Raw genomic sequence first — 55,631 nt, 5'->3', positions numbered from 1 at the left:
CGGTGGTAGAGGAACGAGGCGTTGCGGTAGCCGGTGGCCGTCGCCTGCCGGGCGTACGGGAGGGCCTGGGCGTCCTTGCCGTTGACGTGCAGTGCCCAGGCCAGGGCGTCCGCGGTGTGCACGGTGTGGCGGCGGGCCCACTCGGCGCGGGCGGCGCGCAGGGCCGCGGCCCTGTCGCCGTGGTCGGCCGCCGCGAGGGCGGTGTCGAGGTCGGCGTTGACGCCGTTGGCGCGTGCGAGGGCGATCCAGGCGTCGACCAGGGCGTACTGGTCGCGGGCCTTCGCCCTGTCGCCCTCGGCGCCGCGGGCCTCGTACATCTCGCCGAGTTCCACGAGGGGTTGGGGCAGCGGGTAGCGGGCGACGAGCTGCTCCATGTCCCTGAGCCCGGTCGCCCTGTCGCCGCTCGCGTACTCGGCGCGGGCCCGCCCCTCCAGCGCCGGCAGGTAGTTGTCGTCGGCGGCGAGGGCGCGGGCGTAGTGGCCGACCGCGGTCTTGTAGTCGCCCTGGTTCCAGGCGAGTTGGCCGAGCTGGAAGGCGACGTAGGAGATGTCGCCCTTGGTGCTGGCGGTGCCGAGGGCCTGCTCCAGGATCCGGCGGGCCGTCCTCACGTCCCCGCGCAGCTCGTGCACATACGCGTACCGGGTGAAGACGGGGATGCCCGGGCGCCGTGAGTCCGCGGTGTCGGCCGCCTTCGACGCGTCGGCGTAGCGGCCGAGTTCGACGAGGGCGTCGATACGGGAGGAGAGGGCGTTCTGGCTGTAGGGGTTCTCCTTCAGCACCTGGTCGGCGTAGTTCAGGGCGTCCTTGAAGTCGTGCCGGGCCGCGGCGAGGGCCGCCTGCCCGGTGATGGCCTGCTCGTTGCCGGGCTTCACGGCGAGGGAGCGCTTGAGGGCCTTGTCGGCCTGCGGGTAACGGGAGGGGTCGCCCTTGGTGCGGGCCTGCTCGACATAGGCGAGCCCGAGACTCGCCCAGCTGCCGAAGTCCCTTGGCTGCGCCTTGAGATGGGCCTGCAGGGAGAGGATGCTCGCGTCGATGTTCCCGCTGTTCAGCAACGCCGGAGACAACGCGCTGGGCGCATCGGCAACGGCCGTGGTCCCACCGTCCCGGATGGCGCCGTACGCGATGGAACCACCGGTGAGCGCGACGGCCAACAGGGCGGCGAGCCCGGTCAGTTGACCGATGTGCCACCGGCGTCCAGCAGCAGCGACGCGACGCACAGCGGTGACTCGCTCGTCGGCGGAGACATCCTCCGGGGAATCGACGCACTTGCCTTCGGGGGTGCTGACGGCTGCTTTCGACTCCGGCCCGGCAACTCCCTCAAGGGGCGCGGGGCGTGTAGATGTGCGACTCCGGCGCGTGGGCGCGACCAGCCCCGACGAACCCGCAGACGACTCACTACCGGTCCCGCCACCCTCCGCGGGGCGGTCCTCGCTGTCGTTCGTACCCGGGGTCATTGCCCTCTCCTCAAGTGCCGTGCAGGACAAGAAAGTTGCCGCTGGAAGCGGCGCGGCCCGCACCGTGGGGGATGAGTACGTGCGGGCCGCGCCAGACTGTGGGTGGTGCGAGATCCGCGGATCGGGCGGCTGCCGCTCCGAAGAGTCCGCCCGATCCGCCGTCGGGGGCGGCCTAGTAGACCCGGCTCCGCATCCGGCGCCACCACATGAGGCCCGCGCCGATCAGAGCGATACCGGCAGCTCCGCCACCGGCCGAGGCCGCGATCAGCGTGGTGTTGTTCATGCCACCGGCCGACGCGGGCTGCAGGGCGTCACCGAGCTGGCTCTTGACGTCGCTGCCGCTGCTGACGCCCTTGGCCGTCGCACCGCGCGAGCCGGACGTCGGGTTGGCCAGGTACGGGAAGTACTTGCCGAAGCTCTTGTCGTTCTTGTCGACCGCGTCGCCCAGGTCGTTCTTGGAGCCGACCAGTTCGCCCTCCACGACCTGGAGCGCCTCGTCGATCACATCGTCGGTGAGCCGGCGCCCGTTCGGGAAGCCCGCGTTGTCACCGTCGAGGACGCCCAGCCGCTTCGGATAGGCGGTCGGTTTGATGGACGTGTTCAGGCGCAGCTCTTCCGCCGGACGCACGTACGGCGGCTGGTTGAGGCCCTTGACGCCCTTCAGGAACACGTCGACGAGGTCGTTGCGCGGCTCCGACGGAGCCTTGATCTTGTAGATCGACTCGATGAGCTTCGGCAGCTCCGGGTTGGTCACGTTCTTCAGGAACTGCCCGTCGTACGCGGGCGAGGACGCGTTGAACTTGTCCTTGTCCTTGATCGGGTTGACGACCTCGTTGACGAGCGGGTTGCCCAGACGTGAGACCTGCTCGTAGTAGCCCCGCGCGTTCCTGCGCTGCACGGTCGACCAGATGCCGACGACCGGCTGCTTCTCCGACTCGGTGATCATGTCCGTCGGAACCTGCAGGGCGATCGAGTTGACGTTGTAGCCCTTGAGGGTGTCCCGCCCGACCTCGGAGAGGTTCCCGCCGTACAGCAGGTCGAAGACGCGCAGGTCGGCGAAGAAGGGGTCGTCCGCCTGCCCGGCGAAGGTCTGCGCGCCGTTGGGAAGCTTGTAGATCGCCTGCTCGCGCAGCTTGTTGTAGTCCGGCATCGACGCCTTGCCCACGTCCGACGGCGCCACCGGAACGTCGTCGGCGAGCTTCGAGCGGTACACGGCCTTGCCGTGCCTCAGCTTGACGACCTCGATGTCGTACGTCTGCGTGATGTTCAGGTCCGGGTCGGCCAGGTTGCTGACCACGCCCGTGTTGTACAGGAACGACTTCTTGTTCTTCGTCTGCGTCTTGAACGTGTAGCGCAGCAGCAGATCGTCCTGCGCGTCACCGTTGTTGTCGATGTGGATGTCGTACTGGGCGTCGTCGCCGAACTGGTAGAAGTTCGGGCCGCCCGCCGGTTCCTCGAACGGGATGAAGTTCGCGATGACCGTCGTGGTGTCCGGCTTGTCCGGGCTGACGAACGCGTACAGGTCCGTGTTGTCGTACTGGGGCTGCCCCGAGATCAGCGGGGCCTCCCGGTGGCTGGAGGCGGAGGCCGCCCCCGGTACCAGCGTGGCCACACCGGCGGCCGTGAGCCCGCCGGCGGCCAGCGCACTGGCTATCAGGGTCGCGATGCTCCTGCGTCCCGAGCCGCTCCTGGAGATAGGTGTCATGCCGTCCGTCCTCAGTCCCAACTTGCCTGACGAACGCTGATTCGGAGCGGTCGCCGGAGTGGATTGGTGGAATCTCAAACGTCTTTACGGCAAACCCCTGATCTTGTTTCAGTCGAGCCGCAAAACTTCTTTGGTGGGGCGTGGACCCGCGTTTCGAGCGCGCTGATCCGTACCCCATCCGGAGGTGCGTTCGTTGCGAATGCCTGGTGTGACGGGACGGGGCCCATGCGGCCGGGGAGAGGGGGACCGAGTGGAGGCGGACGAGCTTCTGGTACTCGTGGCAGGCGGCGACCAGAAGGCATTCGAGGAGCTGTACGGCCTGGTGTCCGGTCCGGTGTTCGGACTGGTCCGCCGGGTCGTACGCGACCCCGCACAGTCGGAGGAGGTGGCCCAGGAAGTGCTGCTCGAACTCTGGCGCTCCGCGGGCCGGTTCGACCCCGGCCGCGGCAGCGCCCTGTCCTGGATCCTCACCCTCGCCCACCGTCGCGCCGTCGACCGGGTGCGCAGCGCCCGCGCCGCCGTCGACCGCGAACAGCGCGAGGCACGCCGGGCCCACCACCCCGCCTTCGACCAGGTCACCGAAGAGGTCGAGGCGGGCCTCGAACGCGAGTGGGTACGCCGCTGCCTGGACCGACTCACCACCCTGCAGCGCCAGTCCGTCACCCTCGCCTACTACGACGGCTACACGTACCGTGAAGTGGCCGAGCGGCTCTCCCTGCCGCTGGGCACGGTCAAGACCCGGATGCGCGACGGACTCACCCAGCTGCGCAAGTGCCTGGGAGGTGTCGCATGAGTCTCCTTGCCCGACTGTTCCGCCGCGGGGATCTGCACTCCCTCGCGGCCCCCTATGCGCTCGACGCGCTGGAGCCCGCGGAGCGGGTCCGCTTCGAGCGGCACCTCAAGAACTGCGAGCGCTGCGGTGCCGAGGTGCGCGCCCTGTCCGAGGACGCCGTGCGCCTCGCCTGGTCCACGGCAGCCCCGCCGCCGGCCGCGATGCGCGACCGGGTGCTGGCCGCCGTGCGTGCCACTCCGCAGCAGGCGGGGCCGGTCGCGAGGGAGCACACGCCCCAGCTGCCGCCGCACGTCTGGGGCACGCAGCCGCCGCCGGGACGCTCCCGTGCGCCGCGCGAGCGCCGCCCCTTCTTCGTGCCGTTCGCCACGGCGACGGCCGCCGCGGCCCTCGTCGTCGCCTCGCTCTTCGCCGTCCAGGCGAACCGGACCCAGGACAAGCTGGACGCCGAGCGCGCCCAGGCACGTGAGATCGCCCACGTTCTCGCAGCTCCCGACGCCCGCGCGACCACCCGCAGGGACCCCCAGGGCCGAAGTATCGGAGCGGTCGCCTCCGCATCTCAGGGGCAGGCGGTCGTCACGCTCAGCGGATACGACGCCCTGCCCAGCGGACGCGTGCACCAGCTGTGGCTCATGCGCCCCGATGCGCAACCGCGTTCCCTGGGGCTGTTCGGGGGCGGCGACACGCCCTTGGTCGCGACCGACCTCAGCAAGTCGGCCACGTCACTCGCAGTGACCGTCGAACCCGACGGTGGCTCACCGCAGCCCACCAGCCAGCCCATTGTCCAACTCGCCCTGAAATCGGTTGGATTCGGAGAGTGACCATGGAGGAGTCGTCAACACCCTTATGGGGAAGGTGAATCCTGTGACCGCGATACACGAGTGCCCCGAGGGAGCGATAGGGTTACCCTGCCCGGGCCGGGTGGACTCGTACGGGTGGGGAGTGACATGGAACAGATAACAGTGCGCAGCAGGGCCAGGGTCCCTGCGATCACCTGCGGGAGCAGCGCGACCAGTTCGCGTCTCGACCGCCATCTCTCGGTGCTGGGCGGCCCGGCCGTCCCACAGCGCGAGACGGCCGAGGCGACCTCGCTGATGCGCGAGCTGACCGCGCGTGACACTCCACGTGAGCGCAGCGCCAGGGGCAACCGGATCAGCCGTGTGCTGCTCTTCGCGCCGCTGCGCCGACTGCGTCGTTCGCTGTTCGGCGGGCGCTGAGCTACACCGGCGCTCCCCGCGTGGTCCGTGCCCGGGTGACCGCACCGTCCCGGCGCATCGCTGCGAACTCGTCGTCCGTCATCCCCACGGCACAGCAGCGATGTCCAGGTGCGGCACCCCGGCGCGGCCCGCGCTCCCGTCCGATGCCCCGTCCCCGCCCGGCACCGACGGCTCTCGACTCCCCCTCGAACGAGCTTCGGCGCTCCTCGGAGGGGTGACCGTTCATCGCTCCCCGTGTGCGTATCTGCGCACCGCGAGCGGCAGGAACACCGCGATCAGCACGGCGCACCACAGCAGTGACCCGGCGATCGGGTGCGCCACCGGCCAGGCAGCGTCCCCCGGCACCGGCGCATTGCCGAAGAGGTCCCGCAGGGCCGTCGTCACCGCGCTGATCGGATTCCACTCGGCGACCGTGCGCAGCCAGCCCGGCAGACCGTCCGTCGGGATGTACGCGTTGGACAGCAGCGGCAGCATGAAGGTCGCCCCGCCCAGCTGCCCCGCGGCCTCCTCGTTCCGGGTGAGCAGGCCGAGGAAGATCCCGATCCAGGTCGTCGCGAACCGGAACAGCAGCAACAGGCATACGGCGCCCACCGCATCGAACGCGCTGCCCTCGACCCGCCACCCCACCGCGAGCCCCACCAACAGGAACGGCACCGTGCCTGCGGCCGTGACGACGACATCCGCCACGGCCTGCCCGAGCGGTACGGCGGCCCGGTTGATCGGCAGCGTCCGGAACCGGTCCATGACACCCCGGTGGGTGTCCTGGGCGGCCTGGAACATGCCGGTCATGATCCCGTTCGCGGCCGTCGCCACCAGCAGTCCCGGCACCAGGAAGGACCGGTACTCCCCGCCCGGCATCGCCAGCGCGCTGCCGAAGACGTAGCCGAAGAACAGCAGCATGCTGATCGGCATCGTCTGAGTGAGGATCAGCAACCCCGGGTTGTTCCGCATCCGCCGCAGCTGGCGGCCCAGAAGGGCGGTCCCGTCGTACGCCAACGTGCTCATGCGGCATGCTCCTTGTCGTCCTCGGTGTTGTTTTCTGTCAGCCGCAGAAAGGCCTCGTCGAGCGTCGGCGGACGCAGGGCCGCATCGAGCAACGGCACGCCCGCCGTGTCGAGTTCGCGCACCAGGCGGGGCAGTGTGAGCGTCCGGTCCCTGGTGACCGCGCCGACGGCGTTGCGTTCACGGTCGAACGACGGCTCGGCGCCCGTGAGTTGATCGAGCACCCCGGCCGCCTTCACCAGCACGTCCGCGTCCGCGACGACCACCTCGACGTACGCCCCGATGAGCCCCTTGAACTGGGCCGGCGAACCCGTGTGTGCCACCCGTCCCCGGTCCACCAGGGCGATGTCGTCGGCGAGTTGGTCGGCCTCCTCCAGATACTGCGTGGTCAGCAGCACCGTCGTACCGTCGGACGTGAGCTCGCGCACGGCCGTCCAGATCAGATTGCGGCTGGCCGGGTCGAGCCCCGTCGTCGGCTCGTCCAGGAACAGCACCTCCGGCCGGCGGATCAGGCTCGCCGCCAGGTCCAGCCGGCGGCGCATCCCGCCCGAGTAGGTCGACGCCGCCCGGCCGGCGGCCTCTGCCAGCCCGAACCGCTCGAGCAGCTCGTCGGCGCGCTGCCCCGGCGCCCGCACCCGGTGCAGCCGCGCGAACAGCTGCAGGTTCTCGCGGCCCGTGAGGTCACCGTCGACCGACGCGTACTGCCCCGTGACGCCGATCCTGCGCCGGACGGCCGCGGGCTCCCGGACGAGGTCGTGCCCCGCGATCCGTGCCGAGCCCGCGTCCGGCCGCAGCAGCGTCGTCAGCAGCCGTACGGCCGTCGTCTTGCCCGCCCCGTTCGGCCCGAGGACGCCGCAGACCGTGCCCTCGGCCACCGCGAGATCCAGCCCGCGCACCGCGTGCACCTCGCCGAACCTCTTCTCCAGACCTTCACTAAGTACAGCGTACGTAGAAGTCATGTCTTGACCATAGCGCACTACGTACGGTGTACGTAACTAGGATGGTGGGCGAGGTGATGATCGATGGCGGGCCGAGCGGCGGTACCCGAAGTGATCTGGGCGCGTCCCGAGCGGACGGGCCGGGGGCCGAGGCCGGCCTACACGCGTGCCGACATCGCGGCGGCTGCGGTGAAGGTCGCCGACGAGGGCGGCCTGGACGCGGTGTCGATGCGGCACGTCGCGGCCGAGCTGGGCTGCGGGACCATGTCGCTCTACAACTACGTCCCCCGCAAGGAGGACCTGTACGAGCTGATGGTGGACGCGGTCAGCGGCGAGCACGAGCTGTGGGAGCCGTCGGGGGACTGGCGGGCCGACATGCGCCGGGTCGCCCAGCAGACGCGGGCGCTGATGCACCGGCATCCGTGGCTCACGCGGCTGATGTCACCGGTGTACGGGTTCAGTCCGAACGCCCTGCGCTATCTGGAGCACTGTCTGGCCTGCCTGGACCCGCTCGATGCGCGCTACGGCATGAAGATGCAGCTCGTCGGGATGCTGAACGGGTGTGTGACGTCCTATGTCGCCACTGAGTTGGCTGCCGCCGAGCGGACGCGGTCGTTGCCGTGGTCGGCGGAGGAGGAGAGTGCGGTGCGTATCGCCTACCTCGGGAGCCAGGTGGGCGGCGGGGCCTACCCGCGGATGGCGGCGGCTTTCACGGAGGACCCCGGTCCGATCGATCTGGATGGGGCCTTCGAGTTGATGCTGAGCCGGATCCTGGACGCGTTCGAGCCCAGGGACTAGCCCCAGGGACTGGACGGCGTGGAACTAGATCAGCGCGAACTGGCCCTCGGGGCCTTCTTCGTGGTGGTCGAGAACCGAGGCCGGTCTGCGCGCCGCCTCCGGTGCCGGGAGCACTCCCGCCTTGTGCAGGTCGGACGCCGTGACGGGGGCTGTCACCGTCAACTCCGCCTGCTGTGGCCTTAGTTCGGCCAACAGTGCCAGGACCGTGATCAGCTCCAGCAGCTCCGACGTCCACGGCTGCGGCCAGGTGGTCGGACGGATCGCCGTCAGCGTTCCCGGCTCGGGCTGTGCCGTGCGGGTCGCGAACCACTGCTCCAGGACCCGGACGCCGGCCGCCTCGAAGTCCCAGGCCTCCGGGGGTACCGGCGAGATGCGGCCCTCGTCGAGCAGCAGGGTTTCCTCGTCGCGGTCGTAGGCGATCGTGAGCGGCCGGGACGGTAGCGGGGCGCGGACGTACGGGCGGCGGCCTCCCGGGAGCTTGGGGCGGTCGCCGTTGCGGCGCATCAGCCAGAGGATGCGGCGACCCAACTCCACGCCGTGCGACCAGAGTTCGGCATCCTCGGTGAGGGGGACCGTCAGGTCCGGCCCTACCGTTGCCATGGTCCAGGCGAGGAGGTCCGACGGGCCGGGGGAGTGGCCGAGGCGGGCGCTCAGGTGGTCCAGCAGGCCCGGGGCCAGGTTGGGTTCCGTGCCGCCGGGGCGGCGGTAGAGGGGGCGGATGCGGCCGGGGCGCATCAGAGGGAGGTGGGAGGTGGCCAGGAGGTGCGGGCCGGTGCTTTCCGTGGCCGTCTCGGTGACGAAGACCTGGTGCTCGTCCGCCACCCGCCACAGCTCGGGACGGGCCGCGTCGATCAGGCGGTGGTCGAGGAGCAGCCACTGTTCGTCGAAGGGGGCGTGCAGGACGCGGACCGGCTCGGGGCAGGGGCCCGACGCGTGGATGAGTTTCTGCGTGCCGCTCGACTGGCCCGGCAGCCGGCCGACCGCCGAGCGCAGCGTGCGCGAGCGGGTCGGTTCGAACAGGGCCTCGCGGTCCGGGCCCTCGGCCTTCATCAGGGCGTCCCAGCGGGCCTTCAGGGATGCGGCGTCGGGGCCCGTCGGCCACCCCCGGCCGAGCCGCGGCGGTGCGACGGACCACGGCATGAGGTCCGCGAGCAGCGGAGCGTCGTCGTGCGTCACGCTGGGCATCGTACGACCTTGCGCCGACAGGCAGGGTGGGCCGGTGACGTCATGTGGCGTCCAGGGTCACCGTGAAGGAGAAGCGGTCGCCGCGGTAGTGGATGACGGCCACGTCCAGGACTCGTCCGTCCCCGTCGTACGTCACGCCCGTGTAGTGCAGGATCGGGCTGAGCAGCGGGACTTGGAGCAGACGGGCCGTCTCCGGGTCGGCCAGGCGGGCCTCCACGGTGTCCGTGATGCGGCTGATGTCCGCCCGGACGATGTCGCGCAGCACCTTGGTCATCGGGCGGCGCAGCAGGTCGGCGGGGTCGAAGCGGGCGGCCAGTTCGGGACGGACGTAGTTGCGGGCGTGGTTGGTCGGCTCGCCCGTCTTCTCGTCGCAGCGCAGCCGGTGGTACGTGGCCACCTCGCCGGTCTCCGGGAAGTGCTCGGCGAGTTCGGGCGGCACGGGCGCGCTGCCGTGGTCCAGCAGCTCCGTCACCATCCCGGACTGCTGGGCCACGATCGCGTCCACCGAGCCGAGCAGCCGGACCGGGGCACCCCTCAGGGCGTCGGGCTCGATGAACGTGCCCCGGCGGCGGTGGCGGGTGATCAGGCCCTCGTCCTCCAGCTCCTTCAGCGCCTGCCGCATGGTCAGCACGCTCACCCCGTAGTGCCCCGCCAGCTGCTCCTCGGTGGGCAGTCGCAGCGGGTCCTGGGGCGAGCGGCCCAGTATCGAGGCGCGCAGGGACTGCGACACCTGGTACCAGAGCGGCAGCTTGCGGTTCAGGACGATCGAGTCCGGGGCGAAGGAGGTCACGGGCCTATCCGTACCGGTCGTACGCGATCAGTGCAACGGGCGGAAATGCCGCTCGAGGCCCTGCCACACGTCGTCGTAGCGCTGCTGCAGGTGCTCCGCGCCCGCCGCCTGCGGGGTGAGCGTCACCGGCCACCGGGTCTCGAACATGAACGCCAGCCCGTCGTCCACCTTCTGCGGCTTCAGCTCGGCCGCGCTCGCCCGGTCGAAGGTCTCCCGGTCCGGCCCGTGCGCCGACATCATGTTGTGCAGCGAGCCGCCGCCCGGCACGAAGCCCTCCGCCTTGGCGTCGTAGGCGCCCTCGATCAGGCCCATGTACTCGCTCATCACGTTCCGGTGGAAGTACGGCGGCCGGAAGGTGTCCTCGCCCACCAGCCAGCGCGGAGCGAAGACGACGAAGTCGACGCCGGCCAGGCCCGGGGTGTCGGACGGCGACGTCAGCACCGTGAAGATCGACGGGTCGGGGTGGTCGTAGGAGATGCTGCCGATGACGTTGAAGCGCCGCAGGTCGTAGACGTAGGGGACGTGGTTGCCGTGCCAGGCGACCACGTCGAGCGGCGAGTGGTCGTACACGGCCGTCCAGAGGTTGCCGCAGAACTTGTTCACCACCTCCACCGGGCCCTCGACGTCCTCGTAGGCGGCTACGGGGGCCTGGAAGTCGCGGGCGTTGGCGAGGCCGTTGGCGCCGATCGGGCCCAGGTCGGGGAGGTGGAAGGGCGCCCCGTAGTTCTCGCACACATAACCGCGGGCAGAGGGATCCAGCAGTTCCACACGGAAGCGCACCCCACGGGGAACCAGCGCCACATGTCCCGGCTCCACATGCAGCAGCCCGAACTCCGTGCGCAGCAGCAGTCCGCCGTGCTCCGGGACGATCAGCAGCTCGCCGTCCGCGTCGCTGAAGACGCGCTCCATCGAGGAGTTGGCGTGATACAGGTGCACGGCCATTCCGGTGCGCTGGGTGGCGTCGCCGTTGCCGCCCAGGGTCCACAGGCCGGCCAGGAAGTCCGTGCCGGCCGGGGGCTCGGGCAGCGGGTTCCAGCGCAGGCGGTTCGGGTCGGGTACCGACTCGGTGAACGGGGCCGTACGGATCGCGCCGTTGTCCGTGCGTGTGAACGCCGGGTGCGCGGCCGAGGGGCGGATGCGGTAGAGCCAGGAGCGGCGGTTGTGGGCCCGCGGCTCGGTGAACGCCGTACCGCTGAGCTGTTCCGCGTACAGCCCGAGCGGTGCGCGCTGTGGCGCGTTGCGGCCCTCGGGCAGGGCGCCGGGCACGGCCTCCGAGCTGTGCTCGTTGCCGAAACCGGAGAGGTGGGTCAGCCCCTCGGCCGTCTTGCGCGCGTCCCCGCTCATCGTCGCTCCCTTGCGGACTGATGCAGACATGCAGATCGATGCCTTCTGATTCCTATGCATCACCGTAGGATTGCGGTTTCGCGCGCGCAAGGGGGTACCCGGGCCTCCTCATCAGGGAGGAACGAGAACCAGACTCCAGGGGGATCCGAGTGTCGGACCGGTGTTCTAGTCTCCCGGGCATGTCGTGGACGCGGGGTCTTCCAGCCGCGCTCGCGGTCTGTGTCCTGCTGCTGACCGGATCCGTGAGCTGCGGCTCCAGTGATGCGCACGAGGGGAAGAACGGCGATTCGATCTCGCCGGTGGGCAAGCTGCTGGACAACACGGACAAGCAGGGGCGGCACTACCGTGAAGTGAAGAAGAAGGGTGCGCCGGAGGTCGGGATCGAGGTGCAGCCGGACTCCGGCAACGCCTGGGACGTATATCTGACCGTCCGCAACTTCCGCTTCTCACCCCGCGGCACGAAGTCGCGCGCGGCGGCCGGCCGCGGTCTCGCGTACGTCTTCGTCGACGGCCGGCTCGTCACCCGGCTCCGCGGCCTCACCTGCCGCCTCCCGGCCAGGTTCGTACCGCGCGGCACGCATCACGTCACCGCCCGGCTGTACGCCGACGACGGCACCGTATGGGCCGTGCAGGGCCGGCCCGTGGAGAGCACGGCCGACATCACGGCCGCGCCCCGCGGCGGAGCCGCACTGGGTGCGCCTGCCACTCATTCAAGTACTGGGGGGCGAGGTTCACCGGAGCGCTCCGGAACGGCATCATGAAGCCTGTGCCCCACGCGACATCGCTACGCCGAGCGCCTGTGCAGCGGCGCAGTGCCGAACGCCTCACCAGGATCCTCGACGCCTGTGCCGACCTCCTCGACGAGGTCGGCTACGACGACCTGAGCACCCGGGCCGTGGCCCTGCGCGCCGGGGTCCCCATCGGCTCGGTCTACCGCTTCTTCGGCAACAAGCGGCAGATGGCCGACGCCCTCGCCCAGCGCAACCTCGAGCGCTTCACCGAGCAGGTCACCGAGCGGCTGAAGTCGGCCGGCGACGGAGGCTGGCGCTCGGCGATGGACGCCGTCCTCGACGAGTACCTGGCCATGAAGCGCACCGCGCCCGGTTTCTCCCTCGTCGACTTCGGCAACCAGATCCCGGTCGGTGCGCGCAACTCCGAACCCAACCACCGTGTCGCCGACCGCCTCACCGACCTGCTCTCCGGCTATCTCGACCGGGAGCCGGACGACGATCTGCGCCGCACCTTCCTGATCGCCGTGGAGACCGCCGACACCCTGGTCCACCTGGCCTTCCGAGTGGCCCCGGAGGGCGACGAGAAGATCATCGAGGAGACGCGGGAGCTGCTGCGGGCGTATCTGGCGCGCGTGCTGGACTGAGACCCCGCAGGGCCGCGGCTCGCGGATTTCCGACCTCGTCCCCGAAGAGGCCTCCCCTCCGTGCATACCGGTCGGTATGCTCGGCCGCACAATACGAGCGTCATCGTCGCCGCCACCGGGAGGACCCGTGTCCCGCACCGCCCTGCGAATCTGCCCCCTGTGCGAGGCCACCTGCGGGCTGACCCTCACCATCGAGGGCACCCGTGTCACCGGCGCCCGCGGTGACCGTGAGGACGTGTTCAGCAAGGGGTTCATCTGCCCCAAGGGCGCCTCCTTCGGCGCCGTGGACGGCGACCCCGACCGGCTGCGCACCCCGCTCGTGCGCAAGGACGGCGAGCTGCGCGAGGCCACCTGGGAGGAGGCCTTCGACGCGGTCGCCGCCGGTGTCCGCGCGGTCGTCGAGCGCTACGGCCCGAACGCCGTCGGCGTCGTCCTCGGCAACCCGAACGTGCACACCATGGCCGGCGCCCTCTACCCGCCGGTGCTGCTCGCCGGCCTCGGCACCCGCAGCGTCTTCACCGCGTCCACGGTCGACCAGATGCCCAAGCACGTCTCCAGCGGTCTGCTCTACGGCGACGCCAACGCCATCCCGGTGCCGGACCTGGACCACACCGACCATCTGCTCCTTATCGGCGCCAACCCCCTGGAGTCCAACGGGAGTCTGTGCACGGCCGCCGACTTCCCCGGCAAGCTCAAGGCCCTCAAGGCCCGCGGCGGCACCCTCACGGTCATCGACCCGCGCCGCACCCGCACCGCCAAGCTCGCCGACCGGCACATCGCGATCCGCCCCGGCACCGACGCACTGCTCCTCGCGGCGATGGCGTACGTCCTGTTCGAGGAAGGCCTCGTCGACACCGGGGAACTGACCGCGCACCTCCAGGGCCTGGACGAACTGCGTGCGGCCGTACGGGACTTCACCCCCGAAGCCGTAGCCGGAGCCTGTGACGTGGACGCCCCCACGATCCGCACCCTGGCCCGCGAACTCGCCGCCGCCCCCACCGCCGCCGTATACGGCCGCATCGGCAGCTGCACCGTCCCGCACGGCACCCTGGCCAGCTGGCTCGTCGACGTCCTCGACATCCTCACCGGCAACCTCGACCGCCCCGGCGGCGCCCTCTTCCCGCAGGCGGCCACCGACCGCACACCCCGCCCCGCCGGACCGAGCCACGGCTTCACGCTCGGCCGCTGGCACTCCCGGGTGAGCCGACACCCCGAGGCGAAGGGCGAGTTGCCGCTCTCCGCGCTCGCCGAGGAGATCGACACCGCGACCGACGAGGGCGAGCCGATCCGCGCCCTCATCACCTCCGCCGCCAACCCCGTGCTCTCGGCGCCCGACGGCGACCGTCTCGACAAGGCCCTGGACTCCCTGGACTTCATGGTCAGCATCGACCCGTACCTGAACGAGACCACCCGCCACGCGACCGTCGTCCTGCCCCCGCCCCCGCCCTCGCAGAGCCCGCACCACGACTTCGCGTTCAACACCCTCGCCGTACGCAACCAGGTCCGCTACACCCGCCCCGCCGTGCCTCTGGAGCCCGGCCGGCTGCCCGAGACCGAGATCTTCGCCCGGCTGATCCTGGCCGCCACCGGCATGCACGGCGCCGCCCCGTCCGCCGTCGACGACCTGGTCATCGGGCAGACCCTGGGCAAGGCGGTCAAGGAGCCCTGGTCGCCCGTGCACGGCCGCGACCCGAAGGAACTCGCCGCGCAGCTCACCGGGACGACCGGCCCCGAGCGCCGGCTCGACATGATGCTGCGCCTCGGCCCCTACGGCGACGGCTTCGGCGTACGACCGGACGGGCTGAGCCTGGAGCGGCTGCTCGCGCACCCGCACGGCATCGACCTCGGTCCGCTGGGGTCGCGGCTGCCGCAGCCCCTGAAGACCAGGAGCGGCAAGGTCGAGCTGCTGCCGCAGCCGATCGCGGACGATCTGCCGCGGCTGCGGGCGGCCCTGGACCGGCTCCCGGACGAACTCGTCCTCGTCGGCCGCCGGCACCTGCGCTCCAACAACAGCTGGATGCACAACGTCCCCGCCCTCACCGGCGGTACGAACCGCTGCACGCTGCACATCCACCCCGAGGACGCCGAGCGGCTCGGCGTGCGGGACGGGGCTGCAGTACGGGTGAAGGGCGCCGGGGGAGAGGTGACCGCCCCCGCCGAGGTCACGGACGCCGTGCGTCCGGGCGTGGTGAGCCTGCCGCACGGCTGGGGCCACGACCGGCCCGGCACCCGGATGAGCCATGCCGCCACCGACCCCGGCGTCAACGTCAACCAGCTCCTCGACGGCAGCCTGCTCGACCCGCTGTCGGGCAACGCGGTCCTCAACGGAGTGCCCGTCGAAGTCGCCGCCGTGACCGAAAAGCTCAGCCCTGTGACCTGAGCAAAGCCGTGACCTGGGATTTTGCGCTTATTGCTCGCACGTCAACGTCTTGTTAACGCCGTTTGAACGGACCTAACGTCGTCGCACCGCCTGCCCGGTGGGATGTTCAAGGGCGAACGTTAGGTATCCACTCATGCTGACCATCCTCGGCTTCGCCATGATCGCGACCTTCCTGGTCCTGATCATGCTGAAGAAGATGTCGCCGATCGCGGCGCTCGTGCTGATCCCGGCACTGTTCTGTGTCTTCGTCGGTAAGGGCGCGAAGCTCGGTGACTACGTCATCGACGGCGTCACCAGCCTCGCGCCCACCGCGGCGATGCTCATGTTCGCGATCGTCTACTTCGGTGTGATGATCGACGTCGGCCTCTTCGACCCGATCGTTCGGGGAATCCTGAGGTTCTGCAAGGCCGACCCGCTCAGGATCGTCGTCGGTACGGCCGTCCTCGCCGCGATCGTGTCGCTCGACGGCGACGGCTCGACCACCTTCATGATCACCGTCTCGGCGATGTACCCGCTGTACAAGCGCCTGAAGATGAGCCTGGTCGTGATGACCGGTGTCGCCGCCATGGCCAACGGCGTGATGAACACCCTGCCGTGGGGCGGCCCGACCGCCCGCGCCGCCACCGCGCTGAAGCTCGACGCGAGCGACATCTTCGTCCCGATGATTCCGGCGCTCGCCATGGGCCTGCTGTTCGTGTTCGGTCTCGCGTACGTCCTCGGGCGCCGCGAGCGCAAGCGGCTCGGTGTGCTGACGCTGGACGAAGTGCTGGTCGAGGAGAAGGAGACCGAGACGGTCCTCGTGGGTGCCGGCTCCGGCTCCGGTTCCGGCAAGGATGCCAAGCGCACCGGCGGCTCCGGCTCCGGCACCGACGCGGACCTCCCCGAGGACGAGGACGACGGCCTCCAGGGCCTCGACCCCAACCGCCCCACCCTGCGCCCCAAGCTGTACTGGTTCAACGCGCTGCTCACGGTGACCCTGCTCACCGCCATGATCATGGAGTGGCTGCCGATCCCGGTGCTGTTCCTGCTCGGTGCGGCCCTGGCGCTCACCGTCAACTTCCCGCACATGCCCGACCAGAAGGCCCGCCTCGGCGCCCACGCGGAGAATGTCCTCAATGTCTCCGGCATGGTCTTCGCCGCCGCCGTCTTCACCGGCGTCCTGCAGGGCACCGGCATGGTGGGCAGCATGGCCAAGTGGCTGGTGGACAACATCCCGGACGGGATGGGCCCGCACATGGCCTTCGTCACCGGCATCCTGAGCATCCCGCTGACGTACTTCATGTCGAACGACGGCTTCTACTTCGGCATCCTCCCGGTGCTCGCCGAGGCCGGCCAGGCCCACGGAGTCTCGTCCCTGGAGATCGCCCGCGCCTCCCTCATCGGGCAGCCGCTGCACATGTCGAGCCCGCTCGTCCCGGCCGTGTACGTCCTGGTCGGCATGGCCAAGGTGGAGTTCGGCGACCACACCAGGTTCGTGGTCAAGTGGGCCGCCCTCACATCACTCGTCGTCCTCGGGGCAGGGATCCTCTTCGGAATCATCTGACCTTCCGGACAAGGGAATTCGGCTTCCGGACAAGGGAATCCAGGAATTCAGGAGGACTCGCACATGGGGCCCGGTAGGAACCGCGGCTGGCTGCTCCGTCTCGTCATCGCCTTCGGCTTCGCGCAGGGGGCGGTGTCGATGGCCCGGCCCGCCGTCTCCTACCGGGCCCTCGCGCTGGGCGCCGACGAGCGGGCGGTCGGCGTCATCGCGGGCGTGTACGCGCTGTTGCCGCTCTTCGCCGCGGTACCGCTGGGCCGCCGCACCGACCACGGCCGCTGCGCACCCCTGCTGCCCGTCGGCGTCGTCCTGATAGCGGGCGGCTGTGCGCTGAGCGGACTCGCGGGCTCCCTCTGGGCGATGGCGGTCTGGAGCGGCGTGATGGGCCTGGGCCACCTGTGCTTCGTGATCGGTGCCCAGTCGCTCGTCGCCCGCCAGTCCGCCCCGCACGAACAGGACCGCAACTTCGGCCACTTCACCATCGGCGCCTCGCTCGGCCAGCTGGTCGGCCCGATCGCGGCGGGCGCGCTGATCGGCGGGCCCGACATGGCGGGCACCAGCGCGCTGGCCCTGGTGGTGGCGGGTGCGGGAGCCGCGGTCGCGTTCACCTCGCTGTGGCGCATCGAGGACCGTACGGCGGTCAAGTCCCGTACGGAACAGGGCGATCGCGTCGCGGTCGGCAGCATCCTGCGGGCCCGGGGAGTCCCGGCGGGCATGCTCATCAGCCTCTCGGTGCTGTCCGCCACCGACATCCTCACCGCCTATCTGCCGGTGGTCGGCGAACACCGGGGCATCGCGCCGGCGGTGATCGGTGTGCTGCTCAGCCTGCGCGCGGGCGCCACCATCGCCTGCCGTCTCGTCCTCACCCCGCTGCTGCGGCTGCTCGGGCGGCCGGTGCTGCTCACCGTGACCTGCCTGCTGGCGGCCGTCCTGTGCGGCGGGATCGCACTGCCGATGCCGGTGTGGGCGCTCGGTGTGGTGCTGGCCGCCCTCGGCTTCTGCCTCGGCGTGGGCCAGCCGCTGTCCATGACGACCGTCGTCCAGGCGGCCCCGGACGGCGCCCGTTCCACGGCCCTGGCCCTGCGCCTGACCGGCAACCGCCTCGGCCAGGTCGCCGCGCCCGCCGCCGCGGGTGTGGTCGCGGGGGTCGCGGGCGTGGCGGCGCCCTTCGTGATGCTCGGGGCGCTGCTGTTGTTCTCGGCGGGCAGCGCCCTGCGCGCGCCGGCCGCTCCGGGCGGCGGTCAGGTGGCCGGGGCAGCTCCGGGCGGGCGCCCGGCGGACACTCCGTTGCGCCGGGCGAGGGATATCTGACGGCGAGTCGGGTGGTGCTGCGGCAACACGCCGGGCGGATGTGAAAGAGAGTCAGATGAAAGAGCGATTTGTATGAAAATCGTCTGACTCGGAGGAACGTCCATGCCCACCTTGCTGCCCCCGTCCGCAGCCGCCCGTCTGGGAGCCGCGGCCCTCACCGTACTCATTGCGGCCGGGGCCTCCTGGTCCGCGACGTCCGCCGCTTCGGCCGCCCCCGGTGACGGTGCCGACATCAGGATCCACAGTGAGCGAGTGCCCTACGGCGTCTCGAAGGACGACCCCGTTGTCTGCCGGTTCTACCTCGACGCCGCGAACTTCGGCGACCTGACGTCCGTCTCCTACACCATCACGGCTCAGCCCCCGCTGCCCACCGCAGCCACCGTGAGCGGCACCATCTCCCTCGCCGGCGGTGCCGGGCACACCGACATCCTGGGGCTCGCCGACGGCAGGTACACCCTCCAGTGGATCATTCCGCCGACCGTGCCGCCCACGCCGCCCGTCGCGCCGAAGGAGAAGGTCTTCTCCGTCGACTGCCACGGCAGGCACGACCGGGGGCAGGCCGGCCCGAGCCACACGATCGAGGACCACGGGCCGAAGGGCGGCGTCCACGCCGGCGGCGGCGGCCTCGTCGACACCGTGCAGGCATACACCCCGCTGGGCGCGGCCGGAGGCGTCGGGCTGGTCGCCGTCGGCGGAGCCGTGTACGTCCGGACGCTGCTGCGCCGCCGCTCCCACGGTGCCGAGTAGGACCTGTCCGGCGCCCCCCTCCGGGCGAGTGCGTGCCAGACCCCACGACGCAGGCCCGGTCCGACGGGCGAGCCCCGGGCGCAGGCGACGCAGGCCCTGGCACCGGACCCGCGCCTACCGCCTCACCAGGACGGCCATGATCGTGGCCGCCCTGGTGACGGTCTTCCGGTACGGGGGGCATCACCACCACCCGGCCGAATCCGTCCGGGCCGGGGGCCCGGCGCCCGTCGAGGCGCCTGCCGAACCGGCCCCCGGCCCTGCCGACGGGCGCCCTCGGGCCTCCGAGCCGGCCGCGCCCGCACAACCCGCCACCCCGCCCCGGCCACTGCCCCGGTCACCGGCGGCCGCCCTGCGCGTACCGTCCCTGGGCATCGACGCGCCGGTCATCGGGGTGCGGGTCGGCGCCGACCGGCAGCTGGAGACCCCGCCGCTCGACAAGCCCAGACTCGTCGGCTGGTATCAGGACGGCCCGTCACCGGGGGAGACCGGCACTGCCATCGCCGTCGGCCACCGCGACACGAGGTCCGGCGCCGCGGTCTTCGCCGCCCTCGCGCAGGTGCACCCAGGGGCCCGGATCGAGGTCCGGCGCGAAGACGGCCGCACCGCCGTCTACACCGTGGACCGCGTACGGATCTTCGACAAGGACCGCTTCCCCGACAAGGAGGTGTACGGCCCGAGTTCACGCCCCGAGCTGCGGGTGCTGACCTGCGGCGGCCTGTTCACCCGCAGAACCGGCTACAGCAGCAACGTCGTCGTGTTCGCCCACCTCGCGGCCACCCGCTGACCCGGGACGAGCGCGCCGCGCCGCCGCGTCCGCTTTCTCGCTGGGCGGAACGAAGGACCCGATTCCGTCATGAGTCTTCCCCCGAGTGCGTACGGTCCGTTAACTTCCGTGACTCACAGCCCGTGCGTCCCGTACGGGCCGTTCGACCGCGGAGCATCAGGACTCGCTCAGTACGCCCCCGGGGGCAGTGCCATGACACGCGCCATCTCTCTGCACGACGTGAGCAAGACCTATACACGAGGCGTTCGGGTGGTGGACCGGCTGTCGCTGGACATCCACCCCGGCGAATTCCTCGTGCTGCTCGGGCCGTCCGGCTGCGGAAAGTCCACCGTGCTCCGGATGATCGCCGGGCTGGAGGAGATCACTGAGGGCCGGCTGCTGCTGGACGGCGAGCACTCCAACGAACTGCTCCCGTCCGAGCGGAACATGGCGATGGTGTTCCAGAACTTCGCCCTGTACCCGAACATGACGAGCCGCGGCAACATCGGCTTCCCCCTGCGCGTCGAGAACCCCGGCGAGGACCCGCGCCCGCGCGTCGACGCCACCGCCCGCATGCTCGGCATCGAGGACCTCCTCGACCGCTTCCCCAGCCAGCTCTCCGGCGGCGAACGCCAGCGCGTCGCCATGGGCCGTGCCATCGCCCGCCATCCCTCCGCCTTCCTGATGGACGAGCCGCTGTCCAACCTCGACGCCAAGCTCCGCAACCACCTGCGGGCCGAGATCTCCAAGCTCACCCGGGAGCTGGGCGTCACCACGGTCTACGTCACCCACGACCAGGCCGAGGCCATGTCGCTCGGCGACCGGGTCGCCGTCCTGCGCGGCGGCGTCCTGCAGCAGCTGGACACCCCGCGCATGGTCTACGCCCTGCCCCGCAACGTCTTCGTCGCCGCCTTCATCGGCACCCCGCGCATCAACCTGCTGCGCGGCCTGGTCCGCGCCCCGCTCGACGGCGCCATGACCATCAGCCTCGGCAAGCAGTACCTGCGGCTGCCCGAACCGCTCTGTCTGGACCACCAGTTGCTGCGGGTGCAGCAGGGCCGGGAGGTGATCGTCGGGCTGCGCTCGGAGGCCATCCGCATCGCCAAGCCCGCCTCCGCCCGCCCCGGCGAAGTGGCGCTGACCGGTCTCGTGGAGCACGTGGAGTTCCAGGGCCACGAGGTCCTCGTCCACTTCAACACCGGTTCGCAGCCCGCCGTCGTACCGGACCTGGAGGCCCCGCGTCTTGCTTCCCGCCCGTCCCGGCGCCGCCGCCGGGAGGGCGGCCCGACCGTCCTGGAGCGCCTGCGGGACCGCGCGGGGGCCCTGCGGGCCGGGCCTGTGGTGGTCATGGACGACCCGGCGGACGCCGACCCGGCCGAGCCGGTGTCCGCCGAGGCTCGCCTCCCGGGTGACCTGGTGGTCCGGACCACGCCCGATATTGAACTCCGGCATGGGATGCAGGTGCCGCTGCTTGTCGATATCGCCCATCTGTTCGTCTTCGATCAGCACGGGGAGCGGATTTGTCCGGCTCCGGCTCGGCTGCCCGATCTCGACGAGTGAGGTTTTGCTCCGCAGGGGGTGCCGGGATGGGTTGATCGGAGTCTGCGGCTCCGTTGTGGCTTGTCGCGCAGTTCCCCGCGCCCCTTCAGGGCGGTGCCGATCTGGCGGTTGAAAACTACCGGCGCTAGTTTGTGTGCCTGTCGATAGGTTGTCACGCGGACGACGTCCCCGCCTCGGAGGAGCACGATGAAGGCTTACGACGGCATGTACATCGGCGGTGCCTGGCGCCCCGCCGCAGGCCAGGACGCGATCGACGTCGTGAACCCGGTCGACGAACAGGTCATTTGTCGTGTTCCCGCCGGTACCGCCGCGGATGTCGACCACGCCGTACGGGCCGCCCGCGCCGCCTTCCCCGCCTGGGCCGCGACCCCGCCCGCCGAGCGGGCCGCCCGGCTGGCCGCCCTGAGGGACGTCCTCGTGGCCCGCAAGGACGAGATCGCCGAGACGGTCACCGCCGAACTCGGCTCGCCCCTGCAGTTCTCGCAGAACGTCCACGCCGCCGTGCCGATCGCGGTCGCGGGCTCCTACGCCGAGCTGGCGGCGACCTACGCCTTCGAGGAGAAGGCCGGCAACTCGACCGTCCACCTGGAGCCGGTCGGCGTGGTCGGCGCGATCACCCCCTGGAACTACCCTCTGCACCAGATCGTCGCCAAGGTCGCCCCGGCCCTCGCGGCGGGCTGCACCGTGGTCCTGAAGCCCGCCGAGGACACCCCGCTCACCGCGCAGCTCTTCGCCGAGGCGGTCCACGAGGCGGGCGTCCCCGCGGGCGTCTTCAACCTGGTCACCGGTCTCGGCCCGGTCGCGGGCCAGGCCCTCGCCGAGCACCCGGGCGTCGACCTGGTCTCCTTCACCGGCTCCACGGCCGTCGGCCGGCAGATCGGCGCGACGGCTGGCGCCGCGATCAAGAAGGTCGCCCTGGAGCTGGGCGGCAAGTCCGCCAACGTCATCCTGCCGAGCGCCGACCTCGCCAAGGCCGTCAATGTCGGCGTCGCCAACGTCATGTCCAACTCCGGGCAGACGTGCAGCGCCTGGACCCGCATGCTCGTCCACCGGGACCAGTACGAGGAGGCGGTCGGGCTGGCCGCCACCGCCGCCGCCAAGTACGGCGACCGCATCGGCCCGGTGGTCAACGCCAAGCAGCGGGCGCGGGTGCTCAGTTACATCGACAAGGGCCTGGCGGAGGGCGCGCGGCTGGTCGCCGGCGGCACCGAATCCCCGCGCGAGCAGGGCTACTTCATCTCCCCGACGGTCTTCGCCGACGTCACCCCCGAGATGACGATCGCCCAGGAGGAGATCTTCGGCCCGGTCCTGTCCATCCTCCGCTACGAGGACGAGGAGGACGCCCTGCGCATCGCCAACGGCACGGTCTACGGCCTCGCGGGCGCCGTCTGGGCCGGCGACGAGGCGGAGGCGGTGGCCTTCGCCCGCCGTATGGACACCGGCCAGGTCGACATCAACGGCGGCCGCTTCAACCCCCTTGCCCCCTTCGGCGGTTACAAGCAGTCGGGCGTCGGCCGCGAGCTCGGCACGCACGGGCTGTCCGAGTACCTCCAGACCAAGTCCCTGCAGTTCTGAGGAGCGTATCCATGGTTCGCGCAGCAGTCCTTCCCGCCGTGGGTGCCCCGCTGGAGATCACCGGCATCGACCTCCCGGACCCCGGCCCCGGCCAGGTCCGCGTCCGTCTCGCCGCCGCCGGGGTGTGCCACTCCGACCTCTCCCTGTCCAACGGCACCATGCGGGTGCCGGTCCCCGCCGTCCTCGGCCACGAGGGCGCCGGCACGGTCGTCGCCGTCGGCGAAGGCGTCACCCATGTCTCGCCCGGCGCCGAGGTCGTCCTCAACTGGGCGCCGTCCTGCGGCAGTTGCCACGCCTGCACGCTCGGCGAGGTGTGGCTGTGCGCCAACGCCCTGAACGGCGCCGCGGACGTGTACGCCCACCGCTCCTCCGACGGCTCCGACCTCCACCCCGGCCTGAACGTCGCCGCGTTCGCCGAGGAGACGGTCGTCTCGGCAGGCTGCGTCCTGCCCCTCCCGGAGGGGATCCCCCTCACGGACGCCGCCCTCCTGGGCTGCGCGGTCCTCACCGGGTACGGCGCCGTCCACCACTCGGCGCAGGTCCGGCCGGGCGAGACGGTGGCGGTGTACGGCGTCGGAGGAGTGGGCCTGGCCGCGCTCCAGGCGGCCCGCATCGCGGGCGCCGCACGCATCGTCGCCGTCGACGTCTCCCCGGAGAAGGAGGAGCTGGCGCGCGGCGCAGGCGCCACGGACTACGTCGTCGCATCCGAGACGACGGCCAGGGAGATCCGCGGACTGACCGACAAGCAAGGCGTCGACGTGGCGATCGAATGCGTGGGCCGTGCGTCGACGATCCGCACGGCCTGGGACTCCACCCGCCGCGGCGGCCGCACGACGGTGGTCGGCATCGGCGGAAAGGACCAGCAGGTCACCTTCAACGCCCTCGAGATCTTCCACTGGGGCAGGACCCTCGCGGGATGCGTGTACGGCAACTCGGACCCGGCGAAGGACCTCCCGGTGCTGGCCGAGCACGTCCGGGCGGGCCGCCTGGACCTGGGCGCACTCGTGACGGAACGGATCGGCCTGGACGGCATCCCGGCGGCGTTCGAGAACATGCTGGCGGGAAGAGGCGGACGCGCGCTGGTCACCTTCTGACCGGCGTTGGCATTTACAGCCCGTCCGGCGTTTGAGGACGAGGCCGTTCAGGCCGATGGGGGTTTGGGGCGGAGCCCCCAGATGCTCCGTACAACCATCGTGCACACCCGTTGTCCGGCTACATCATCGCCCTGTCCGTGATCGCCCTGCTGTCCATCAAGGTCCTTGCGGGCCGGGTGCGTTCAGGCTGATTCCGAGGCACCCTCGGGCTGCGGTTCCGGAGTGCTCTCCGGCGCCGCAGCCCGCACGGCCGCAGTCCTCGGCCGCGACCGGGAAACCGCGACGCCCGCCAGGCACAGCACACCGCCGCCCAGCGTGAGCAGCCCCGGCACCTCACCGAGCGCCAGCCACGACATCAGCACGACCAGCGCGGGCACCGCGTACGTGGTCGCCCCCATCCGGCTGGCGGTCGTGCGAGCCAGGGCATACGCCCAGGTGGTGAAGGCGAGAGCGGTCGGGAACACCCCCAGATACACCATGTTGAGCGTCGCCGACAGCGGCGCGTCGGCCGCCTCGCCCACCAGCTGCCCGGCGAACGGCAGACACCCCACCGCCCCGACGAGACACCCGAACGTCGTCACCTGCAGGGCACTGGCCTTCGCCAGGGCGGGCTTCTGCGCGACGACACCACCCGCATAACCGACCGCCGCAAGCAGACACAGCACCACCCCGAGCACCGACGACCCGCCGCCTCCCGACATCGACAGCCCGACCGCCACCGCCCCCGCGAACGACACCGCCATCCCCGCCAGCAGCCGCGGCGGCATCGGATCCCCGAGCAGCCGCGCACCGAGCAGGGCGATGAGGATGGGCCCGATGTTCACCACCAGCGCCGCAGTACCGGCGTCGACCTGCTGCTCCCCCCAGTTCAGCACCACCATGTAGAACCCGAACCAGAGCACCCCGGATATCGCGATCCCCCGCCAGGCGCTTCGCGGCGGCAACCCTTCCCGCCGTAGCAGCCAGATCGCCCCGAGGGAGATCGCCCCGGCCGACAGCCGCCCGAGCGCCAACGCCCCCGGCGAATAAGCAGCACCGGCGCTCCGGATCGAGACGAAGGCGGAGGCCCACAACACGACGGTGACCGCAGCGGCAGCGGGGGCGAGGAGGTCGGTACGACGGGAGTTCATCATGCTCCAGAGGCTAGGAGGGGAATGAGGTTGGGGCTCGCGGATTTCGGACGGTGACTGCAGCGCCCCTCAAGGGGCGCGGGGAACTGCGCGACCAGCCACGACGGACCAGCAGGTTCGCAACTACCGCAGTGAATCGGCCTCGATGCCCAGCAGGTCGTGCATCGCCCGCTCACCCGACGGAGTCACTTTCACCGCCCGCTCGGAGCCGATCCGTACACACCAACCCGAATCCAGCACATGCCGACAAAGCGCTGCCCCGGCGACTCCCGCCAGATGCGGCCGCCGCTCAGTCCAGTCAAGGCACGCACGGGCCAACGGCCGCCGGCCCCTGCGGTCGAGGGAGAGACCGATGGTGTCGAACCATCGAACCCCCGCGTCGGTCAGAGCGAACCCCGCGTCCTGCCGCAAAAGCCCGCGCAACGTCATCGCATCGGTCACCGCAATCCCCAGCCGCCCGGCCAGATGGTCGTAACAAGTCCGCCCCCGCGCCATCGCCGACCCGGCGCTCGACTCCCGCAGGTTCCGTGGCCGTGCGGCCGCGCCCGGCGAGACCTGCGCGGCGAGGTCCTCCACGAGCTGGGCGACCCGCGCGTCGGCAAGGCGCACATACCGGTGCCGTCCCTGTCGCTCCTCCGCGAGGAGGTTGCCCGCGACGAGCTTGCCCAGATGTTCGCTCAGCGTCGACGCGGCGACCCCCGCATGCCGCGCCAGCTCACCGGCGGTCCACGCCCGCCCGTCGAGCAGCGCCAGCAGACAGGTGGCCCGTGTCTCGTCGGCGATCAGCCCGGCGAGCCGGGCCAGCCGAGGGGCCTGGGGTTCCCTGGTGGTCATGCACCCCAGCATGGGACACGGACAGTTCGGCGGTCGCCGAAGTGTGGCTAGACGGCCCGCTTCACCTGCTCGTACTGCTGCACCAGGCCGTCGAGGAGAGCCGTGAGCCCCGTCTCGAAGGCCCGCTCGTCGATCTTCTCCTGCTGCTCGGCGAGCAGGTGCGCCTGGCCGAGGTGCGGATAGTCGGCGGGGTCGTACGCGCTCTGGTCGTCCACGAAGCCCCCGGCGAAGGAGCCGAGCGCGGAGCCCATGATGAAGTACCGCATCAGCGCGCCGATGGAGGTGGCCTGCGCCGGCGGCCAGCCCGCGTCGACCATCGCGCCGTAGACGGCGTCCGCGAGGCGCAGTCCGGCGGGACGGCGCCCCGGCCCCTGGGCGAGCACCGGGACGATGTTGGGGTGGTCGCGCAGTGCGGCCCGGTAGGAGACGGCCCAGTCGTGCAGTGCGGTCCGCCACTCGCGGCCGTCCTCGAACATCGACAGGTCGACCTGCGCGCTCACCGAGTCGGCGACCGCCTCCAGGATCTCGTCCTTGGTGCGGAAGTGGTTGTAGAGCGAGGGCCCGCTCACCCCCAGTTCCGCGGCGAGCCGACGCGTGGAGACGGCCGCGAGGCCCTCCGAGTCCACCAGCGCGCGTGCCGTCTCGACGATGCGGTCGGTGCTGAGCAAGGGCTTGCGCGGTCGGGCCATGGCGCACATAGTAGGGCTGCGCGAGTGAAACTAGCAGTGCTAATTTAAATGTGCAGTATCTCGAGTGGGGTGACCGGTCATGAATCTGGAGCTCAGTGACGAGCAGGAAGCCGTCCGGCGGCTCGCCAAGGACTTCGTGGACCGCGAGATCGCCCCGAACGTCATCGCCTGGGACCGGGCCGAGGAGGTCGACCGGTCCATCGTGAAGAAGCTCGGCGAGGTCGGCTTCCTCGGTCTGACCGTCGACGAGGAGTACGGCGGCTCGGGCGGCGATCACCTCGCGTACTGCCTGGTCACGGAGGAGCTCGGGCGCGGTGACTCCTCCGTGCGCGGCATCGTGTCCGTGTCGCTAGGCCTGGTCGCCAAGACGATCGCCGCCTGGGGGAGCGAGGATCAGAAGCGGCAGTGGCTGCCAGGACTCACCTCCGGCGAGTACGTCGGCTGCTTCGGCCTCACCGAGCCGGGCACCGGCTCCGACGCCGGCAACCTCTCCACGCGCGCGGTGCTCGACGGCGACGACTACGTCATCAACGGCGCCAAGATGTTCATCACCAATGGCACCTGGGCCGATGTGGTGCTGCTGTTCGCCCGCTCCACCGACGCCCCCGGCCACAAGGGCGTCTCCGCCTTCCTGGTGCCGACCGACACCCCCGGCCTCACCCGCCGCACCATCCACGGCAAGCTCGGACTGCGCGGCCAGGCGACCGCCGAACTGATCCTGGAGGACGTCCGCGTGCCCGCCTCCGCGATGCTGGGGGAGGAGGGCAAGGGCTTCTCGGTCGCCATGTCGGCCCTGGCCAAGGGGCGGATGTCGGTCGCGGCGGGCTGTGTGGGCATAGCCCAGGCCGCGCTGGACGCGGCGGTGCGGTACGCGGGCGAGCGCGAGCAGTTCGGCAAGTCCATCGCGCAGCACCAGCTCGTACAGGAGCTGATCAGCGACATCGCCGTCGACGTGGACGCGGCCCGCCTGCTGACCTGGCGGGTCGCCGACCTGATCGACCGCGGGCAGTCCTTCGCCGTCGAGTCGTCCAAGGCCAAGCTCTTCGCCTCGGAGGCCGCCGTCCGCGCCGCCAACAACGCCCTCCAGGTCTTCGGCGGCTACGGCTACATCGACGAGTACCCGGCGGGCAAGCTACTGCGCGACGCCCGTGTGATGACCCTCTACGAGGGCACCAGCCAGATCCAGAAACTGCTCATCGGGCGTGCCCTGACGGGGGTTTCGGCGTTCTGAGTACCTGAGCTGAGTATCTCGGCGGATGTGGGGCCGGCCACATCCGCCGACCCTTGTCCCCATGAGTGACACATCCGGAAAGCAGCAGAACACCGCGGCCTTCTACGGCCAGGCCGTCGCCTCCTTCGCGATCGCCATGGCCGCGACCGCCATCGGTATCTTCCGGCTGAACGCCGACGCCTGGGTGCGGGCGTTCCTCGGGATCGCGGTCCTGTACCTCGTCACCTCCGCCTTCACCCTCGCCAAGGTGATCCGCGACCGGCAGGAGGCGACGGAGCGCGCGTACCACCCCTTTGAGAAGCTCTGAGCCCCTTTCGAGAAGCTCTGAGCGGCCACGCTAAGCGCTCGCTCACCTTGGGCGGTATGGTGGGGTGTCTGTCTGCGAGAGGGGCGAGCGAGCGATGAGTACGGCGGAGGAGACGGCCGGCGGCGAGACGTCCGCGTGGGGTGAGGTCACGCCCGACGCGGCCCGACGGCTGCTGATCGCCGCGGTGGAGGCCTTCGCCGAGCGCGGGTACCACGCCACGACGACCCGTGACATCGCGGGCCGCGCCGGCATGAGCCCTGCCGCGCTCTACATCCACTACAAGACCAAGGAAGAGCTGCTCCACCGGATCAGCCGGATCGGCCACGAGAAGGCCCTGGAGATCCTGCAGACGGCGGCCCGGCGCGAGGGCACCGCGACCGAGCGGCTCGCCGACGCCGTGAGCTCCTTCGTCCGCTGGCACGCGGGCGGCCGGACGACCGCCAGGGTCGTGCAGTACGAACTGGACTCGCTCGGCCCGGACGCCCGCGAGGAGATCCTTGCGCTGCGCCGGCAGTGCGACGCGGAGGTGCGGGGGATCATCGAGGACGGCATCGCGTCCGGCGAGTTCCAGGTGCTGGACGTCAAGGGCACCACTCTCGCCGTCATGTCGCTCTGCATCGACGTCGCCCGCTGGTTCAACGTCGACGGGCCCTGGACGCCCGACGAGGTCGGCGCGCTCGACGCCGACCTCGTGCTGCGCATGGTGGGGGTCAAGTAGCCCGCCGGGCCACTGCTCAGACGTAGAAGCGGGCCACCGACTCGGCCACGCAGACCGGCTTGTCCCCGCCCTCGCGCTCCACGGTGTAGGCGACGGCCAGCTGGACGCCGCCCGGGACGTCCTCGACGCTGCTGATCTTCCCGGTGGCGCGAAGGCGCGAGCCGACCGGGACGGGGGCGGGGAAACGGACCTTGTTGGTGCCGTAGTTGACGCCCATCTTCACGCCCTCGACGCTCATCAGCTGAGGGCCGAAGAGCGGCAGCAGCGACAGGGTGAGATAGCCGTGCGCGATCGTCGTCCCGAAGGGGCCCGCCGCGGCCTTCTCCGGATCGACGTGGATCCACTGGTGGTCGCCGGTGGCCTCCGCGAAGAGATCGATCCGCTTCTGGTCGATATCCAGCCAGTCGGTGTACCCCAGCTGCTCGCCAACGGCCGCCTTGAGCTCGTCGACCGACGTGAAGATTTTCGGCTCTGCCATGTCCCGGCCTCCCATGCCTCGCAATGTCTAAGCAACTGCTTAGCATGGTCGCCCGCGAAACCAATGTCAACGGACAACGGCCGGGTACGGATGGGTAGGGTTCGAGGGATGCCCCAGATTCCAGAGAAGATCCACGAGCTCACGGTCGGCCAGCTTGCCGCGCGCAGCGGCGCCGCCGTCTCCGCCCTGCACTTCTACGAGTCCAAGGGTCTGATCAGCAGTCGGCGGACCGCGGGCAACCAACGCCGTTACCACCGCGACACGCTGCGCCGGGTCGCCTTCGTGCGCGCCGCACAGCGCGTCGGCATCCCCCTGGCCACCATCCGCGAGGCGCTCGCCGAGCTCCCCGAGGAACGCACCCCCACCCGGGAGGACTGGGCCCGTCTCTCCGAGGCCTGGCGCTCCGAACTCGACCAGCGCATCAGCCAGCTCAACCGCCTCCGCGACCACCTGACGGACTGCATCGGCTGCGGCTGCCTGTCGCTCGACGGCTGCGTCCTGTCCAACCCGGACGACATGTTCGGCGAACGGCAGACGGGTTCGCGCCTGATGGTAGAACGACGACGAAAGCGCGCGTAGCGGCCTACGGCCGGTGAGGCCCGCGTGGCCTACGGCCGCTGAGGCCGGGGCAGCCTGCGGCCGGGCGAGTCGGCTCCCGTGGCGAAGGATGCCGCCGACGCGGCGGGCGGGGCGGGCGGCGGTCTGTTCGACCGGCCCCAGCTCTGCTTCCAGGGCAGCAGTGTCGCGTCCGGCAGTGCCACCGCAGTCGTCGGTCAGGCCTGCGTAGCGTGCTGCCGGCGAGACCCAGGCAGCCTGCGGGCGCCGAGGCTGGGGCAGCGTGCGGCCGGTGAGGCCCGCCTACCCGCGGCCAGTGAGCCCCGCGCAGCCTACGGGCACCGAGGCTGGGGCAGCCTGCGGGCGGCGAGACCCGGCAGGCTGCGAGCGCCGAGGCCCGCCTACCCGCGGCCAGTGAGGCCCGCGTGGCTTGCGGCCGGTGAGGCTGGGGCAGCGTGCGGGCGGCGAGACCCGGCAGCCTGTGGGTGGGGAGGCCCGCTTACCCGCGGCCAGTGAGGCCCGCGTGGCCTGCGGCTGCCGAGGCCGGGGCAGCCTGCGGCTGGCGAGACCCGGGCAGCCTGCGGGCGGCGAGACCCGGGCAGCCTGCGGGCGGCGAGGCCCGCGTAGCCTGTGGGCAGTCGCGGGTCGTTGGGGTGGCTCCCGGCCCAAAGAAAGCGGTACCCCGCCGGCGTGGCAAGTGACACCGCCGCCCGCCCGCCCGCCCGCCCGCCCGCACCGGCACCGGTCATACGCCACCCTCGTTCACTCGTACTCCGTGCCGCCCTTCCGCGTCAGATAGGCCGCACTCACCGCTTTCGCGATCGCCCGGCCCCCGGTCACGGGGCTGTACCGCTCGACGGCAGGTCGGATCACGACCCCCTCCCGCAGATGCAGCCCCCGCCCCGACACGGTCTCCCGCCCGCTCGCAACCTCCAGCACACGATCGATGTCGTACGCCCCCTCGAAGAGCCGCGGCACCAACGGCAGCTCCCCGCCCAGCAGTTCGGCCGCATCAAGCCACCGCACAGTGCCGTCGATCTCCGCGGAGACGTCGAACACGGCGTACCCCAGGCTCTCGCGCCGCCCGTCCGCGCCGTACGTCAGGTCCTGGACCCCCGCGCCGTACACCTCGCCGAAGATCCCGACCCGGCGTGCCCCCAGGCGCTCGGCGAGCCGGGCGGCGACCTCGGCGACGCCGTGGCCGTGCATCGCCCGCCAGTACAGATTGCGCGGATCCTCCTTCAGGGCCAGGGACTTGGCGCCGAAGCCCTTGGAGGAGACGTGCACGCGGTCCTCTTCGGCGAGATAGGTCAACAGGCAGGCCGAGCCGTGCAGCTTCTCGGTCAGGACCACAGCCTCGCCCGGTGTGAAGATGTCCGGAAACCGCTGGATGTTCTCGATGTCCACCCAGGGCAGCAGTTCGGGCGCGGACTCGACCTCGCCGTCCATCGTGGGCGGGATCGGCGGCACCCACTTGGTGATGCCGAGCTGCTCCGCGAAGTCCGTCCCGTCCAGCGCGGCCCGCGCGAGGTCGACGTCCGCCAGGGCCTTCGGCCGGCACACGATGCCCTGCGACAGCTCACCGCGCAGCCGCACCGCCTTGACACGGTCCGAGTTGCTCCCCGCCAGCCGCCCGGTCAGCCCCAGCTCCTCGATCAGCCCGGTGGGCAGCACGGACTGCTCGGGGATGTACACGGCGGCGTCGCCGGTGCGGTACGCGCCCTTGGCGACGACGGCCCGGTACAGGCCCACCTGGGCCAGTTCGAGCGCATCGGCGTTCGGATGCTCGTGGACGGTCAGCACTTCGGCGGTGACGCGCAGCGTCGACATGGGGACTCCTAGGCTTCCGGGGTCGCTCGGTTCGGTTTCATCGCCTCCCAACTGTCCGGACGGGAAAGGGGTGGAGCGAGCGGATTAGCGGCTGGTAACGTCGCGATCTTCGGCTGGCACGGCATGCCGCGCACGGAGTCCTGACGGGATCAACTCCCATGCCTTCAGCTGCCCTTGACGCCGCCCTGGCGGACATCGACACGGTCTTCGACGGTTTCGCCAGCTTCGACGAGACCGGTTGCGGTTACTGTCATGCCCCCGAGGAGACCGCGTATCTGCGCACGCCGCATGTGCCGATACCCGTGGACGTGGTGCAGTACTACCTCTTCGAGGTGCCCGACCACTTCGACGACCACACGGCCGCCATGCGACGCCTGCTGCCGCAGGCCGCACGGGCCATGGCCGACGGGACCCTGGGCGCGATCGGTTACCTGGCCCACGGGCTGAGCCGGGTGGACTGGCGCTCCTGGCCCGCCGAGCAGGCTGCCGCGATCGAGGCGTTCCTGAACGCCTGGTGGCAGGACGCCCTCACCAAGCCCGAACCGCACTACGGCATCGACGACATCTTCGACACCTGCGTCACCATCGCCAAAAACGTGGTCCCGTTCCTGGACTGTTGGGGGCCGGGCCCGGTCGCCGACGCGCACCTCGCCCACTGCACCGACGTCTGGCTCTACGACCTGCTGTCCGACTCCTCCCCGTTCTCCTGGTGGTACGACGGCAGCGAGGACGCCGGCCTCGCGGACCTGCGCAGCTGGCTGGCCGGCCCCGGTGCCGCCCGCCTGCGTGCCCAGGGCGAGCCCGACCTGGCGATCCGTGCCGAGCTTCTCGCGCTGCCCTACGACGAGCGCTGGGCGCACCCGTACTGGGCCAGTGCTTCGGCGACCAACTGAGCGTTGGACAAGGCCCGTTCCCCGTCCGGCAGGAACAGGGTGTCCTCCAGGCCCGTCCGGGTCGCGAGCCCGACCCGGCCCGCCAGCCGCAGCACCGGCCATGCGCCGCCGTCCTCGCCGTGCAGCAGCACGGGGCGGCCGGGCGCCGGGCGCAGGTCGGTCAGCAGCGCACGCGCGGTCTCCTGCGCCGTGTCCGCCGAGGTGTCCGTCACCTCGGCGAGCACGCGGAGCACTCTCGGGCCGAGCGGTGAGGCCGCGAACCGTGCCGCCCCGTCCGTCCCGGACCAGATACCGGCCTCGACGCCCACGCCCAGGTCGAGCAGCGCGGCGGCGATCTCCTCGGCGCCCTGCTCATGCCAGTTGACCGAGGCGTGGTCGGGTCTGGAGGACAGACCGGCCCAGCTCCGGACGCGCTCCAGCCGTGCCGCCGGATCCGGTTCCGCCCAGGCGCCCGTGGTCACACCGACCGGGACCGACACCCGCGCCCGTATCGCCTCGAGCACCGGGCCGATCACGCGGGGCGACAACGAGTCGTGGCCGCATGGTGTCTTGGGGTGGACGTGGATGTCCGTGGCCCCGGCCGCGACGGCTTCGGCCGCGGACTCGGCCATCGCTTCCGGAGTCAGCGGCACCATCGCACCGTCGGCGGACCCCCGCACCCCGTTGAGACACACCTGCACCATGCCTCAAGCCTGCCAGCCCCCACTGACAACGGCCCCACCGGCAGACAGCCCATGGGCCAGCTCTTTGAAACAGTGGGCCAGCTCTTTGACACGGATGGACAAGGTCGTTGGAACAGGGGGTGCGGCATCCCCGGCGCACCCCCGCCGTACTAGGCCGACACCAGCAGCCTTCCGCGCCTTGCGTCCGCCAGGGCCTCGGGGCTGAGCACGGGCCGTGGCACGAGAATTCCGCAGTGAGTGCAGACCGGACCCGTAGAGGGTTCGTGGTCCAGGTCGTACTTCCAGATCAGGCGCTCCGCGCCGCACACCGGGCAACCGGTGCCCGGCTCGCGCTCCAGGCCGGAGATCAGCCGGCGCAGCACCTCCGCCAGCGGTTCGCGGGGGTGCACCCGCGGGTCGTCGCACCAGGCGACACCGAAACCGCCCCAGGTCAGCCGGTGCCAGTCGTCCACCGTGCCCGGCCGGCGCAGCCCGTCGTGCTTCTCCTTCTTGCGCCGCTCGGCGAACCCGACCTCGTAGGCCAGCCAGACCGAGCGCGCTTCCTCCAGCTCCTCCAGTGCGGCCACGAGCCGCGCCGGGTCGGGAGAGCGGTCCTCGGGACCGAACCCTGCCCGGGAGCACAAATGGTCCCAGGTCGCCCTGTGCCCGTAAGGAGCAAACCTCTCAAGGCACTTGCGCAGTGAGTAGCGCCGCAGTGCCAGATCGCACCGCGGGTCGCGGACCTGTCTCGCCAGACTCCGGAAACCGGCCATCGCCCTGCACCTCCGTCACACCTGCACCTGTACTTCGGTCACTTCGGCGTCGTCGTACGGACGTCGCCGAATAGACGTATCGACAAGCGATTCGGCTCCATCCGATTTCCGATGACCTCCATAAGCCGTCCCGCCCACTCCAAAACTTGACGCATGTTCATCTTCACTCCCGGGGATACCGGCGGTAACGTCCCGGCTCACCCCCGTCGGTAGGAGCTGCCATGCCCTGGCGTACCTCTCGTAGCGCCCCAGACAGACTGAGAACTCCCGGCAGACTCGCCGGGTTCCTGAAGACCGCATCCATATGCGTCCTGATTGCTGGTCTTTTGTCCCCGCTGACCCAGGCGACGGCCGCGGCCGCGGCCCCGAACGACTACTGCGGCGGCCAGTGTTCCGACATCCTGCCGCCCGGCGAGAACGGCAACGCGACCCTCGCGCAGGTCCTCCTCAACCAGGCGTTCGGCACCCAGCCGGACCACGCGGAGGACCAGCTCGGCCCGTACGCCAACCTGGCCAAGGGCTACTCCTCGCTCACCGACTCGACGATCAACACGTTCTTCAACGACGCGTCGTTCGGGGTCTCTTCCGATCAAGTCGCCTCCACCGAGAAGCCCGCGGGCCGCAGCGACGTGACGATCGTCCGCGACAAGAAGGCGGGCATCCCGCACATCACCGGTACCACCAGATACGGGACGGAGTTCGGCGCCGGGTATGCCGCGGCTGAGGACCGGCTGTGGCTCATGGACGTCTTCCGGCACGTGGGACGCGGCCAGCTGACGTCGTTCGCGGGCGGCGCGGCCTCCAACCAGGGCCTTGAGCAGGAGTTCTACCGCAACGCCCCCTACAACGAGGCCGATCTGCAGGCCCAGATCGACAACGCCGTCGCCAAGAACGGCGCCCGCGGCCAGCAGGCCCTCGCCGACGCCAACGCCTACCTCGCCGGCATCAACGCCTACATCGACGCCTCCGACAGCGGCCGTTACTTCCCCGGCGAGTACGTCCTGACCGGTCACAAGGACTCGATCACCAACGCCGGGACCATCGACCACTTCAAGATCACCGACCTGGTGGCGCTGGGCTCCGTCATCGGCTCGCTCTTCGGCGCCGGCGGTGGCGGCGAGGTCAACAACGCGATCTCGCTGATCGCCGCACAGTCCAAGTACGGCGTGGCGGAGGGCACCAAGGTCTGGGAGTCCTTCCGCGAGCGCAACGACCCCGAGGCCGTCCTCACCGTCCACAACGGCGAGAGCTTCCCGTACGCCTCCAAGCCGGACACCGCGGCAGGCGAGGCGCTGCCCGACTCCGGCTCGGTGACGACCGAGCCGCTGGTCTACGACGCCACCGGCACCGGGGCGAGCCAGAGCGCCACCGCCGCCGCCAAGACGGCGACCGCGAACGCTCTCAGCTCGGCCAGACGCGGCATGTCCAACGCCCTGGTGGTGAGCGGCAAGTACACCGCCAGCGGCCACCCGATCGCCGTCTTCGGCCCGCAGACCGGCTACTTCGCGCCCCAGCTGCTCATGCTCCAGGAGATCCAGGGCCCGGGAATCAGCGCCCGCGGCGCCTCCTTCGCGGGCCTGAGCATGTACGTCGAACTCGGCCGCGGCCAGGACTACTCCTGGAGCGCGACCACCTCCGGCCAGGACATCATCGACACCTACGCCGTCGAGCTGTGCCAGGACGACTACCACTACCTGTACCACGGCACCTGCACGGCCATGGACAAGGTCGAGCAGACCAACTCCTGGAAGCCGACCACCGCCGACGGCACGGCCGCGGGCTCGTACACGATGAGAGTCTGGAAGACCAAGTACGGGCCGGTGGAGTACCGCGCGACCGTCGGCGGCAAGAAGGTCGCGTACACCACCCTGCGCTCGTCCTACATGCACGAGGCCGACTCGATCATCGGCTTCCAGATGCTGAACGACCCCGACTACGTCAAGGGCCCGCAGGACTTCCAGAGCGCGGCGCAGCACATCAACTACACCTTCAACTGGTTCTACGCCGACTCCCAGCACACCGCGTACTACAACAGCGGCAACAACCCGGTGCGCGCGAGCGACGTCGACGCCGAGTTCCCGGTGTGGGGACAGGCGGCGTACGAGTGGAGGAACTGGGACCCGACGACCAACACCGCCGACTACACCGCGGCCTCCGCGCACCCGAACTCCGTCGACCAGGACTACTACATCTCCTGGAACAACAAGCAGGCCAAGGACTACACGACCGCGCCCTGGGGCGACGGGTCCGTGCACCGCGGCAACCTGCTGGAGGACCGGGTGAAGAAGCTGGTCGCAGCCGGCGGGGTGACCCGTACCAAGCTGGTGCAGGCCATGGCGGACGCGGCACTGGAGGACCTGCGGGCCGAGGACGTGCTGCCGAAGCTGCTCAAGGTCATCAACAGCAGCACGGTGACCGACTCCACGGCCGCGGCCGCGGTGAGCAAGCTGCAGGCCTGGGTGACGGCGGGCGCCAAGCGCACGGAGACGTCGGCGGGTTCGAAGACGTACGCCAACGCCGACGCGATCCGCATCCTGGACGCCTGGTGGCCGCTGCTGGTCAAGGCCGAGTTCCAACCCGGCCTCGGCAGCGACCTGTACACCGCCTTCAGCAACAACCTGCCCATCGACGAGTCCCCGTCGGCCGCACACGGGCCGACCGGCTCGCACGCCGGCAGCTCCTTCCAGTACGGCTGGTGGAGCTACGTCGACAAGGACATCCGGGCGGTGCTCGGTGAGTCGGTGCAGGGGCCGCTGGCGGAGAAGTACTGCGGCGGCGGCAGCCTCAGCTCCTGCCGGGACATCCTGATCAGCACCCTGAAGACGGCGGCCGGCACGTCCGCGTCGACCGTCTACCCCGGCGACTCCCTGTGCTCGGCGGGCGACCAGTGGTGCGCCGACTCGATCGTCCAGCGGACGCTCGGCGGCATCAAGCACTACAACATCAGCTGGCAGAACCGGCCCACCTTCCAGCAGGTGGTGGAGTACACCTCGCATCGGTGACGGACCAGCGGCGGCGGGTCAGTGGATGCGGCCCGCCGCCAGCACCACCTGGGCCAGCTCCCGGTGCACGATGTCGCTGTGTGCACCGGCGGGCGGCCCGCCGTTCTTCACCACGGCCGCCACATCGATGTTGACGCAACCCGAGGTCGGCAGAGTGCTCACGAGGGCGTCCGCGAGCTTGTACGCGCGCGTGCCCGACACCGCCTGCACACCGTCGTGCCCCATCGCACCCCACTTGGCGCCCAGCATCTCCCCGATGCCGAAGCCCTCTGCGGCCCCCTCGACGACACCCTGTGCGTCGTCCGCCATGCGCGAGGCCAGCGGGTAGATCGTGCCGAGCGCCGAGTCGAAGTGGGAGTAGCAGCACACCAGAGGGCCGTCGACACGGTTCTGCTGGCCCTGCAGCACACCCCCCGCATGCGCGTCGTACGGCAGCCGCGCCGCGAACGCGTAGTGCGAGAACGCCCCTTGCAGCAGCGTCACCGACTTCACCGTGTGCACGCCCTCGGGCAGCCCGCGCAGCGCGAACGACACCAGCCGGCCGCCGAAGCTGTGCCCCACGAGGTGCACGCGCACGGCGGGAGCAGAGGCGGCGAGCTGCCCGACCACGCGTCCGAGCCCGCGCTCGCCGACGGTGCCCGCGCGCCGCTTCATCGCGTAGTACGTCGCCTGCCGCAGCAGCTCCTTCGCGCCGTCCCAGGGGTTCGGCAACGAGAAGCCCTCCGTGTCGCCACCGGACCGGAGGGCGGCCAGCGCCTGCGCGAACTCGTCGCAGAGTGCCGCCGTGTCCCCTGTGAACAGCACCGGCTCGCTCTGCGGGACACCCTCCGCGAGGGTGTCCGCCGCGAACAGCGGCTGCGGCCCGCCCGGTACGAGCTCCACCAGCACCCGGACCAGCCGCCCGAACTCCTCCAGCTCGTTCTCGGGCCGTTGGTCCAGCATCCGCGCGATCTGGTCGACCACGGTGGCCCGACCGGGGAACGTCTCCAGCAGGGCGTGGCGGGTGTCCTTGTCGAGCGCGGGTACCGGCGCCGCCTCCGCCTCCATGGCCACCACGGACTTCGGGAAGTCGGGGATCGGCTCGTCGCAGAACCGCATCGACGGCCAGATCACACCCACGTACCCGATCTTCGCCTGTGCCGCGAGCTCCGGGACCAGCGCGAAGAACCGGCTGTAGAGGGCGGTCGCCCCCGAGCGGTCATTGTTCCAGCCGTGCGCGAAGACGATCAGGTCACGGACTCCGCGTTCCCCGACCTCGGCGAGCAGCCGGTCCCGCTCCCGCCCGTCGATGTCCCCGTCCGCGTCGAAGGTCAGCTCCCAGTAAGGAGTCACGCTCATTGCCGGCTGTGCCATGACAGGTCCCCTCGTCCCCCGTAGCAGTGCGATGTGGGCGCATCGTCCTGCTACCGGCCAGGGATGGCCATACTCCCGACTCACTTGTAGAGGAGGTATTCCTTTCGAATCCGCCGGAACGCGGCCAGTTCCTCCTGCCAGCCCGCCACCACCTCGTCGGTGCCCGCGCCCGCGTCGATCGCCGTACGCACCTGAGTGGAGCCCGTGAGCTTGTCGATCCAGTTGTCCGACCGCCAGCCGAAGCCGCTCCACACCTTCTTGGCGGTCACCAGCAGCGCGATCCCGGTACGCACGGGGTCGTAGGCGGCCCGGTCGTGCACGTGGATCTGGACGCCGCCGATGGTCCTCCCCTGGAACTTGGAGAAGGTCGGCGCGAAGTACGCCTCCCTGAAGTGCACACCAGGCAGGCCGAGTTCGTTCGCGGCGGCCGCCCACCTCCCGTCGATGCCCTCCGCACCGAGCAGCTCGAAGGGGCGGGTGGTGCCGCGGCCCTCCGACAGGTTGGTGCCTTCGAACATGCACGTCCCCGAGTACACGAGCGCCGTGTCGGGCGTCGGCATGTTGGGGCTCGGCGGCACCCAGGGCAGCGACCAGGCGTCGTAGAACTCCGAGCGCTTCCATCCCGTCATCGGTACGGTCTGCAGGGGCACGGGGGTGGCGAGGAACTCCCCGTTGAACAGCCGGGCGAGCTCGGCGACCGTCATGCCGTGCGCCTGCGAGACCGGCTGCCGTCCCACGAAGGTCGCGAACTCCTTGTGCAGCACCGGGCCCTGGGCCGCGCGGCCCGTCACCGGGTTCGGCCGGTCGAGGACGACGAAGCGTTTGCCGGCGAGCTGGGCGGCCTCCATGCAGTCGTACAGCGTCCAGATGTACGTGTAGAAGCGGGCGCCGACGTCCTGGATGTCGAAGACGACGGTGTCGACGCCGGATGCCGTGAAGACGTCGGCGAGGGGCCGACCGCTCTTGAGGTACGTGTCGTAGACGGGGAGTCCGGTGGCGGGGTCGTCGTAGCGGCCTTCTGAGCCGCCTGCCTGTGCGGTCCCGCGGAAGCCGTGTTCGGGGCCGAAGACGGCGACCAGGTTCACCCGGGTGTCCGCGTGCATGACGTCGACCATGTGGTGGACGTCTCGGGTCACGCCCGTGGGGTTGGTGACGATTCCGACTCGCCGGCCGTCGAGGAGTGCGTAGCCTTCGGCGGAGAGGCGTTCGAAGCCGGTGCGTAACTGTTTGTGGGGGTTGGCCGCCGAGGCCGGTGGTGCTGAGGTGAGGGACGCTGCTGCCGTTGTCGCTGCGAGTAAGGCTCGTCTGGATAGGCGCATGGGGTGCACGGTATTGCTACCGCAGGTTGTCGGGAAGCTGCGGGAAGTCTGTGGTTGCTCGCGCCCGCGCGGCGGAGCCGCAAATCGACACAGCCCCGCGCCCCTTAACGGCGTTGCAGTGGGCCCTTTCCAGTTACATACCGACCGGTTAGTCTGGCCTCGCAGCAGAGCCGCAGTCGAAGGAGACCGATGGTGGAAGCCGTTCAGGGTGCTGGTGTGGTTGTCACGGGGGCCGGGGGTGGGATCGGGGCCGCGCTGGCCCGGCGGTTCGCCGCCGAAGGGGCCCGGGTCGTCGTGAATGACCTGGATGGTGAGCGGGCCAAGGCGGTCGCTGACGAGATCGGCGGTATCGCCGTGCCCGGCGACGCCTCCGGGATCGTCGGTGATGCCCGGGACGCGCTCGGCGGGACCATCGACGTCTACTGCGCCAATGCCGGTGTTGCCTTCGAGGACGCCGGGCCGGGGCAGCCGCTCGACGAGAAGGCCTGGGCCGTCTCCTGGGACGTCAATCTGATGGCCCACGTGCGTGCCGCCCATGAGCTGCTTCCCGAGTGGCTGGAGCGGGGCAGCGGCCGTTTCGTGTCCACCGTGTCCGCCGCCGGTCTGCTGACCATGATCGGCGCGCCCTCGTACAGCGTGACCAAGCACGGTGCGTACGCGTTCGCCGAGTGGCTGTCGCTCACGTACCGGCACCGGGGGCTCAAGGTGCACGCCATCTGTCCGCAGGGGGTGCGGACCGACATGCTGGCCGCCACCGGCACCGCAGGCGACCTGGTGCTGCAGCCGACCGCCATCGAGCCGGCGGACGTCGCGGACGCCCTGTTCAAGGGCATCGAGGAGGACCGCTTCCTGATCCTGCCGCACCCCGAGGTCGCCGGGTACTACCAGGCCAGGGCCACCCACCCCGACCACTGGCTGACGAACATGAACCACCTCCAGCAGAAGTGGGAGGAGGCACGGTGACCGACTCCCCCTACTCCGCCCGGCCCTGGGTGGCCCTGCTCAACGATGCCCAGCGCGGCCCCATAGAGCCCGCCGACTCCCTGGTGCACGCGCTGCGCCGGTCCGTCGCCGCGGCCCCGGACCGCACCTTCCTCGCCTACTTCGACGGGCGGCTGAGCTACCGCGAGGTCGACGAGCTGAGCGACTCGGTCGCCGGGCATCTCGCCGCCCGCGGCCTGGAGCGCGGCGACCGGGTGGCGATCCTGCTGCAGAACTCCCCGCTCTTCGTGCTGGCGCTGCTGGGCGCCTGGAAGGCGGGGGCGATCGTGGTGCCCGTCAACCCCATGTACAAGTCGGGGGAGGTCGGGCACGTCCTGCGGGACGGCGAGGTCATGGCGCTGATCTGCTCGGACCGGGCCTGGGAGTCGTATCTGCGGAACACGGCCGCGGACTCACCCGTGCAGATCGTGCTGACCGCCTGCGAGCTGGACTTCCAGACGCGTGGCGACGCGCGGGTGCTGGGCTTCGAGCGGTTGCCGCAGGCCGCGGACGCCGCCGACCTGACGACCGTGGCCCGCGCCGGGTACGAGGCGCCCGAGGGCCGCCGGCTCACGCCGTCCGACATCGCGTTGATCAGCTACACCTCGGGCACCAGCGGCACCCCCAAGGGCGCCACCAACACGCATGGCAACATCATGCACAACGCGGAGCGGCAGCGGACGGGGCTCGCCCTGCCGGACGCGCCCGTGTACTACGCGCTGGCGCCGCTGTTCCACATCACCGGGATGGTCTGCCAACTCGGCGCCTGTCTCAACAGCGCGGGCACGCTCGTGCTGACGTACCGCTTCGATGCGGGTGTCGTGCTGGAGGCGTTCGCCGAGCACCGGCCGCACTACACGGTCGGCCCGTCGACCGCGTTCATGGCGCTGGGCGCCCACCCGGACGCCACCCGGGACCACTTCTCGTCGTTCGTGAACATCTCCAGCGGCGGTGCGCCCGTGCCGCCCGCCCTGGTGGAGAAGTTCCGGGCGGGCTTCGGGCCCTACATCCGCAACGGCTACGGGCTGACCGAGTGCACCGCGCCCTGCGCCTCCGTGCCGCCGGGCCTGGAGGCACCCGTCGACCCGGCCTCCGGCACGCTGGCCGTGGGCCTGCCGGGCCCCGACACCGTCGTACGCATCCTCGACGACCAGGGCAAGGAGGTGCCCTTCGGCGAGCAGGGCGAGATCGTCGTCCGCGGCCCGCAGGTCGTGCCCGGCTACTGGCGGCGGCCGGACGCGACCGCCGAGACCTTCCCGGACGGCGAGCTGCGCACCGGCGACATCGGTTTCATGGACGAGCAGGGGTGGCTGTACGTCGTCGACCGCAAGAAGGACATGATCAACGCGTCCGGTTTCAAGGTGTGGCCGCGCGAGGTCGAGGACGTCCTGTACACGCATCCCGCGGTCCGCGAGGCGGCCGTCGTCGGGGTGCCGGACGGGTATCGCGGGGAGACCGTCAAGGCGTACATCAGTCTGCGTCCGGGTGCCGACACGGACCCGGGCGAACTCGCGATGTACTGCAAGGAGAGACTGGCCGCCTACAAGTACCCGCGGCAGGTGGAGATCCTGCCCGACTTGCCGAAGACGGCAAGTGGGAAGATCCTCCGTCGGGAGCTTCGTTCCCGGCCGCAGGACAGCGAATAACAGCACATCCATACAGGCAGAGAGCTTGGAAGGCAGGTGGCGGCACAGTGCCCAGAACGACGGACGGTGACGGTACTCCCGTCCCGCAGCGGCTGCTGGCCGCCGCCACCCGGCTCTTCGCCGAGCAGGGCTACGACCGCACCTCGGTACAGGAGATCGTCGAGGCGGCCGGGGTCACCAAGGGGGCGCTGTACCACTACTTCGGCTCCAAGGACGACCTGCTGCACGAGGTGTACGCGCGCGTGCTGCGCGTCCAGCAGGAGCGCCTCGACGCGTTCGCGGACGCCGACGAGCCGATCGAGAAGCGGCTGCGGGGCGCGGCGGCCGACGTCGTCGTCACGACCATCGCGAACCTCGACGACGCGAACATCTTCTTCCGTTCCATGCACCACCTGAGCCCGGAGAAGAACAAGCAGGTGCGCGCCGAGCGGCGGAAGTACCACGAGCGCTTCCGTGCGCTGGTGGAGGAGGGCCAGCAGGCGGGGGTCTTCTCCAAGGCGACCCCCGCCGACCTGGTGGTGGACTACCACTTCGGCTCGGTCCATCACCTGTCGACGTGGTACCGCCCGGACGGGCCGATGAGCCCGCAGGAGGTCGCCGACCATCTGGCGGACCTGCTCCTGCGGGCCCTGCGTCCCTGACGGACGTCTCCTACCGCCGGGCGTCCCGCAGCAGCGCGTCGACAGTACGGTTCACGAAGTCGTTCAGCGCATCGGGGCGCCGCTCGCCGAACGAACCGGCCCACAGCGCGAACCGGCCGAAGAGCGCGGACCACAGGCGCATCGCGGTCTCCTCCGTTCCGTCCGGCCAGCGCAGTCCGGCCTCCACGCAGACGGTGACCGCGGCCAGCCACTGTTCCCACAGGACGCGGGCGGGGTGCACTTGGCCGGCCGGGCCGAACCGGCCGGCGTCCTGTCCGAACATCAGCCGCGTGACTCCGCGGTGGCTGCGAGCGAAGTCGCAGAACGCCGCGCACTGGGAGCGCAGCCGTCCCTCGGCTCCTTCGCCCGCCGCCTCGGCCCTGGTGTCGGCCTCCTGCATTGCGGTCACCAGACGCTCGTAGCCGGCCGCCACCACCGCGTGCCCGAGCTCCTCCTTGTCGGAGAAGTGCAGGTACATGCTCTGGGCGGCGATGCCGACCTCGCGTGCCACCTCCCGCAGGGAGACCGGAAGGGCGTCCTCACCGAGCTTCTGGTCGAGCAGGCGTTCGGTGGCGGCGAGAATCTCGCTACGGAGTTTCTCGCCCTGACCGCGCGGGTTGCGTCTGCGGCCGCCGGCCGCGCTGGTGCTCTTCGCCTCGCTCACCTGCGCCATTGTGCAGTATCGCGCGAGGCCCCCCGGTTCATGGCTCAGGTCTCCCCGAGCGTCTCGGCCGCCACGGCCAGGGCCTGCCCGGCGGCGGGCAGCCCCAGATACGGGACGGCCTGTACGGCTGTCTCCAGGATCTCTTCGGAGGTCAGACCGTTGCCGAGTGCGCCGAGGACATGGTTGCGCAGCTCGGCCGGGTGTCCCAGCGCCATGAGGATGCCGAGCGTGACCAGGCTGCGGCTGCGCCGGTCGAGGCCGGGGCGGGCCCAGATGTCGCCGTAGCACTGCTCCAGGGCGAGGCGGGCCAGATCGACTCCGCTGTCGGCCGGACCGGTGAGCTGCTCGCGCAGGAAGGTCTCGCCGAACATCTCCCGGACGACCTGTTCACCGGCGGCGCGCCGGCTGGGGGCCGTGTTCGTCATCGGGACCCTCCGGTGATCCGGGGCAGCATGGCCAGTACGGTCGCGGTGGTGGTGCCCGCGTCGACGGGCAGGATCGCGCCCGTGATCCAGCGTGACTCGGGACCGGCGAGGAACAGTGCCGCCCACGCCAGGTCCCAGGCGGTGCCCTCGGTGCCGAGCAGGTTGGCCCGGCGCCGCAGCTCCCGGCCCTCGTCGCCGCCGTGATCGCCCATCGGCGTGTACAGATGACCCGGGACCAGGCAGTTGACGCGGACGCCGTCCGGCCCCCAGGCATAGGCGAGGTCGGTCGTCAGCGACTGGAGGGCGCCCTTGCTCGCCCCGTACGCCCCACTGCCGAAGCCGCGCAGGGCGGCGACGGACGACACGTTGACGACCGTGCCGCCGGCGCGCACCAGATGCGGGTGCGCGGCCCGTGCCACGAGCATCGCGCCGGTGACGTTCACGGCGAACACGCGGTCCCAGCCCGCACGGGTGCCGTCGTCGCCGCTGACACCGGCGTTGTTGACGACCGCGTCCAACCGGCCCGTGTGTTCCGCGAGCCGGTCCACGGCCTTGCGTACCGCGTCCTCGTCGGTGAGGTCGGCGGTGAGCGCGATCGCCCGGCCGCCGTCCTTCTCGACGAGCGCGCGCGTGTGCTCGGCCCGCCCGGCGTCGGCGTCGAGGACGCCGACCGTGGCTCCCTGGGCCGCGAACAGCAGTGCCGTCGCGGCGCCGGTGCCCGGCAGGTCGCCCGCGCTGCCCGCTCCGGTGACCAGGGCGGTGCGGCTGCTCAGCCGTTCACCGTGACCGTCGAGGTGTCCGCCGGCGCGGGGCGCGTCGCCGCTCACCAGGTCACCGGCAGGGACTTGAGCCCGTACACGATGGAGTTCGTCTTGAACTCCAGCTCCTCGACGGGCACGGCCAGGCGCAGGCCGGGGATGCGTTCAAGGAGGCGGGGCCAGGCGACCTGCATCTCGACCCGGGCGAGATTCTGGCCCAGGCACTGGTGGGAGCCGAAGCCGAACGCCACGTGTGAGCGGGCCCTGCGGGTGATGTCCACCTCGTCCGCGTCCGGACCGAAGGCGCGCGGATCCCGGTTGCCGGCGACCAGCGAGACGATGACGCCCTCGCCCTTGCGGATCAACTGGCCGCCGATCTCGACGTCTTCGAGCGCGACGCGGCGCGGGTCCGTGGAGACGATTCCCCAGTAGCGCAGCATCTCCTCGGCCGCGTCGAGCGCCAACTCCGGGCGGGAAGCGAGCAGTTCGCGCTGTCCCGGGTTGTGGAGCAGGGCGGTGAGGCCGAGGCCCAGCATGTTCGCGGTGGTCTCGTGACCCGCGCCGACCAGGATGCCCACCAGGACCGGAAGCTGTTCGAGTGTGAAGCCCTCAGGCCCGGTGGCCTCGGCGATCAGCCGGCTCACCATGTCCTCGCCCGGCTCGCGTCGCTTCCGCTCGACGAGGGCGGTGTAGTAGGCGAACGCCTCCGCCTGGGCCCGGGCGCGCTCCTCGTGGGAGATGCCCAGGTCGGTGCCCGCGTCTGCGTGCCGCTGGAACATCTCGTGGTCCTCGTAGGGCACGCCGAGGATGACGCAGATCGCCCGTGACGGCAGGGGGAGCGCAAAGTCCCTGATGAAGTCGACCGGTCCGTCCTTGGCTAGCATGGCGTCGATCAACTCGTCCGTGACCGAGAGGAGTTGGTCGCTCATCCCCCGGGTGCGCCGGACACTGAACTCGCGGGTGAGCAGCTGCCGCAGTCGGGCGTGCTCGGGGTCGTCCAGCCGCAGGAACAGGCCGCCCTCGTGCTCGCGCTGGTTGGAGTGCACCAGCGGGAAGCCGGGGGTGCGGACGTCGGCCGAGAAGTGGGGGCTGCCCAGCACGGCCCTGATGTCCTCGTGCCGGGTGGCCAGCCAGTGCCGGGAGCCGTCCCAGATGGTGACCTTGTGCAGTCCGCCGGCCTCGCGGAACTCGGTGTATCGCGGGGGAGCGCCGAAGGGGCAGGTGCGCGGCGCCGGGAAGAAGGGGGATTCCTGGGCGTCGGACGTGGTGCCGGCAGGGGATGTCATACGAACTCCTCGCTCAGTGGGGTGAGATGGTGAGGTCCTGCGCGGGCAGCGGCGCACCGGCGAGCACGGCCTGCCGCCAGTCGCGCAGAGCGCGGGCCATGCCGTTTGCGATGACGCCCTCGACCCGCTTCGGGCGGCCCGCGGTGCCGGGCGGCCCGTAGACACCGACGAACCGGCCCTCGGTCAGGGAGCCTTCGACGACCGCGAAGGCCAGGGCGCCGCCCGTGCGGCCGTACGACTGCAGCTTGAGGTCGTACTGGTCGGACCAGAAGTACGCCGGCCCGGCCGGCGGCGCCTCCTGGCCGAGGATCGCCGCGCCGACCGCCCGGCCCTGCTCGGTTGCGGAGAGCCGGTGCTCGGTCCGTACCGGGCGGCCGTAGGACGGGTTCTGCCAGGCGGCCACGTCGCCCGCGGCCCACACGCCGTCGGCGGCCTCGCCGCGCGGGTCGCACAACACGCCCTCGACGCCGTGCCGTTCACGGCTGCCGAGCGGTACGCCGGAGCCGTCGAGCCAGTCCACCGCCGGCCGGGCGCCGACGGCGACCAGCACGGTGGCCGCCTCGACCCGGCTGCCGTCGTCCAGGACCACGCCTGTTGCCCGGCCGCCCTCGGCCAGGACCGCGCTGACGCCGTTGCCGCAGCGCAGGTCCACGCCGTTCACCCGGTGTCGTGCGGCGAGCAGCCCGGCCACCTCCGCGCCGAGAACGCCCACCATGGGCAGCGGCAGCGGGTCGATCATCGTCACGGGAACGCCCATGCCCCGCGCGACCGCGGCCGCCTCCGCACCGAGGAACCCGGCACCGACCACGACCAGTCGGCCACCGCGCGTCAGCGCCTCCTTGAGCTCCAGGGCATCCCGCAGATCCCGCAGTACCTGCACACCGGACAGCCCGGCTCCCAGGGCCGGCGGGTGCACGGCCCGGGCGCCGGTGGCGATGACGAGGGCGTCGTACGCACAGGTCCCGCCGTCGGCCAGCCGTACCGTTCTCGCCCCCGTGTCCAGGCCCACCGCCGCCGTGCCCGGCCGGTGCACGACACGGAGGTCGTCCCACCGCTCCCGAGGCCGCAGCAGGAGCCGGTCCGCGTCCCACTGGCCCGACAACAGCTGCTTCGACAGCGGGGGACGGTCGTACGGCAGGCCCGGCTCGTCGCCTATCAGGGTCAGTTCCCCGTCGAAGCCGCGCCGACGCAGTTCCTCGGCCGCCGCGAGCCCGGCGGCCGAGGCTCCCACCACCACGACACGGCGGGGGAGCGGACCGACCGCCACCTCAGTCCTCCGCCACGACGATGGCGGCGGCCGGGCACAGCTGAGCGGCCTCCTGCACCGCGGCGAACTGCCCGGCCGGAGGTGTGGGATCCAGCAGTACGACGATGCCGTCCTCGTCGCGCTGGTCGAACACCTCGGGTGCAGCCAGCACGCACTGGCCCGCCCCGCAGCACTTCTCCTCGTCGATGTCGATCCTCATGTCCACACCTTTCGACGCCGATGAACTTACAGCTGTCACCTTACGCATGTCAGGTTAAAGTGGAGGTGAGGATTTCGGGCAGGAGCGGGGACGGGAAAGGGCTGGGGCCCGTCGCCTTCCGGTGACGGGCCCCAGCCCCTGCTCGACTGTCCTGCTAGACCAGGTACTTCTTCAGCTCCCGCCGCGCCAGCGACCGCTGGTGCACCTCGTCCGGGCCGTCCGCGATCATCAGGGTCCGGGCTCCGGCGTACAGCTCGGCCAGCGGGAAGTCCTGGCTGACTCCGCCCGCGCCGTGCAGCTGGATCGCCCGGTCGATGATGTCGACGACCGCGCGGGGCGTGGCGATCTTGATGGCCTGGATCTCCGCGTGGGCGCCCCTGTTGCCGACCGTGTCCATCAGCCAGGCCGTCTTCAGCACGAGCAGCCGCAGCTGCTCCACCGTCACGCGCGCGTCGGCGATCCAGTTGTGCACCACACCCTGCTGGGCCAGCGCCTTGCCGAAGGCCGTACGGGACACCGCCCGCCGGCACATCAGCTCGATGGCCCGCTCCGCCATGCCGATCAGCCGCATGCAGTGGTGGATACGGCCCGGACCGAGGCGGGCCTGGGCGATGGCGAAGCCGCCGCCCTCCTCGCCGATCAGGTTGGACACCGGCACGCGCGCCTGGTCGAAGATCACCTCGGCGTGGCCGCCGTGGTAGTGGTCCTCGTAGCCGAAGACCTGCATGGCGCGCTTGACGGTGACGCCCGGGGTGTCACGGGGGACCAGCACCATGGACTGCTGGCGGCGGATGTCCTCGCCGTCCGGGTTCGTCTTGCCCATCACGATGAAGATCTTGCAGTCCGGGTTCATCGCCCCGGAGATGTACCACTTGCGGCCGGTGATGACGTATTCGTCGCCGTCCCGCTCGATGTGCGTGGTGATGTTGGTGGCGTCGGACGAGGCCACCTCCGGCTCGGTCATCGCGAACGCCGAGCGGATCTCGCCCGCCAGCAGCGGCTCCAGCCACTGCTTCTTCTGCTGCTCGTCGCCGAACTGCGCGAGCACTTCCATGTTGCCGGTGTCGGGCGCCGCGCAGTTCGTGGCCGTCGGCGCCAACTGCGGGCTGCGGCCGGTGATCTCGGCCAGCGGTGCGTACTGGAGGTTGGTCAGCCCGGCGCCGTGCTCGGCGTCCGGCAGGAAGAGGTTCCACAGGCCCTGCCTGCGTGCCTCCGCCTTGAGCTCCTCGACCACGGCCGGGGTGTCCCAGGGGGACGCGAGCGCGGTGCGCTGCTCCTCCGCCACCGCCTCGGCCGGGTAGACGTACTCGTCCATGAAGGCGAGCAGTTTGGCGCGCAGTTCCTCCGTGCGCGCGTCGAACGCGAAGTCCATGGTCTGTCAGCCTTCCTGAAGAGTGGTCAGGCCGTGCTCGATGAAGACGGGCACCAGGTCACCGATGCGGTCGAAGCCGCGGCCGACCGTCTGGCCCAGCGTGTAGCGGTAGTGGATGCCCTCGAGGATCACGGCGAGCTTGAACCAGGCGAACGCCGTGTACCAGGAGACGGCCGAGACGTCGCGCCCCGAGCGCGCGGCGTACCGCTCGATCAGCTCGGCCGGATCCGGGTGTCCGGGGGCCTCGGCGGTCGTGGAGACCGGGGAGTCGGGCATGCCCAGCGGCATGCTGTACATCACCAGCAGGCCCAGGTCGGTGAGCGGGTCGCCGAGCGTGGACATCTCCCAGTCGAGGATCGCCTTGATCTTGTCGGCACCCTTTTCTGGCTCGTTCGCCTCCGGGGCGCTCTGTGCCGGTGTCGAGAGCCCGACCGTGCTCAGCCCTTCGGGCCTCCGCGCGCTCGACCTCTCGACACCGGCGCGCCCCTCCGGCTCACTCGCAGGGCCGATGAGCACGTTGTCGAGCCGGTAGTCGCCGTGGACCACGGCCGGTGCGGGGGAGGCAGGCAGCCGGCGGCCCAGCGACGCGTGCAGCTCGTCGATGCCGGCCAGGTCGCGGTTGCGGGAGGCGTCCAGCTGCTTGCCCCAGCGGCGCAACTGCCGGTCCAGGAAGCCCTCGGGGCGGCCGAAGTCGGCGAGGCCCACCTCGGCGGGGTCCACCGCGTGCAGCTCGACGAGCGTGTCCACCAGGGACAGCACGGCGCCCCGGGTGCGGTCCGGGCCGAGCGGGGCGAGCTGGTCGGCCGTGCGGTACGGCGTGCCCTCCACGAACTCCATGACGTAGAACGGCGACCCGAGGATTTCCTCGTCCTCGCACAGCAGCACCGGGCGCGGCACGGGCACGTCCGTCGGGTGCAGTGCGCTGATCACCCGGTGCTCGCGCTTCATGTCGTGCGCGGTGGCCAGGACATGGCCGAGCGGGGGCCGGCGCACGACCCACTTCGAGGTGCCGTCCGTGACCGCGTACGTGAGGTTCGACCGTCCGCCCTCGATCAGCCGGCCGGTCAGGGGGCCGTGCACCAGGCCGGGCCGCTCCTGGTCCAGCAGGCCGCGCAGCCGGTCGAGATCGAGACCTGGCGGGTGGTCGGGGCTCATCGGTGCTCCTTACGGGCGTCAGAACGGTTCCCGACCATGATGCCGACCGGTCGGTATGTCGTCCAGTGTGTGCGGCGAACGTGATCTGAGCCACGATAAGGCGACAGCTCCCGGCGCAGTGGCGCGGGAGCTGTCGGCCGACCGGTTCCGGCCGGTTTCAGTGGTCGTCCCAGTGGCCGTCGTGCGGGGCGTGCCGATGGCCGTCGTGCAGGTAGTCGACGTGGTCGCCGTGCAGGACGCTCTCGTGCCCGCAGCCCTCGCCGTGCCGGTGGTCGTGGCCCTCGTGGGGTGCGTGCCCGTCCGGCTCGCACTCGTCCCAGTGGCCGCCGTGCTCGCGGTGCAGATGCCCGTCGTGCGCGTAGTCGACGTGATCCCCGTGCGGCACCTGTGTGTGTCCGCAGTCGGGGCCGTGGGCGTGGGCGTGGGAGGTGTGTTCCAGGTGAAGGGTGGTCATGGGGCTCACCTTCGGGAATGGCGGGTGATGACGTCGGACAGGGTGCCATGTGAAAGGTGCATATCGGACCATTCCGCTCACGTGGCGTCCGCCTACGCCGGAGGGTCGAGCCCATGAAGGCCATCGGCTGCGACCCTGGTCAGAGGACCAGTGCCGCCCCGCACGCGGCCAGGGCCACCGTGCACAGAGCCGCCGCGGTGGCGTGCCGGGGAGCGAGTGCCAGTGGGCTGTCGGAGGACGCCAGCGCGCTGATGCGGCGGTGGGCGACCAGGAGGAAGCTCAGCCAGAGGGCGCAGCACAGGGCGCATGCGATGATCCCGACCGCGGAGACGCTGCCGTGCAGCGCGGTCTTCGTGGCGAGGACGGCGGCCACGGTGCTCGCCAGCGTCGTACGCCGCCAGGCCAGCCGGGTCCGCTCCGGCTGAAGCCCGGGGTCGCGCTCCTGGCCCGTGTCGGCGTTCATCCCTCCCACCCGACGAGTACGACGACGACCATCGCCACGGCCACGACGGCCACGACGACGCTCAGCAGCGCCGGGAACCGTGAGACCGGCAGATCCTCGCCGCGGCGCATGGCCCGTTCGCAGCGCATCCAGTGGTTGACCGCGCGCAGGGAGCACAGCACGCCCGCGCCGAGCAGCGCGAGCGCCAGGCCCACGCGCCAGGCCCAGCGCAGGTCCGGCAGGAACTGGTCCACCGCGAAGCCGCCGCCGATCAGGGCGAGGGCGGTGCGCAGCCAGGCCAGGAAGGTGCGTTCGTTCGCCAGCGAGAAGCGGTAGTCCGGGGTGCCGCCCTCTTCTCGGATCTGTGCCGGGGCGAACCAGAGCCGGACGTTCCGTGCGAATTCGATCACACTGACGACTTTAACTGTCGCCCGTGGCCTGGGGGCTGCCGCCCCAGGCCCCCGCTTTCGGCCTGGACGGCCTCGTCCTCAAACGCCGGACGGGCTGAAAGACACAGCCCGGCGCCGGTCAGGCACCCCTGTCCTCCTTCAGCCTCTCGTACGCCGCCAGGCCGTCCGGTACCCACTCCCATTCCGTCAGCCGCCGTTCCACCTCCGCCTCCGGCAGGAAGTCGTGCCAGGCCACCTCCTCGGCCTGGGGGCTGACCGGCAGTTCGCAGCGGACCTCGTACACCGCCGACCACCAGGTGTGGCCGGCGCCGCCGTCGTACAGGAACTTGAAGAGGAAGCGCGGGCTCGGGAGGCCGGAGACGCCGAGTTCCTCCTCGGCCTCGCGCAGCGCGGCGTCGTCGTAGGACTCGCCCGCGCCGACCACTCCGCCGACCCACATGTCGTAGAGGGAGGGGAAGACCAGCTTGGTGGGGGTGCGCCGGTGGACGAAGAGGCGGCCCTCGGCATCCCGGGCCTGGATGAAGACGCAGCGGTGGCGCAGGCCCTTGGCGTAGGCCTCGCCGCGCGGGGACTGGCCGATGACCTGGTCGTTCTCGTCGACGATGTCGAGGATCTCGTCTGCGGGGGTCGTCATGCCGCCATCCAAGCAGGACGGCGTCAGCTGCGCTGCAGGGCCTGTACCCGCTCCGGCTTGGCCGTGCCGCTCGGCATGCAGGGGTGCAGGCCGAGGAGGACGATGCCCCCGACGATCGCGGCGAGGCCCGCCGCCTCCCAGGCGAGGGCGCCGGTGTCGGTGCGCAGCCGGTCGCCCAGGAAGCCCACTCCGCACAGGATGCCGGCCAGCGGCTGGGCGGCGGTGAGCGCGGGCAGGGACATCCGCAGGGGCGCGGTTTCGAAGGCGCTCTGGACCAGGATCAGGCCGGCGACTCCGAGCGCCGCCACGCCGTACGGCTGCCAGCCTGTCACCAGCTCGGTGAGACCGCCCGCGGCGAAGCGCTCGCCGCTGACCCGGGTGAGGGCGTCCTGGACGCCGTAGAGGAGACCGGCGGCGAGGGAGAGGAGGACGGGGGCGGCGCTCAGGCGGGAGCGCTTTGCGTACGTCGTCAGGAGGAGGGCGAGGCCGACCATGGCGCCGATGATCAGCCAGTGCCGGAACGGGTCGCTGACGGCGGTGCCACCGCGCGGCTCGCCCGCGACGATGAAGGCGGTGACGCCACCCGCGAGCAGCGCGAGGCCGGTCCAGCCCTGGCGGCCCAGTGGCTGTCTGGTCTGCTTGCGGGAGAGGGCCAGCGCGAACAGGAGGTTGGTGGCGAGGAGCGGTTCGACCAGGGAGATCTCGCCCTGGCTCAGCGCTATCGCCCCGAGGACCATCCCGGCCACCATCAGCGCGATGCCGCCCAGCCAGCGCGGCACTTGCATCAGGTCGAGGAGCAGACGTGGTGAGAGGAAGTCGCTGAGGGGTGCCCGCTGGGCCGCGTTCTGCTGGAGCACGAATCCGAAGCCCAGGCAGCAGGCAGCGCTCACGGCGAGAATCAGAACCAGAACGGACACGCTGCGTACCTCGAGTCAGATGGGCCGGGCCACGGGGTGCGTAGTGGGTGACTGTAGCGTCCCAGGGCCCGGCTTGCCCCTGGGAGTGCCCGGATCCGGGCCGTCGACCCGGTCACGTCGCCCCGACGATCAAGGGCGGTGCCGCGGTCGTCCCGCCATGGTGAGGTGCCGGGGCGCGCGGCGCCATGGCGTACGCCACACGCATGACCTGGTGCAGCGGAACGCACAGCCCTGCACGATCACAAATGCCCCTCCAGTAACGGAAGTTGACGCGTGTAACACCCGTCCCTCCCTTGACGCAAAGCGTTGGCGGGGGGTTTGCTGTGCGTGATCAGCTGACGGCACATCGATATCAGGCCGGACCGATACCAAGACGTCGAGCCGCGTCGCGTGAGGAAGATCCCGCGGTGTCCCCACCCCCGCCACCCTTCGGCCGGGGCCGCAAACGCGCGGCCCAGGCCCTCGACGCGGCCCTCGACGACGCCGAACTCGTCGCCGCCCGTGCCGCATTGGTGCAGGGGCGGTGGCAGGCAGCGCGGTCGTTGCTCGTTCGGACGGGGGACGACTGGGACCGCCGCGGACACCGGGTCACCGCACTCGCGCTGGAGCCCTACAGCGCCGCCTGGGCCCGGGACTGGCTGCTTGCCGAGCCCGACTCCGTCGACGCCGCCGTGCTCCTCGCGTTCGCGCTCGTCCAGCGCGCCTTGTGGGGCAAGGAGAAACCGGAGCGCGCCCGCGAGGCCTGCCGGGCGGCCGCCGCGCTCGTGCCCGCCGACCCCACCCCGTGGCTCGGGCTGCTCATGCTGGAGCGCGACCCGGGCCCGGCGGGGGACATCGAGCGGCTCTTCGCCGAGGTCCGCCGCCGGTACGCCGACCACCACCACGCCCACCACCTGATGACCGCCCGCCTCGCCGAGCGGCACGCCGACGCCGGCCCGGACCCGCTGCACGAGGTCTACGACTTCGCCAACCGGTCCGCCCTGCACGCCCCCGCCGACTCACCCCTCGCCATGCTGCCGGTCGTCGCGCACGCCGAGCGTTACCGCGTGCTGGCCGCCGCCGGGCACGAGCCCGCCGACCCCGCCGCCTCGGGCCACTGGAGCGGACGCCGGGCCCGGCAGGTGATGAAGGCCGCCTTCGACTGGTGGCTGGAATGGGAGCACGAGGGCCATCCGCGCCGCCTGGTCGACCTCAACTTCCTCGCCCACGCCAAGGTCTGCGAGGGCCGCGGCGCCGAGGCCGCCGCCCTGTTCCACCGCATCGGCGAGCACGCCACCCCCGCCCCCTGGTCGTACCCGGACCGCGATCCGCACTCCGCCTTCCGTGCCGCGCGCGCCACCGCGCTCGGCACGGCATGACACTCCCGACCCCGACAGAAGGACGGCCTCCATGACCACGGGCAGTTCCAACGCGAGCAGAGCCGCCGCGGGCGGCATCAGTACCTATCTGGGGCAGGAGCGCGCCCTGCGCGCCGACCGCCTGGGCGCGGGGGGCCTGCTGCTCTCCGTGCTCGCCGCGACCGCCCCGCTCATGGTGGTCGCGGGTGTCATGCCCACCACATTCGCGGTGATGGGCATCGTCGGGCAGCCGCTGCTCTTCGTCGTCCTCGGCGTGGTGCTGGTCCTGTTCAGCGTCGGCTACGCCGAGATGAGCCGGCACGTCCACAACGCGGGCGCCTTCTACGCGTACATCTCCCGCGGCCTGGGCGGCACCGCCGGAGCGAGCGCCGCCCTCGTCGCCCTCGCCGCCTACAGCGCGCTCCAGGTCGGCATCTACGGCATCTTCGGCTTCGAGGTCTCCAACCTGTTCGCCACCTACGCCGACGTCCAGCTGGCGTGGTGGATACCGGCGCTCGCGGCCGTGGCCGTCGTCGGGCTGCTGGGCTGGCTGAAGATCGACGTCAACGCGCGCGTGCTGGGCGTTCTGCTGGTCGTCGAGGTGATCCTCGTCGTCATCTTCGACGTCGCCTCGATCGCCGACCCGGCCAAGCAGGGCCTGTCGCTGCACGCCTTCAACCCGGACACCCTCACCGGCGCCGGTGTCGGCACGGCACTCTGCTTCTGCATCGCGGCCTTCACCGGGTTCGAGCAGGCGCCGGTGTACGCGGAGGAGACCAGCCGACCGCACGTCCTCGTGCCGCGCGTGATGCTGCTCGCGGTCGGCTTCGTCACCGTCTTCTTCGCGCTCAGCTCCTGGGCGTACACCGTCGCCACCGGCCCCTCCGCGATCGTCGGAGCCGCGCAGAAGCAGAGCGCCGGACTGCTGTTCTCCCTCACCGAGTCCCGGCTCGGCTCCACCTTCACCGACGTGCTGCACGTCCTGTTCGTGACCGGCATGTTCGCCGCCCTGCTCAGCTTCCACAACGTCGTCGCCCGCTACGCCTTCGCCATGGGCCGCGAGGGACTGCTGCCCCGCACCTTCGGCCGTACGACGGGCACGAGCGGCGCACCCGGCACCGGCTCCCTGCTGCAGACCGTGGTGTCCGCGGTCGTCGTGATCGCCTTCGCGGTCGCCGACGACAAGCCGACCGGCGACCCGACCGCACCCGTCCTGCAGCTGTTCACCTGGCTCGGCAACATCGGCGCGCTCGGTGTGATCCTGCTGATGGCGGCGGCCTCCGTCTCGGTGATCGTCTTCTTCGCCCGGCGCGGGGCGGCGGGCGCCCAGGCCGGGCGCCTGGTCACCTCCGCTCTCGCGGCCGTCGCGCTGCTCGTGATCGCCGGCTACACGGTCAAGGACTTCGACGTCCTGGTCGGCGCCGGCCCGGACTCGGCCCTGAGCTGGGCGCTGCCCGGCATCATCGGCCTCGCCCTGGTCGTCGGCCTGGTCCAGGGCCTGCTCCTGCGCTCCCGCTCGCCCGAGGCGCATGCCCGCATCGGGCTCGGCAACGAGGCGTTCCAGCTGGACAAGGCGGCCCAGGAGGCGTCGTAGGCGCGAAGGATCCCCGACGGTTTCTGAGAACGCCGTAAGAAGTGATTACGGAACCCTGACGACCACCCGCGATTCCTGGTCCCGCCGGGGTCGCGGGTGTTCGAATG

At 71.0% G+C, this 55,631-nt stretch carries 54 protein-coding genes (1 of these 54 only partly in view); 25 read left to right on the top strand and 29 right to left on the bottom strand.

The window, feature by feature from the left end; genetic code table 11:
- A protein-coding gene (locus tag IH68_RS50690) for a tetratricopeptide repeat protein (RefSeq protein WP_078912837.1) crosses the window boundary here: on the bottom strand, positions 1 to 1,454 show its 5' portion. 142 nt of this gene lie to the left of the window's left edge; the window shows 1,454 of its 1,596 coding nt (coding positions 1-1,454); the start codon lies at positions 1,452 to 1,454; its stop codon lies beyond the left edge, outside the window.
- Positions 1,455 to 1,626: 172 nt separating this feature from the next.
- The gene (locus IH68_RS0140615; protein ID WP_030946285.1) at positions 1,627 to 3,159 is read right to left on the bottom strand and encodes a DUF4331 domain-containing protein; all 1,533 of its coding nucleotides are present in this window, start codon (positions 3,157 to 3,159) and stop codon (positions 1,627 to 1,629) included.
- 250 nt (positions 3,160 to 3,409) lie between these two features.
- Here IH68_RS0140615 and IH68_RS0140610 point away from each other — a divergent pair, with 250 nt between their 5' ends.
- The 3 genes from IH68_RS0140610 (at position 3,410) to IH68_RS0140600 (ending at position 5,166) form a co-directional block, all read left to right on the top strand.
- Positions 3,410 to 3,952, top strand: a complete 543-nt coding sequence (locus IH68_RS0140610) for a sigma-70 family RNA polymerase sigma factor (protein ID WP_030946282.1) — start codon at positions 3,410 to 3,412, stop codon at positions 3,950 to 3,952.
- A complete protein-coding gene (locus IH68_RS0140605; protein WP_030946279.1) occupies positions 3,949 to 4,770 on the top strand; it encodes an anti-sigma factor in 822 nt (273 codons plus the stop codon). The genes IH68_RS0140610 and IH68_RS0140605 overlap by 4 nt, the downstream gene beginning before the upstream one ends.
- Positions 4,771 to 4,896: 126 nt before the next feature.
- Positions 4,897 to 5,166: a hypothetical protein gene (locus tag IH68_RS0140600; protein WP_030946278.1), complete on the top strand. Its 270-nt coding sequence runs from the start codon at positions 4,897 to 4,899 to the stop codon at positions 5,164 to 5,166.
- Between the two features lie 222 nt (positions 5,167 to 5,388).
- Here the strand turns inward: IH68_RS0140600 and IH68_RS0140590 are convergent, their stop codons facing one another.
- Positions 5,389 to 6,171 (bottom strand): ABC transporter permease, encoded by a 783-nt coding sequence (locus IH68_RS0140590; RefSeq protein ID WP_030946276.1) that lies wholly within the window; start codon positions 6,169 to 6,171, stop codon positions 5,389 to 5,391.
- Complete coding sequence (locus IH68_RS0140585; RefSeq protein WP_037886074.1) at positions 6,168 to 7,127, bottom strand: daunorubicin resistance protein DrrA family ABC transporter ATP-binding protein; 960 nt, start codon at positions 7,125 to 7,127, stop codon at positions 6,168 to 6,170. The genes IH68_RS0140590 and IH68_RS0140585 overlap by 4 nt, the downstream gene beginning before the upstream one ends.
- Positions 7,128 to 7,190: 63 nt before the next feature.
- Here IH68_RS0140585 and IH68_RS0140580 point away from each other — a divergent pair, with 63 nt between their 5' ends.
- Positions 7,191 to 7,904 carry a TetR/AcrR family transcriptional regulator gene (locus IH68_RS0140580; protein ID WP_030946272.1) on the top strand — a complete coding sequence of 238 codons (714 nt, stop codon included), beginning with the start codon at positions 7,191 to 7,193 and terminating at the stop codon, positions 7,902 to 7,904.
- A gap of 24 nt (positions 7,905 to 7,928) precedes the next feature.
- Here IH68_RS0140580 and IH68_RS0140575 read toward each other — a convergent pair whose 3' ends face one another.
- From IH68_RS0140575 to hmgA, 3 genes are read right to left on the bottom strand one after another with little or no spacing between them, the layout of a single operon-like run.
- Complete coding sequence (locus IH68_RS0140575; RefSeq protein ID WP_030946270.1) at positions 7,929 to 9,089, bottom strand: type ISP restriction/modification enzyme; 1,161 nt, start codon at positions 9,087 to 9,089, stop codon at positions 7,929 to 7,931.
- A 40-nt stretch (positions 9,090 to 9,129) separates the two neighbouring features.
- Positions 9,130 to 9,879, bottom strand: a complete 750-nt coding sequence (locus tag IH68_RS0140570; RefSeq protein ID WP_030946268.1) for a GntR family transcriptional regulator — start codon at positions 9,877 to 9,879, stop codon at positions 9,130 to 9,132.
- Positions 9,880 to 9,906: 27 nt separating this feature from the next.
- Positions 9,907 to 11,223: a homogentisate 1,2-dioxygenase gene (gene hmgA / locus IH68_RS0140565; protein ID WP_030946266.1), complete on the bottom strand. Its 1,317-nt coding sequence runs from the start codon at positions 11,221 to 11,223 to the stop codon at positions 9,907 to 9,909.
- Positions 11,224 to 11,402: 179 nt separating this feature from the next.
- On the opposite strand from hmgA, the gene IH68_RS0140560 reads away from it, so the two are divergent.
- The 10 genes from IH68_RS0140560 to IH68_RS0140515 all read left to right on the top strand — a co-directional run bounded on the left by IH68_RS0140560 (position 11,403) and on the right by IH68_RS0140515 (position 23,568).
- Entirely contained in the window at positions 11,403 to 11,984 is a 582-nt protein-coding gene (locus IH68_RS0140560; protein WP_030946264.1) for a hypothetical protein, read from the top strand.
- On the top strand, positions 11,981 to 12,598 hold the full coding sequence (locus tag IH68_RS0140555; protein WP_030946262.1) for a TetR/AcrR family transcriptional regulator: 618 nt from the start codon (positions 11,981 to 11,983) through the stop codon (positions 12,596 to 12,598). The genes IH68_RS0140560 and IH68_RS0140555 overlap by 4 nt, the downstream gene beginning before the upstream one ends.
- 127 nt (positions 12,599 to 12,725) lie before the next feature.
- The gene (locus tag IH68_RS0140550) at positions 12,726 to 14,978 is read left to right on the top strand and encodes a molybdopterin oxidoreductase family protein (RefSeq protein ID WP_030946259.1); all 2,253 of its coding nucleotides are present in this window, start codon (positions 12,726 to 12,728) and stop codon (positions 14,976 to 14,978) included.
- A gap of 133 nt (positions 14,979 to 15,111) precedes the next feature.
- Positions 15,112 to 16,521 (top strand): CitMHS family transporter, encoded by a 1,410-nt coding sequence (locus tag IH68_RS0140545; protein WP_030946255.1) that lies wholly within the window; start codon positions 15,112 to 15,114, stop codon positions 16,519 to 16,521.
- Positions 16,522 to 16,584: 63 nt separating this feature from the next.
- Positions 16,585 to 17,829 carry an MFS transporter gene (locus tag IH68_RS0140540; protein WP_030946252.1) on the top strand — a complete coding sequence of 415 codons (1,245 nt, stop codon included), beginning with the start codon at positions 16,585 to 16,587 and terminating at the stop codon, positions 17,827 to 17,829.
- Between the two features lie 102 nt (positions 17,830 to 17,931).
- On the top strand, positions 17,932 to 18,576 hold the full coding sequence (locus IH68_RS0140535) for a hypothetical protein (protein ID WP_030946248.1): 645 nt from the start codon (positions 17,932 to 17,934) through the stop codon (positions 18,574 to 18,576).
- Between the two features lie 136 nt (positions 18,577 to 18,712).
- The gene (locus tag IH68_RS0140530) at positions 18,713 to 19,360 is read left to right on the top strand and encodes a class F sortase (protein WP_030946245.1); all 648 of its coding nucleotides are present in this window, start codon (positions 18,713 to 18,715) and stop codon (positions 19,358 to 19,360) included.
- Between the two features lie 192 nt (positions 19,361 to 19,552).
- Positions 19,553 to 20,899 (top strand): ABC transporter ATP-binding protein, encoded by a 1,347-nt coding sequence (locus IH68_RS0140525; protein WP_030946243.1) that lies wholly within the window; start codon positions 19,553 to 19,555, stop codon positions 20,897 to 20,899.
- 186 nt (positions 20,900 to 21,085) lie between these two features.
- Positions 21,086 to 22,474, top strand: coding sequence for an aldehyde dehydrogenase family protein (locus IH68_RS0140520; RefSeq protein WP_030946239.1), 1,389 nt, complete (start codon positions 21,086 to 21,088; stop codon positions 22,472 to 22,474).
- 11 nt (positions 22,475 to 22,485) lie between these two features.
- A complete protein-coding gene (locus IH68_RS0140515; protein ID WP_030946238.1) occupies positions 22,486 to 23,568 on the top strand; it encodes a zinc-binding dehydrogenase in 1,083 nt (360 codons plus the stop codon).
- A 182-nt stretch (positions 23,569 to 23,750) separates the two neighbouring features.
- Here IH68_RS0140515 and IH68_RS0140505 read toward each other — a convergent pair whose 3' ends face one another.
- The 3 genes from IH68_RS0140505 to IH68_RS0140495 form a co-directional block, all read right to left on the bottom strand.
- A complete protein-coding gene (locus IH68_RS0140505) occupies positions 23,751 to 24,698 on the bottom strand; it encodes a DMT family transporter (protein ID WP_030946235.1) in 948 nt (315 codons plus the stop codon).
- A gap of 123 nt (positions 24,699 to 24,821) precedes the next feature.
- A complete protein-coding gene (locus tag IH68_RS0140500) occupies positions 24,822 to 25,544 on the bottom strand; it encodes a helix-turn-helix domain-containing protein (protein ID WP_030946231.1) in 723 nt (240 codons plus the stop codon).
- Positions 25,545 to 25,579: 35 nt separating this feature from the next.
- The gene (locus tag IH68_RS0140495) at positions 25,580 to 26,221 is read right to left on the bottom strand and encodes a TetR/AcrR family transcriptional regulator (RefSeq protein ID WP_030946227.1); all 642 of its coding nucleotides are present in this window, start codon (positions 26,219 to 26,221) and stop codon (positions 25,580 to 25,582) included.
- 79 nt (positions 26,222 to 26,300) lie between these two features.
- On the opposite strand from IH68_RS0140495, the gene IH68_RS0140490 reads away from it, so the two are divergent.
- The 3 genes from IH68_RS0140490 (at position 26,301) to IH68_RS0140480 (ending at position 28,477) form a co-directional block, all read left to right on the top strand.
- Positions 26,301 to 27,452 carry an acyl-CoA dehydrogenase family protein gene (locus IH68_RS0140490; protein ID WP_030946225.1) on the top strand — a complete coding sequence of 384 codons (1,152 nt, stop codon included), beginning with the start codon at positions 26,301 to 26,303 and terminating at the stop codon, positions 27,450 to 27,452.
- A 61-nt stretch (positions 27,453 to 27,513) separates the two neighbouring features.
- On the top strand, positions 27,514 to 27,759 hold the full coding sequence (locus IH68_RS0140485) for a YiaA/YiaB family inner membrane protein (RefSeq protein ID WP_030946212.1): 246 nt from the start codon (positions 27,514 to 27,516) through the stop codon (positions 27,757 to 27,759).
- Positions 27,760 to 27,853: 94 nt separating this feature from the next.
- Complete coding sequence (locus IH68_RS0140480; RefSeq protein WP_030946209.1) at positions 27,854 to 28,477, top strand: TetR/AcrR family transcriptional regulator; 624 nt, start codon at positions 27,854 to 27,856, stop codon at positions 28,475 to 28,477.
- Positions 28,478 to 28,493: 16 nt separating this feature from the next.
- Here IH68_RS0140480 and IH68_RS0140475 read toward each other — a convergent pair whose 3' ends face one another.
- On the bottom strand, positions 28,494 to 28,955 hold the full coding sequence (locus tag IH68_RS0140475; RefSeq protein WP_030946207.1) for a MaoC family dehydratase: 462 nt from the start codon (positions 28,953 to 28,955) through the stop codon (positions 28,494 to 28,496).
- A 108-nt stretch (positions 28,956 to 29,063) separates the two neighbouring features.
- Here IH68_RS0140475 and soxR point away from each other — a divergent pair, with 108 nt between their 5' ends.
- Positions 29,064 to 29,534, top strand: coding sequence for a redox-sensitive transcriptional activator SoxR (soxR, locus tag IH68_RS0140470; RefSeq protein WP_030946202.1), 471 nt, complete (start codon positions 29,064 to 29,066; stop codon positions 29,532 to 29,534).
- Between the two features lie 738 nt (positions 29,535 to 30,272).
- Here the strand turns inward: soxR and IH68_RS0140465 are convergent.
- Entirely contained in the window at positions 30,273 to 31,340 is a 1,068-nt protein-coding gene (locus IH68_RS0140465) for an RNA ligase (ATP) (RefSeq protein WP_030946200.1), read from the bottom strand.
- Positions 31,341 to 31,498: 158 nt separating this feature from the next.
- On the opposite strand from IH68_RS0140465, the gene IH68_RS0140460 reads away from it, so the two are divergent.
- The gene (locus IH68_RS0140460; protein WP_030946198.1) at positions 31,499 to 32,233 is read left to right on the top strand and encodes a hypothetical protein; all 735 of its coding nucleotides are present in this window, start codon (positions 31,499 to 31,501) and stop codon (positions 32,231 to 32,233) included.
- On the opposite strand, the gene IH68_RS0140455 is transcribed toward IH68_RS0140460, so the two are convergent.
- Positions 32,179 to 32,916, bottom strand: coding sequence for a 3-keto-5-aminohexanoate cleavage protein (locus IH68_RS0140455; RefSeq protein ID WP_030946197.1), 738 nt, complete (start codon positions 32,914 to 32,916; stop codon positions 32,179 to 32,181). The two genes, IH68_RS0140460 and IH68_RS0140455, sit on opposite strands and share 55 nt — an antisense overlap.
- Positions 32,917 to 33,065: 149 nt before the next feature.
- Positions 33,066 to 33,668 (bottom strand): hypothetical protein, encoded by a 603-nt coding sequence (locus IH68_RS0140450; protein WP_030946196.1) that lies wholly within the window; start codon positions 33,666 to 33,668, stop codon positions 33,066 to 33,068.
- A gap of 221 nt (positions 33,669 to 33,889) precedes the next feature.
- Here IH68_RS0140450 and IH68_RS0140445 point away from each other — a divergent pair, with 221 nt between their 5' ends.
- Positions 33,890 to 36,670: a penicillin acylase family protein gene (locus IH68_RS0140445; RefSeq protein WP_030946194.1), complete on the top strand. Its 2,781-nt coding sequence runs from the start codon at positions 33,890 to 33,892 to the stop codon at positions 36,668 to 36,670.
- An 18-nt stretch (positions 36,671 to 36,688) separates the two neighbouring features.
- On the opposite strand, the gene IH68_RS0140440 is transcribed toward IH68_RS0140445, so the two are convergent.
- A complete protein-coding gene (locus tag IH68_RS0140440; RefSeq protein ID WP_030946193.1) occupies positions 36,689 to 38,023 on the bottom strand; it encodes a hypothetical protein in 1,335 nt (444 codons plus the stop codon).
- Positions 38,024 to 38,103: 80 nt separating this feature from the next.
- Positions 38,104 to 39,342: an exo-beta-N-acetylmuramidase NamZ domain-containing protein gene (locus IH68_RS0140435; RefSeq protein WP_030946191.1), complete on the bottom strand. Its 1,239-nt coding sequence runs from the start codon at positions 39,340 to 39,342 to the stop codon at positions 38,104 to 38,106.
- A 189-nt stretch (positions 39,343 to 39,531) separates the two neighbouring features.
- On the opposite strand from IH68_RS0140435, the gene IH68_RS0140430 reads away from it, so the two are divergent.
- Genes IH68_RS0140430 through IH68_RS0140420 form a run of 3 tightly spaced genes read left to right on the top strand, consistent with a single transcriptional unit; the run spans position 39,532 to position 42,610 of the window.
- Complete coding sequence (locus IH68_RS0140430; RefSeq protein ID WP_030946188.1) at positions 39,532 to 40,305, top strand: SDR family oxidoreductase; 774 nt, start codon at positions 39,532 to 39,534, stop codon at positions 40,303 to 40,305.
- Positions 40,302 to 41,969 (top strand): class I adenylate-forming enzyme family protein, encoded by a 1,668-nt coding sequence (locus IH68_RS0140425; protein WP_030946185.1) that lies wholly within the window; start codon positions 40,302 to 40,304, stop codon positions 41,967 to 41,969. The genes IH68_RS0140430 and IH68_RS0140425 overlap by 4 nt, the downstream gene beginning before the upstream one ends.
- 47 nt (positions 41,970 to 42,016) lie before the next feature.
- On the top strand, positions 42,017 to 42,610 hold the full coding sequence (locus tag IH68_RS0140420) for a TetR/AcrR family transcriptional regulator (protein WP_030946180.1): 594 nt from the start codon (positions 42,017 to 42,019) through the stop codon (positions 42,608 to 42,610).
- A 10-nt stretch (positions 42,611 to 42,620) separates the two neighbouring features.
- Here IH68_RS0140420 and IH68_RS0140415 read toward each other — a convergent pair whose 3' ends face one another.
- The 13 genes from IH68_RS0140415 to IH68_RS0140355 all read right to left on the bottom strand — a co-directional run bounded on the left by IH68_RS0140415 (position 42,621) and on the right by IH68_RS0140355 (position 52,593).
- Positions 42,621 to 43,283 carry a TetR/AcrR family transcriptional regulator gene (locus IH68_RS0140415; protein WP_030946177.1) on the bottom strand — a complete coding sequence of 221 codons (663 nt, stop codon included), beginning with the start codon at positions 43,281 to 43,283 and terminating at the stop codon, positions 42,621 to 42,623.
- 35 nt (positions 43,284 to 43,318) lie between these two features.
- Positions 43,319 to 43,699, bottom strand: coding sequence for a carboxymuconolactone decarboxylase family protein (locus IH68_RS0140410; protein WP_030946176.1), 381 nt, complete (start codon positions 43,697 to 43,699; stop codon positions 43,319 to 43,321).
- Positions 43,696 to 44,526, bottom strand: coding sequence for an SDR family NAD(P)-dependent oxidoreductase (locus IH68_RS0140405; protein ID WP_030946173.1), 831 nt, complete (start codon positions 44,524 to 44,526; stop codon positions 43,696 to 43,698). The genes IH68_RS0140410 and IH68_RS0140405 overlap by 4 nt, the downstream gene beginning before the upstream one ends.
- Positions 44,523 to 45,743, bottom strand: a complete 1,221-nt coding sequence (locus tag IH68_RS0140400) for a cytochrome P450 (protein ID WP_030946169.1) — start codon at positions 45,741 to 45,743, stop codon at positions 44,523 to 44,525. The genes IH68_RS0140405 and IH68_RS0140400 overlap by 4 nt, the downstream gene beginning before the upstream one ends.
- Before the next feature lie 13 nt (positions 45,744 to 45,756).
- Positions 45,757 to 47,010 (bottom strand): NAD(P)/FAD-dependent oxidoreductase, encoded by a 1,254-nt coding sequence (locus tag IH68_RS0140395; RefSeq protein ID WP_199931977.1) that lies wholly within the window; start codon positions 47,008 to 47,010, stop codon positions 45,757 to 45,759.
- A 1-nt stretch (position 47,011) separates the two neighbouring features.
- Entirely contained in the window at positions 47,012 to 47,209 is a 198-nt protein-coding gene (locus tag IH68_RS0140390) for a ferredoxin (protein WP_030946163.1), read from the bottom strand.
- A 154-nt stretch (positions 47,210 to 47,363) separates the two neighbouring features.
- Positions 47,364 to 48,581: an acyl-CoA dehydrogenase gene (locus IH68_RS0140385; protein WP_030946161.1), complete on the bottom strand. Its 1,218-nt coding sequence runs from the start codon at positions 48,579 to 48,581 to the stop codon at positions 47,364 to 47,366.
- A 6-nt stretch (positions 48,582 to 48,587) separates the two neighbouring features.
- The gene (locus IH68_RS0140380; RefSeq protein WP_030946158.1) at positions 48,588 to 49,736 is read right to left on the bottom strand and encodes a phosphotransferase family protein; all 1,149 of its coding nucleotides are present in this window, start codon (positions 49,734 to 49,736) and stop codon (positions 48,588 to 48,590) included.
- Between the two features lie 157 nt (positions 49,737 to 49,893).
- Positions 49,894 to 50,190 carry a hypothetical protein gene (locus tag IH68_RS0140375; protein ID WP_030946155.1) on the bottom strand — a complete coding sequence of 99 codons (297 nt, stop codon included), beginning with the start codon at positions 50,188 to 50,190 and terminating at the stop codon, positions 49,894 to 49,896.
- A 139-nt stretch (positions 50,191 to 50,329) separates the two neighbouring features.
- Complete coding sequence (locus IH68_RS0140370) at positions 50,330 to 50,653, bottom strand: DUF202 domain-containing protein (protein WP_030946153.1); 324 nt, start codon at positions 50,651 to 50,653, stop codon at positions 50,330 to 50,332.
- On the bottom strand, positions 50,650 to 51,042 hold the full coding sequence (locus IH68_RS0140365) for a YidH family protein (protein ID WP_030946149.1): 393 nt from the start codon (positions 51,040 to 51,042) through the stop codon (positions 50,650 to 50,652). The genes IH68_RS0140370 and IH68_RS0140365 overlap by 4 nt, the downstream gene beginning before the upstream one ends.
- A 118-nt stretch (positions 51,043 to 51,160) precedes the next feature.
- Positions 51,161 to 51,676 carry an NUDIX hydrolase gene (locus IH68_RS0140360; RefSeq protein WP_037886068.1) on the bottom strand — a complete coding sequence of 172 codons (516 nt, stop codon included), beginning with the start codon at positions 51,674 to 51,676 and terminating at the stop codon, positions 51,161 to 51,163.
- A gap of 23 nt (positions 51,677 to 51,699) precedes the next feature.
- Positions 51,700 to 52,593: a DMT family transporter gene (locus IH68_RS0140355; RefSeq protein WP_030946143.1), complete on the bottom strand. Its 894-nt coding sequence runs from the start codon at positions 52,591 to 52,593 to the stop codon at positions 51,700 to 51,702.
- 407 nt (positions 52,594 to 53,000) lie between these two features.
- On the opposite strand from IH68_RS0140355, the gene IH68_RS0140350 reads away from it, so the two are divergent.
- Positions 53,001 to 53,951: a hypothetical protein gene (locus IH68_RS0140350; protein ID WP_030946139.1), complete on the top strand. Its 951-nt coding sequence runs from the start codon at positions 53,001 to 53,003 to the stop codon at positions 53,949 to 53,951.
- A gap of 31 nt (positions 53,952 to 53,982) precedes the next feature.
- Positions 53,983 to 55,524 carry an APC family permease gene (locus IH68_RS0140345; RefSeq protein WP_030946137.1) on the top strand — a complete coding sequence of 514 codons (1,542 nt, stop codon included), beginning with the start codon at positions 53,983 to 53,985 and terminating at the stop codon, positions 55,522 to 55,524.
- Positions 55,525 to 55,631 lie beyond the last annotated feature (107 nt).

Source organism: Streptomyces sp. NRRL S-646 (assembly GCF_000720765.1).
Taxonomy (GTDB): Bacteria; Actinomycetota; Actinomycetes; order Streptomycetales; family Streptomycetaceae; genus Streptomyces.
The sequence above is the reverse complement of the archived record's forward strand: the minus strand, read 5'-3'. Positions and strand labels throughout refer to the sequence as shown.

Coding starts and splice junctions, on each gene's coding strand:
- IH68_RS0140615 (WP_030946285.1), bottom strand. CDS start 3,159: ATGACACCTATCTCCAGGAGCGGCTCGGGACGCAGGAGCATCGCGACC.
- IH68_RS0140605 (WP_030946279.1), top strand. CDS start 3,949: ATGAGTCTCCTTGCCCGACTGTTCCGCCGCGGGGATCTGCACTCCCTC.
- IH68_RS0140600 (WP_030946278.1), top strand. CDS start 4,897: ATGGAACAGATAACAGTGCGCAGCAGGGCCAGGGTCCCTGCGATCACC.
- IH68_RS0140590 (WP_030946276.1), bottom strand. CDS start 6,171: ATGAGCACGTTGGCGTACGACGGGACCGCCCTTCTGGGCCGCCAGCTG.
- IH68_RS0140585 (WP_037886074.1), bottom strand. CDS start 7,127: ATGACTTCTACGTACGCTGTACTTAGTGAAGGTCTGGAGAAGAGGTTC.
- IH68_RS0140580 (WP_030946272.1), top strand. CDS start 7,191: ATGGCGGGCCGAGCGGCGGTACCCGAAGTGATCTGGGCGCGTCCCGAG.
- IH68_RS0140575 (WP_030946270.1), bottom strand. CDS start 9,089: ATGCCCAGCGTGACGCACGACGACGCTCCGCTGCTCGCGGACCTCATG.
- hmgA (WP_030946266.1), bottom strand. CDS start 11,223: ATGAGCGGGGACGCGCGCAAGACGGCCGAGGGGCTGACCCACCTCTCC.
- IH68_RS0140560 (WP_030946264.1), top strand. CDS start 11,403: ATGTCGTGGACGCGGGGTCTTCCAGCCGCGCTCGCGGTCTGTGTCCTG.
- IH68_RS0140555 (WP_030946262.1), top strand. CDS start 11,981: ATGAAGCCTGTGCCCCACGCGACATCGCTACGCCGAGCGCCTGTGCAG.
- IH68_RS0140545 (WP_030946255.1), top strand. CDS start 15,112: ATGCTGACCATCCTCGGCTTCGCCATGATCGCGACCTTCCTGGTCCTG.
- IH68_RS0140540 (WP_030946252.1), top strand. CDS start 16,585: ATGGGGCCCGGTAGGAACCGCGGCTGGCTGCTCCGTCTCGTCATCGCC.
- IH68_RS0140535 (WP_030946248.1), top strand. CDS start 17,932: ATGCCCACCTTGCTGCCCCCGTCCGCAGCCGCCCGTCTGGGAGCCGCG.
- IH68_RS0140530 (WP_030946245.1), top strand. CDS start 18,713: ATGATCGTGGCCGCCCTGGTGACGGTCTTCCGGTACGGGGGGCATCAC.
- IH68_RS0140525 (WP_030946243.1), top strand. CDS start 19,553: ATGACACGCGCCATCTCTCTGCACGACGTGAGCAAGACCTATACACGA.
- IH68_RS0140520 (WP_030946239.1), top strand. CDS start 21,086: ATGAAGGCTTACGACGGCATGTACATCGGCGGTGCCTGGCGCCCCGCC.
- IH68_RS0140515 (WP_030946238.1), top strand. CDS start 22,486: ATGGTTCGCGCAGCAGTCCTTCCCGCCGTGGGTGCCCCGCTGGAGATC.
- IH68_RS0140505 (WP_030946235.1), bottom strand. CDS start 24,698: ATGAACTCCCGTCGTACCGACCTCCTCGCCCCCGCTGCCGCTGCGGTC.
- IH68_RS0140500 (WP_030946231.1), bottom strand. CDS start 25,544: ATGCTGGGGTGCATGACCACCAGGGAACCCCAGGCCCCTCGGCTGGCC.
- IH68_RS0140495 (WP_030946227.1), bottom strand. CDS start 26,221: ATGGCCCGACCGCGCAAGCCCTTGCTCAGCACCGACCGCATCGTCGAG.
- IH68_RS0140490 (WP_030946225.1), top strand. CDS start 26,301: ATGAATCTGGAGCTCAGTGACGAGCAGGAAGCCGTCCGGCGGCTCGCC.
- IH68_RS0140485 (WP_030946212.1), top strand. CDS start 27,514: ATGAGTGACACATCCGGAAAGCAGCAGAACACCGCGGCCTTCTACGGC.
- IH68_RS0140480 (WP_030946209.1), top strand. CDS start 27,854: ATGAGTACGGCGGAGGAGACGGCCGGCGGCGAGACGTCCGCGTGGGGT.
- IH68_RS0140475 (WP_030946207.1), bottom strand. CDS start 28,955: ATGGCAGAGCCGAAAATCTTCACGTCGGTCGACGAGCTCAAGGCGGCC.
- soxR (WP_030946202.1), top strand. CDS start 29,064: ATGCCCCAGATTCCAGAGAAGATCCACGAGCTCACGGTCGGCCAGCTT.
- IH68_RS0140465 (WP_030946200.1), bottom strand. CDS start 31,340: ATGTCGACGCTGCGCGTCACCGCCGAAGTGCTGACCGTCCACGAGCAT.
- IH68_RS0140460 (WP_030946198.1), top strand. CDS start 31,499: ATGCCTTCAGCTGCCCTTGACGCCGCCCTGGCGGACATCGACACGGTC.
- IH68_RS0140455 (WP_030946197.1), bottom strand. CDS start 32,916: ATGGTGCAGGTGTGTCTCAACGGGGTGCGGGGGTCCGCCGACGGTGCG.
- IH68_RS0140450 (WP_030946196.1), bottom strand. CDS start 33,668: ATGGCCGGTTTCCGGAGTCTGGCGAGACAGGTCCGCGACCCGCGGTGC.
- IH68_RS0140445 (WP_030946194.1), top strand. CDS start 33,890: ATGCCCTGGCGTACCTCTCGTAGCGCCCCAGACAGACTGAGAACTCCC.
- IH68_RS0140440 (WP_030946193.1), bottom strand. CDS start 38,023: ATGGCACAGCCGGCAATGAGCGTGACTCCTTACTGGGAGCTGACCTTC.
- IH68_RS0140435 (WP_030946191.1), bottom strand. CDS start 39,342: ATGCGCCTATCCAGACGAGCCTTACTCGCAGCGACAACGGCAGCAGCG.
- IH68_RS0140430 (WP_030946188.1), top strand. CDS start 39,532: ATGGTGGAAGCCGTTCAGGGTGCTGGTGTGGTTGTCACGGGGGCCGGG.
- IH68_RS0140415 (WP_030946177.1), bottom strand. CDS start 43,283: ATGGCGCAGGTGAGCGAGGCGAAGAGCACCAGCGCGGCCGGCGGCCGC.
- IH68_RS0140410 (WP_030946176.1), bottom strand. CDS start 43,699: ATGACGAACACGGCCCCCAGCCGGCGCGCCGCCGGTGAACAGGTCGTC.
- IH68_RS0140400 (WP_030946169.1), bottom strand. CDS start 45,743: ATGACATCCCCTGCCGGCACCACGTCCGACGCCCAGGAATCCCCCTTC.
- IH68_RS0140390 (WP_030946163.1), bottom strand. CDS start 47,209: ATGAGGATCGACATCGACGAGGAGAAGTGCTGCGGGGCGGGCCAGTGC.
- IH68_RS0140385 (WP_030946161.1), bottom strand. CDS start 48,581: ATGGACTTCGCGTTCGACGCGCGCACGGAGGAACTGCGCGCCAAACTG.
- IH68_RS0140380 (WP_030946158.1), bottom strand. CDS start 49,736: ATGAGCCCCGACCACCCGCCAGGTCTCGATCTCGACCGGCTGCGCGGC.
- IH68_RS0140375 (WP_030946155.1), bottom strand. CDS start 50,190: ATGACCACCCTTCACCTGGAACACACCTCCCACGCCCACGCCCACGGC.
- IH68_RS0140370 (WP_030946153.1), bottom strand. CDS start 50,653: ATGAACGCCGACACGGGCCAGGAGCGCGACCCCGGGCTTCAGCCGGAG.
- IH68_RS0140360 (WP_037886068.1), bottom strand. CDS start 51,676: ATGACGACCCCCGCAGACGAGATCCTCGACATCGTCGACGAGAACGAC.
- IH68_RS0140345 (WP_030946137.1), top strand. CDS start 53,983: ATGACCACGGGCAGTTCCAACGCGAGCAGAGCCGCCGCGGGCGGCATC.